The sequence below is a fragment of the Paradesulfitobacterium ferrireducens genome (assembly GCF_017310645.1).
GTDB lineage: Bacteria > Bacillota > Desulfitobacteriia > Desulfitobacteriales > Desulfitobacteriaceae > Paradesulfitobacterium > Paradesulfitobacterium ferrireducens.
Window position 1 is genome coordinate 1 of record NZ_JAFLRH010000012.1, and the last position, 49,852, is coordinate 49,852.

General features: G+C 47.0%; 50 protein-coding genes, 1 other RNA gene, 1 pseudogene and 1 riboswitch. Of the genes and pseudogenes, 45 read left to right on the plus strand and 7 right to left on the minus strand.

The features are described from left to right. Positions 1 to 743 precede the first annotated feature (743 nt). The 5 genes from J0X21_RS04005 (at position 744) to rnpB (ending at position 5,695) form a co-directional block, all read left to right on the plus strand. Positions 744 to 1,178, plus strand: a complete 435-nt coding sequence (locus tag J0X21_RS04005) for a phosphate-starvation-inducible PsiE family protein (RefSeq protein WP_206810904.1) — start codon at positions 744 to 746, stop codon at positions 1,176 to 1,178. Between the two features lie 1,145 nt (positions 1,179 to 2,323). Then, positions 2,324 to 3,145 (plus strand): tRNA (adenine(22)-N(1))-methyltransferase, encoded by an 822-nt coding sequence (locus tag J0X21_RS04010; protein ID WP_206810905.1) that lies wholly within the window; start codon positions 2,324 to 2,326, stop codon positions 3,143 to 3,145. Positions 3,146 to 3,225: 80 nt separating this feature from the next. Further along, positions 3,226 to 4,494, plus strand: a complete 1,269-nt coding sequence (locus tag J0X21_RS04015) for a Nif3-like dinuclear metal center hexameric protein (protein ID WP_206810906.1) — start codon at positions 3,226 to 3,228, stop codon at positions 4,492 to 4,494. Between the two features lie 154 nt (positions 4,495 to 4,648). After that, positions 4,649 to 4,807: a hypothetical protein gene (locus J0X21_RS04020; RefSeq protein ID WP_206810907.1), complete on the plus strand. Its 159-nt coding sequence runs from the start codon at positions 4,649 to 4,651 to the stop codon at positions 4,805 to 4,807. A 448-nt stretch (positions 4,808 to 5,255) separates the two neighbouring features. Next, positions 5,256 to 5,695, plus strand: an RNA gene (gene rnpB, locus J0X21_RS04025) — RNase P RNA component class A. Positions 5,696 to 5,828: 133 nt separating this feature from the next. On the opposite strand, the gene J0X21_RS04030 is transcribed toward rnpB, so the two are convergent. Further along, positions 5,829 to 6,158 carry a helix-turn-helix domain-containing protein gene (locus J0X21_RS04030; protein WP_328812221.1) on the minus strand — a complete coding sequence of 110 codons (330 nt, stop codon included), beginning with the start codon at positions 6,156 to 6,158 and terminating at the stop codon, positions 5,829 to 5,831. Positions 6,159 to 6,394: 236 nt separating this feature from the next. Next, positions 6,395 to 6,479: riboswitch (cyclic di-GMP riboswitch) on the plus strand. A 72-nt stretch (positions 6,480 to 6,551) separates the two neighbouring features. Here J0X21_RS04030 and J0X21_RS04035 point away from each other — a divergent pair. The 8 genes from J0X21_RS04035 to J0X21_RS04070 all read left to right on the plus strand — a co-directional run bounded on the left by J0X21_RS04035 (position 6,552) and on the right by J0X21_RS04070 (position 13,665). Next, positions 6,552 to 7,679 (plus strand): HD-GYP domain-containing protein, encoded by a 1,128-nt coding sequence (locus tag J0X21_RS04035; protein WP_206810909.1) that lies wholly within the window; start codon positions 6,552 to 6,554, stop codon positions 7,677 to 7,679. Positions 7,680 to 7,684: 5 nt separating this feature from the next. After that, positions 7,685 to 8,755 carry an HD-GYP domain-containing protein gene (locus J0X21_RS04040; RefSeq protein ID WP_206810910.1) on the plus strand — a complete coding sequence of 357 codons (1,071 nt, stop codon included), beginning with the start codon at positions 7,685 to 7,687 and terminating at the stop codon, positions 8,753 to 8,755. Position 8,756: 1 nt separating this feature from the next. After that, the gene (locus J0X21_RS04045) at positions 8,757 to 9,971 is read left to right on the plus strand and encodes a PP2C family protein-serine/threonine phosphatase (protein ID WP_206810911.1); all 1,215 of its coding nucleotides are present in this window, start codon (positions 8,757 to 8,759) and stop codon (positions 9,969 to 9,971) included. 24 nt (positions 9,972 to 9,995) lie between these two features. Beyond that, the gene (locus tag J0X21_RS04050) at positions 9,996 to 11,813 is read left to right on the plus strand and encodes a DUF342 domain-containing protein (RefSeq protein ID WP_206810912.1); all 1,818 of its coding nucleotides are present in this window, start codon (positions 9,996 to 9,998) and stop codon (positions 11,811 to 11,813) included. Positions 11,814 to 11,818: 5 nt separating this feature from the next. Beyond that, on the plus strand, positions 11,819 to 12,151 hold the full coding sequence (locus tag J0X21_RS04055) for an STAS domain-containing protein (RefSeq protein ID WP_206810913.1): 333 nt from the start codon (positions 11,819 to 11,821) through the stop codon (positions 12,149 to 12,151). Positions 12,152 to 12,182: 31 nt separating this feature from the next. After that, positions 12,183 to 12,686, plus strand: coding sequence for an ATP-binding protein (locus J0X21_RS04060; protein WP_206810914.1), 504 nt, complete (start codon positions 12,183 to 12,185; stop codon positions 12,684 to 12,686). Positions 12,687 to 12,852: 166 nt separating this feature from the next. Beyond that, the gene (locus tag J0X21_RS04065; protein ID WP_206810915.1) at positions 12,853 to 13,233 is read left to right on the plus strand and encodes an EamA family transporter; all 381 of its coding nucleotides are present in this window, start codon (positions 12,853 to 12,855) and stop codon (positions 13,231 to 13,233) included. Between the two features lie 243 nt (positions 13,234 to 13,476). Further along, the gene (locus tag J0X21_RS04070; protein ID WP_206810916.1) at positions 13,477 to 13,665 is read left to right on the plus strand and encodes a Rossmann-fold NAD(P)-binding domain-containing protein; all 189 of its coding nucleotides are present in this window, start codon (positions 13,477 to 13,479) and stop codon (positions 13,663 to 13,665) included. 139 nt (positions 13,666 to 13,804) lie between these two features. On the opposite strand, the gene J0X21_RS04075 is transcribed toward J0X21_RS04070, so the two are convergent. From J0X21_RS04075 to J0X21_RS04085, 3 genes are all read right to left on the minus strand, one after another. After that, entirely contained in the window at positions 13,805 to 14,074 is a 270-nt protein-coding gene (locus tag J0X21_RS04075; protein ID WP_236006066.1) for a hypothetical protein, read from the minus strand. Positions 14,075 to 14,607: 533 nt separating this feature from the next. Then, entirely contained in the window at positions 14,608 to 15,402 is a 795-nt protein-coding gene (locus tag J0X21_RS04080; protein WP_206810918.1) for a CheR family methyltransferase, read from the minus strand. Between the two features lie 143 nt (positions 15,403 to 15,545). Next, positions 15,546 to 15,986, minus strand: a complete 441-nt coding sequence (locus J0X21_RS04085) for a YaaR family protein (protein WP_206810919.1) — start codon at positions 15,984 to 15,986, stop codon at positions 15,546 to 15,548. Between the two features lie 49 nt (positions 15,987 to 16,035). On the opposite strand from J0X21_RS04085, the gene J0X21_RS04090 reads away from it, so the two are divergent. Beyond that, positions 16,036 to 17,085 carry a M28 family metallopeptidase gene (locus J0X21_RS04090; protein ID WP_206810920.1) on the plus strand — a complete coding sequence of 350 codons (1,050 nt, stop codon included), beginning with the start codon at positions 16,036 to 16,038 and terminating at the stop codon, positions 17,083 to 17,085. A gap of 27 nt (positions 17,086 to 17,112) precedes the next feature. On the opposite strand, the gene J0X21_RS04095 is transcribed toward J0X21_RS04090, so the two are convergent. After that, positions 17,113 to 17,985, minus strand: a complete 873-nt coding sequence (locus tag J0X21_RS04095; RefSeq protein WP_206810921.1) for an OmpA/MotB family protein — start codon at positions 17,983 to 17,985, stop codon at positions 17,113 to 17,115. A 35-nt stretch (positions 17,986 to 18,020) separates the two neighbouring features. Then, a complete protein-coding gene (locus J0X21_RS04100) occupies positions 18,021 to 18,830 on the minus strand; it encodes a flagellar motor protein (RefSeq protein ID WP_206810922.1) in 810 nt (269 codons plus the stop codon). Between the two features lie 249 nt (positions 18,831 to 19,079). Here J0X21_RS04100 and flgM point away from each other — a divergent pair, with 249 nt between their 5' ends. The 31 genes from flgM to J0X21_RS04255 all read left to right on the plus strand — a co-directional run bounded on the left by flgM (position 19,080) and on the right by J0X21_RS04255 (position 49,341). Beyond that, complete coding sequence (gene flgM, locus J0X21_RS04105) at positions 19,080 to 19,352, plus strand: flagellar biosynthesis anti-sigma factor FlgM (RefSeq protein ID WP_206810923.1); 273 nt, start codon at positions 19,080 to 19,082, stop codon at positions 19,350 to 19,352. A 38-nt stretch (positions 19,353 to 19,390) separates the two neighbouring features. Beyond that, on the plus strand, positions 19,391 to 19,873 hold the full coding sequence (locus J0X21_RS04110) for a flagellar protein FlgN (protein ID WP_206810924.1): 483 nt from the start codon (positions 19,391 to 19,393) through the stop codon (positions 19,871 to 19,873). Positions 19,874 to 19,902: 29 nt separating this feature from the next. Continuing rightward, complete coding sequence (gene flgK, locus J0X21_RS04115) at positions 19,903 to 21,375, plus strand: flagellar hook-associated protein FlgK (protein WP_206810925.1); 1,473 nt, start codon at positions 19,903 to 19,905, stop codon at positions 21,373 to 21,375. A gap of 74 nt (positions 21,376 to 21,449) precedes the next feature. Continuing rightward, positions 21,450 to 22,367 carry a flagellar hook-associated protein FlgL gene (flgL, locus tag J0X21_RS04120; protein ID WP_206810926.1) on the plus strand — a complete coding sequence of 306 codons (918 nt, stop codon included), beginning with the start codon at positions 21,450 to 21,452 and terminating at the stop codon, positions 22,365 to 22,367. A gap of 64 nt (positions 22,368 to 22,431) precedes the next feature. Beyond that, complete coding sequence (locus J0X21_RS04125; RefSeq protein WP_206810927.1) at positions 22,432 to 22,989, plus strand: DUF6470 family protein; 558 nt, start codon at positions 22,432 to 22,434, stop codon at positions 22,987 to 22,989. 12 nt (positions 22,990 to 23,001) lie between these two features. Next, positions 23,002 to 23,448: a flagellar assembly protein FliW gene (locus J0X21_RS04130; protein ID WP_206810928.1), complete on the plus strand. Its 447-nt coding sequence runs from the start codon at positions 23,002 to 23,004 to the stop codon at positions 23,446 to 23,448. Further along, a complete protein-coding gene (gene csrA, locus J0X21_RS04135; protein WP_206810929.1) occupies positions 23,448 to 23,702 on the plus strand; it encodes a carbon storage regulator CsrA in 255 nt (84 codons plus the stop codon). The genes J0X21_RS04130 and csrA overlap by 1 nt, the downstream gene beginning before the upstream one ends. A 221-nt stretch (positions 23,703 to 23,923) precedes the next feature. Beyond that, complete coding sequence (locus tag J0X21_RS04140; protein ID WP_206810930.1) at positions 23,924 to 24,733, plus strand: flagellin N-terminal helical domain-containing protein; 810 nt, start codon at positions 23,924 to 23,926, stop codon at positions 24,731 to 24,733. Positions 24,734 to 24,891: 158 nt separating this feature from the next. Then, on the plus strand, positions 24,892 to 25,263 hold the full coding sequence (locus J0X21_RS04145; protein WP_206810931.1) for a flagellar protein FlaG: 372 nt from the start codon (positions 24,892 to 24,894) through the stop codon (positions 25,261 to 25,263). A 16-nt stretch (positions 25,264 to 25,279) separates the two neighbouring features. Continuing rightward, positions 25,280 to 26,860: a flagellar filament capping protein FliD gene (fliD, locus tag J0X21_RS04150; protein ID WP_206810932.1), complete on the plus strand. Its 1,581-nt coding sequence runs from the start codon at positions 25,280 to 25,282 to the stop codon at positions 26,858 to 26,860. 31 nt (positions 26,861 to 26,891) lie between these two features. Then, positions 26,892 to 27,287, plus strand: a complete 396-nt coding sequence (gene fliS / locus J0X21_RS04155; RefSeq protein ID WP_206810933.1) for a flagellar export chaperone FliS — start codon at positions 26,892 to 26,894, stop codon at positions 27,285 to 27,287. 40 nt (positions 27,288 to 27,327) lie between these two features. Continuing rightward, positions 27,328 to 29,157, plus strand: a complete 1,830-nt coding sequence (locus J0X21_RS04160; protein ID WP_206810934.1) for a motility associated factor glycosyltransferase family protein — start codon at positions 27,328 to 27,330, stop codon at positions 29,155 to 29,157. A 48-nt stretch (positions 29,158 to 29,205) separates the two neighbouring features. Next, on the plus strand, positions 29,206 to 30,213 hold the full coding sequence (locus tag J0X21_RS04165; RefSeq protein WP_407947625.1) for an NAD-dependent 4,6-dehydratase LegB: 1,008 nt from the start codon (positions 29,206 to 29,208) through the stop codon (positions 30,211 to 30,213). A gap of 44 nt (positions 30,214 to 30,257) precedes the next feature. After that, a complete protein-coding gene (locus tag J0X21_RS04170) occupies positions 30,258 to 31,376 on the plus strand; it encodes a LegC family aminotransferase (RefSeq protein ID WP_206810936.1) in 1,119 nt (372 codons plus the stop codon). After that, positions 31,373 to 32,542, plus strand: a complete 1,170-nt coding sequence (neuC, locus tag J0X21_RS04175) for a UDP-N-acetylglucosamine 2-epimerase (RefSeq protein WP_206810937.1) — start codon at positions 31,373 to 31,375, stop codon at positions 32,540 to 32,542. The genes J0X21_RS04170 and neuC overlap by 4 nt, the downstream gene beginning before the upstream one ends. A gap of 18 nt (positions 32,543 to 32,560) precedes the next feature. Beyond that, positions 32,561 to 33,652: an N-acetylneuraminate synthase gene (gene neuB, locus J0X21_RS04180; protein ID WP_206810938.1), complete on the plus strand. Its 1,092-nt coding sequence runs from the start codon at positions 32,561 to 32,563 to the stop codon at positions 33,650 to 33,652. Further along, on the plus strand, positions 33,649 to 34,293 hold the full coding sequence (locus J0X21_RS04185; RefSeq protein WP_206810939.1) for an acetyltransferase: 645 nt from the start codon (positions 33,649 to 33,651) through the stop codon (positions 34,291 to 34,293). The genes neuB and J0X21_RS04185 overlap by 4 nt, the downstream gene beginning before the upstream one ends. A gap of 28 nt (positions 34,294 to 34,321) precedes the next feature. Continuing rightward, positions 34,322 to 35,407 carry a nucleotidyltransferase family protein gene (locus J0X21_RS04190; RefSeq protein ID WP_206810940.1) on the plus strand — a complete coding sequence of 362 codons (1,086 nt, stop codon included), beginning with the start codon at positions 34,322 to 34,324 and terminating at the stop codon, positions 35,405 to 35,407. Beyond that, entirely contained in the window at positions 35,376 to 36,089 is a 714-nt protein-coding gene (locus J0X21_RS04195; RefSeq protein WP_206810941.1) for an acylneuraminate cytidylyltransferase family protein, read from the plus strand. Before J0X21_RS04190 ends, J0X21_RS04195 begins: the two co-directional genes overlap by 32 nt. 5 nt (positions 36,090 to 36,094) lie before the next feature. Next, entirely contained in the window at positions 36,095 to 36,592 is a 498-nt protein-coding gene (locus J0X21_RS04200) for a hypothetical protein (RefSeq protein ID WP_206810942.1), read from the plus strand. 27 nt (positions 36,593 to 36,619) lie between these two features. Then, positions 36,620 to 38,569: a glycosyltransferase family protein gene (locus J0X21_RS04205; protein WP_206810943.1), complete on the plus strand. Its 1,950-nt coding sequence runs from the start codon at positions 36,620 to 36,622 to the stop codon at positions 38,567 to 38,569. A 371-nt stretch (positions 38,570 to 38,940) separates the two neighbouring features. Beyond that, entirely contained in the window at positions 38,941 to 41,286 is a 2,346-nt protein-coding gene (locus tag J0X21_RS04210; protein WP_206810944.1) for a chemotaxis protein CheA, read from the plus strand. Between the two features lie 89 nt (positions 41,287 to 41,375). Then, on the plus strand, positions 41,376 to 41,822 hold the full coding sequence (locus tag J0X21_RS04215; RefSeq protein WP_206810945.1) for a chemotaxis protein CheW: 447 nt from the start codon (positions 41,376 to 41,378) through the stop codon (positions 41,820 to 41,822). Beyond that, positions 41,806 to 43,038: a protein-glutamate methylesterase/protein-glutamine glutaminase gene (locus J0X21_RS04220; RefSeq protein ID WP_206810946.1), complete on the plus strand. Its 1,233-nt coding sequence runs from the start codon at positions 41,806 to 41,808 to the stop codon at positions 43,036 to 43,038. Before J0X21_RS04215 ends, J0X21_RS04220 begins: the two co-directional genes overlap by 17 nt. Positions 43,039 to 43,048: 10 nt before the next feature. Beyond that, the gene (gene flgC / locus J0X21_RS04225) at positions 43,049 to 43,564 is read left to right on the plus strand and encodes a flagellar basal body rod protein FlgC (protein WP_206810947.1); all 516 of its coding nucleotides are present in this window, start codon (positions 43,049 to 43,051) and stop codon (positions 43,562 to 43,564) included. 6 nt (positions 43,565 to 43,570) lie between these two features. Next, positions 43,571 to 43,900, plus strand: coding sequence for a flagellar hook-basal body complex protein FliE (gene fliE, locus J0X21_RS04230; protein ID WP_206810948.1), 330 nt, complete (start codon positions 43,571 to 43,573; stop codon positions 43,898 to 43,900). Between the two features lie 196 nt (positions 43,901 to 44,096). Further along, positions 44,097 to 45,689, plus strand: a complete 1,593-nt coding sequence (fliF, locus tag J0X21_RS04235; protein ID WP_206810949.1) for a flagellar basal-body MS-ring/collar protein FliF — start codon at positions 44,097 to 44,099, stop codon at positions 45,687 to 45,689. Beyond that, positions 45,690 to 46,694, plus strand: coding sequence for a flagellar motor switch protein FliG (gene fliG / locus J0X21_RS04240; protein ID WP_206810950.1), 1,005 nt, complete (start codon positions 45,690 to 45,692; stop codon positions 46,692 to 46,694). Continuing rightward, a complete protein-coding gene (locus J0X21_RS04245) occupies positions 46,678 to 47,628 on the plus strand; it encodes a FliH/SctL family protein (protein WP_206810951.1) in 951 nt (316 codons plus the stop codon). Before fliG ends, J0X21_RS04245 begins: the two co-directional genes overlap by 17 nt. Positions 47,629 to 47,641: 13 nt before the next feature. Continuing rightward, positions 47,642 to 48,859, plus strand: coding sequence for a flagellar protein export ATPase FliI (fliI, locus tag J0X21_RS04250; protein ID WP_236006068.1), 1,218 nt, complete (start codon positions 47,642 to 47,644; stop codon positions 48,857 to 48,859). 35 nt (positions 48,860 to 48,894) lie between these two features. Then, entirely contained in the window at positions 48,895 to 49,341 is a 447-nt protein-coding gene (locus J0X21_RS04255; RefSeq protein WP_206810953.1) for a flagellar export protein FliJ, read from the plus strand. Between the two features lie 187 nt (positions 49,342 to 49,528). On the opposite strand, the pseudogene J0X21_RS04260 reads toward J0X21_RS04255, so the two are convergent. Next, positions 49,529 to 49,852: pseudogene (locus J0X21_RS04260) on the minus strand (IS1634 family transposase); the annotation flags it as partial.

Here is a 49,852-nt window from a genome sequence, read left to right on the forward strand (position 1 = left end):
TTCCCAAGTAACATCAATCGCCAAGCTTTAGACATGGTACGGTGGGCAGGCTTTGATCCATCCATTTACCTAAAATCCGCTGGCAGCATCCAGTAGCTGCTGTAAGAGATTACCATGCCTTAAAATAAAATCAGTGAATCTGAACTCGCGGAACAAGGGATCCACAATTCGATTACTACGAATGATCATATTATTTTTGATGTGTTATAATCAATCAGGGCGCTGTGTGCGTGCGGTTTGCGGCTGTGAAGTGTACAGTTACGTGTACAGTTACGCATTCAAAAACTATCAAAAAACATAACAAAATATAAAAGGGCACCGCTCTTGGCAAGTGCCCGAAACCCGCATGAATAAAGGGTTTAACGCTATTTACCCTAACTTAAAAATTCGCCACTGTACTTTCACACGGATGAGGTCACTGGTTCGATCCCAGTATCGCCCACCAGATTAGATAAATGTTTGCGGGTTTTTTGACCCGCTTTTGTTTTGGCTTGAGCACAATCAAGATGGGATCAGGTTAGATCTTCGAGTAGAGCCGATTTTTTTCAACGGCTCTTTTGTTGTCCTCCATGGGGCCATGGACAGCCGATGGGATAAAAGAGCAAGCACTTTTCAAACATAGTATATAAAAATATTCCGTACGACGTCAAAAAAACACAACTCGACCTCAAAAAACTTTACAAAACCTTTAATCCAGGGTTAATATAGAAACTAACTAAATTTCAGCTTGGGGGAGGAAAATGGTGGAAAGAATTATTAAACAGACGAGCCGATTAGTAGTCTGGACGGAGGTTATGCTGCATCTAGTCGTCTTTGTTATGCTGATCGCAGCAGCGGCATTGTTGATTGTCGATGCAGTACATAATTTTGGCAACACCCACGCTGCTATCCTCTTACTTTTAAGCAATGCCCTCCTGCTACTGATAATCAAAGAGATTATCTGGACGGTTTTCCGGTTCTTCAAAAAAGAAAAGTTTAGTTTAAGCCCTTTTTTGTATATCGGGGTTATTTCCGGAGTGCGGGAAATATTGTTTTTAAGTATTGAAAAGTCTATCGAAAAAGGAGATGCCTTAATTTTTTCTCTAGAAATTTTAGCCAATGCAACAGTGGTATTTTTATTGGTAGCAGCTTATTATCTATTCAAAAAAGCGAGGGTCACTGCCGGGGAGGACTCATAGTTTCCATTCCCACAATATGGACTTATGATAACACTCTTCACAGACACCGTCAAAAGAAGCGGAAGCAAAAAAACCGGGTTGCCGCAGGCGAAATCCCCGAAAATATGGGACATTGCCTTTTTGAAGGGGCAAAAACCGTAGATATACGCCAAGCTGTCCATAGGTGCCTCTAGTCCTAATGCCAAAAGGGCTTGAGGCGCTTCTTATGTCTACAGACTGGCGAAGCCAAGCTGAAGCCCAGGTTTGACAGCACCCCAGCAATACCAAGGGTTTGTGGGTACAAGTTTGCACTACACGCTAATTAACCACGCGATTTAGCGAGGTTAGTTGTCGAGAGTAAGCTGGTCAAGATGACTGCTACAGTTTATTTGGCTAAAGGGATAATTTTCGAAGGCAGCGGAATTCCGACATCAGCCAGCATGCGCTGACCTCTCGGCGTTGGTGGTGGTACACTCAGAAACTCTTTACACAGAAATTCTCCCTTTAGCACATGCCAGCGGGCTAACTCCTTGACAATTCGCTCTCCAGTGTACCAACAACGGCTGTCCAGTTCCTCAGTTTTTTTGCTCCGTACGGCCTCGTCAGAGATTAGTTGAATCTGTTCAGACTCTTTTTGCCACTGTCGCCTATACAGTACTTGCAATTCCTGTTTCAAACAAATAGGCCAGTACACAGACAAAAATGTGACCACGCACCCGCTTTTCATTCCAGTGGTAAAGTGGACCGACTTCGAGGAAGTTCTTAATTTCTCGAAAGGCTCTCTCTGCGTTCATCAGAGTCTTGTAAGAAACACAACTTTCGCCGCAGGCAAGTCAGTATTTGTCTTGACGACGAACTTGCCATCCCGCAAGGCTTCTTTGGCTAGCGCCGCTTCTACATGACGAAACGAAAGATTTTGGGCATCGAAGTCTGTCTCGAAGAATGATTCCGCTCCCTTTTTGGTCAGGATTTATGCAACCTTCACCATCGTTCTTTTAGGTTCGGACGTCGGCATAGGATTCCAACAAAGCATCACTTGGTCTTTTCCGCTGAGACCCCGGATAAGAATAAATTGTCAAGAGCGATTGAATAATTTAGATTCTGACGAAACTATATATATGTAGAAGTGCCGAGTTGCGTGCCGGTGCTTGATATGAGGTGAGAATTTGCATACTGCATCCGAGTTGGGACCGCGTTTACAAACGATTGCAAACTTTGTGCCCCCGGGAGCAAGGCTGGGGGATATCGGGACAGACCATGCTTACCTGACGCTGGCTCTGGTCGCAGACGGGAAGATCACCGGTGCTGTTGCCATTGATGTTCACAAAGGACCTTATCAGTCTGCCCTGAACGCTGTGTATAGCACAGGTCTGGCAGACCGGATTGATGTCCGTTTCGGGGACGGGCTTGAACCGCTTGTGCCCGGGGAAGTGGATACCTTGGTCTTGGCCGGGATGGGCGGGGTTACAATCCTGGAGATACTAAATAATAAGCCTGAGGTCTTGCATGAGGTGAGTACGCTCATTCTGCAGCCTCAGGGCGCAGAGGGTAGAGTAAGGGAAAGTTTAGGCAGCAGGGGTTGGCGCTTAAAAGATGAGGTCTTAGTAGAAGAAGCTAACCGTGTTTATACAGTGATTGTGTATACGCGCCAAGAAGGATTTACGGCTGCGGAACTGGGAGAAAAAGTTCGGTGGTGGCAGGATAAAGTAGTACAAAGCTTGGCTTCTGCTTCTAATTTTAATTCCGATGGACATGCTGTTAAAATCTCTGAAGTTACCCGCTCGCTTGTGTGGGAATATGGCCCCCTCATTCTTGCTCATGGCGGAAGGCTGCTCGCACGAATAATAACAGAAAATTGCCGAGAACTAACACGGCAGTTGGAGGAGATACAGAAGGGGAAATCCGGAAAGTTAGGCAGGCTTATACAGGACAAGACCTTGGAGCTGAGAGTAGTTGAGAGTTTTGAAAGCATCCTTGCCGGTGATTAAGGAGTTTCTTTGGCGGTAGCTTCGTTGATACCAGAACTTAACGTTGAGCAGCAAGATGCGCTTTGTTTGGAGGTATGATTATGGCGGCAACAGTCGGCTCGATTGCGCAGACAATTGAAAAAGCTGCGCCCAAACAATGGGCGGAAGAATGGGATAATGTGGGCTTGCTTGTGGGAAATATGGCCGATCGGGTGGAAAGGGTTCTGCTTGCCCTGGACGGTACTTTGGAGGTAGTGGCCGAGGCCAAGGAGCGCAATGCTCAGATGATCGTGGCTCATCATCCGCTCATGTTTCGACCTCTTAAAAATTTGCGGGCAGATAATCCTCAGGCTGAGGTGCCGCTGCAGCTTCTTAAGCACGGTATCGCTTACTATGCAGCCCATACCAATTTAGATCAGTCCCGGTTCTCAGCCAGCCGGCTTTTAGGCCAGAGCTTGGGCTTAAGAGAGATGGATTATCTCGCCGTGACCGGATATGAGTCACTCGTTAAACTCGCTGTCTTTGTGCCTGCAGCAGATGTGGAAAAGGTACGCCAAGCTTTGGTCAAAGCAGGGGTGGGTGAAAGCATAACGGGTGGAGCGCATAGCACCTTTTACGCGGAGAGCTTTTTCCAAAGCAACGGGGAAGGAATGTTCCGCCCGCTTCCCGGGGCTGAGCCGGCTCTTGGGGCTATCGGGGAGCTAACCAGAGTGGCGGAGGTTAAATTAGAAAGCATCCTGCCGGAGAGATTATCAGAGCGGGCAATCAAAGCATTGCTTAAAGCCCACCCCTACGAAGAACCGGCATATGACCTAATTCCGCTGCAGAACCGCGGCCAAGCCAGGGGGTACGGCATCATTGGCTATCTGCCGCAGGCTGAAAGTTTGGGTAATGTCTGGAACCGTCTTCTAGGATTGCTAAGGGATGAGCCTTGGGCTGACTGGGTTGATGAACGTCCCAAGGAAAGCCCAAGGTCTGAACAAAACCCCGTGCTTGTGCGAGAGCCTAAAAGCGTTAATATGGGAAAGAATACAGAAACTTGTTTTTCAGGAATCCGCTTAGCGGGAGACTTGGCTAAAGCAGTGCGCAAAGTAGCCATTCTTAACGGCAGCGGCGGCAGTTTTGTCCAGAAAGCGCTTTTTCAAGGAACTGACCTCTTCATTGCAGGGGACATTGACCATCATGCTGCTCTAGATGCTCTTCAGGGAGGAATGGCGGTGGCAGACATAGGCCATTTTATTAGTGAAAGACCAATGGTTCATAACCTGGCCCATTACTTGCGCTCTGCCAAAGCCCTCCAAGGTGTGGAATTTATCATGAGCAAGGCAGATAAATCACCTTGGCTAGTGCAAACGAGTGAAAAACAATAGAACTATTACTATACTCAATACTTGACAATTTTGCTCGGATAAATTATTATGGGCTTAAAGACAAGAATATTTATAAACAAATAAAAATATAGACAAAATAGTAATTAAGATATGACAGTCAGTGCAACTTAAATTATAAAGGAGGGTAAAAAACATGAGTCGAAAAGAATTACTGCGGCGCGAGAGAGAAAGAGTATTAGCTAAGCTCGCTACTGATTACGAGAATCGGACGAAATGGTTAATTGCTTTGATGGATATTGACGATGAGATGGAAGAACTTACAGACCGCGCCGACAATACAAGCGGAGCATAAAAGGTCTTAACAGGAGTCAGGAGTCAGACTTCCATGCTGCTACGCAGCACCACTGATGAATGTAACAGGCAAGCTACCTTGCGGAGCGAACCGTAGAGCAGAGGAGCGTCGTGAGCGCAGTCGACGAAGCGTGAAGCCGCGCCACGGTTCACTCCAGGTATTACCCAAAGGTTTGGCGCGGTAGCGAGTCGACAAGCGAGCAGCTCCGGCGCGTGGTGAGCGGGCAAGGTAGCTTGCAGGCATGTTACAGGGCAGGAGTCAGTATGACATGGGGAACCGAGTTATCGCCTGGAAGGATTCTGAATGAATTTAATGAATTCTGAATACTGACTACCTGAATAGTAAGCAAGGAAAGATGAATCAAAAAACTGATACAAAGAAAACTTAGGCTGAAATACCAAAAAAATTTGTTTGACCAACTCTATTTTTTGCAGTAAGATTATCTGGCGAAGTTGACGAGATGATCGCGGAGGCAAGGGCCGAAAGGCCGCCTCTGAGGAAAGTCCGAGCTTCATAGGGCAAGGTGCTGGGTAACGCCCAGTGGGGGTGACCCCAAGGAAAGTGCAACAGAGAGATACCGCCAAAACAGAGGCCAGTCTTCAGAGGCCAGAGGTCAGAAATAGTTAGCTCTAAATCCGGCATCTGGCTTCCGACGACTGACCTCCGAATTGGTAAGGGTGGAAAGGCGAGGTAAGAGCTCACCGGCAGCCAGGTGACTGGCTGGCCCTGCAAACCCCACCTGAAGCAAGACTGAATAGGGGAACTATGAAGCGGCCCGCTTCGTTCCCGGGTAAGGTCGCTTGAGGCCGTTGGCAACAGCGGTCCCAGATAGATGATCATCACCTCTTATCGAGAGGAACAGAACTCGGCTTAACGGAGACTTCGCCATGCTCATGGGAAACTGAGGTGCTATAGCATCCGGTTTCCCTTCAGTTTTTTATCCCGGCAGTGCCTGTAAGATTAACGGAGAAAGCCTTCGGCGTGATGCCGAAGGCTTTCTCCTACTCTGGTTTCTTTCGCGTTACAAAGATCGAAAGTAAGCTTGAGCTACTTCCCTAATAAATTTAACTTGTTTTGATTTCTTATCGGACAAAACAGCCAGCAATTGATAAAGTTCCCGTTCTTTTGCGTTGTATGAAGTTAGCAATGCTGCCGGCTCTACGGTGAGGCTTTCAGCAATTTCCGCCAGGAGTTCCAAGGAAGGTACTCTTTTCCCTCTTTCGATATACCCTATGTATGCTCCGCTGGTACCGATCATTTCGGCCAGCTTTTCCTGCGTCAACCCTTTTAACTTGCGAAAATATCTTATGTTATGCCCCACGAGCTTTCGTATATCATGCAACCTCGTCACCCCCACTACTATTGTAGCTGGAGGTGCAATAAGTGGTTACAAACTTTTAGTCTATAAAATAAGAAAAATTATATACTGTTAGAATCTAAAAATCAAATTGATTAAATGGTACAATTTGAAACAAGATTATATATAAATTTACTTATACTTACATTAAAGTTATATATTTAGACAACATGCCGCATCAGTGTAGCACCAAGAGAGAATGAAAATCCGTTCACAATAATTCATAACTGCTGCGAGAAAGGCAAACCCGGCGAAAGCCGGGGGCGCAAAGCCACAGGTCTTCCACTTCAAGGTGATGACGGCTGGGTTACCGAACAGGGAGTAGTTGCGTAGTTGCCATACCTCCTGGGTATGGCGCTTTGTTTTAGGAAAGGGGTGAATGGTGCCTTGAAATTGCAGATTGTTCCGATCCAGGTTGATACGGTTTTACTGGGTAAGCCCTCACCGTTCGATTTATTTGATCAGGGGGGCTATTTACTTTTGGAAAAAGGGGAAGCAGTTACCGCGCAAGTTTACGAACTTGCCCGTCAAAGGGAGATCTATGTCGTCAGCTATGAGTGGACCGAATTAGCGGGGCGTAAACAGTCGGTTGATTTCAAGGACGATCAGTTTCAGAAAGCTCCCCTTAAGCATATACGCTACAATTCTCATTTTATCCGGATTGATTATCTTAAACAGGCGCTGCCGATTTTGGCAAGATCCCTGCGGGATCTGGAGAAATGTCACGGATTTCCCGGCTTCTCCTGGCTGGATAACCATGACCGCTATACCTATATTCATTCTGTGAATGTGGCTTTGCTGGCGACGATCATCGGCATCCATATGGGGTATGAGATTGAGGAACTCTCCTACTTAGCAAGTGGCGCCGTGCTGCACGATTGGGGAAAATTACTGGTTCCCCGCGAGATTTTGCACAAACCGTCCGCTTTGTCGCCGGAGGAATTTCAAGTGATCAAGCGTCATCCTATCCGCGGTGAACAGGTCTTGCGGGATGCGGGCTGGCCGGATGAGGTTTTGCGGGTGGTCCGGGAGCATCATGAGCGCTGGGGAGGGCAAGGCTACCCGGACGGTTTGCGGGCGGATGGAATTCATCCCAATGCCCAAATCGTTGCGGTGGCGGATGTTTTTGACGCACTGACTGAAGACCGTCCGTACAAAGTCGGGTTGTCTCCTTACCATGCTTTGGAGATGATTTTGAACGGATCAGGTTCAAGTTATGCTCCGGAAGTTGTGCGGGCATTGCGAAGTTGTGTTCTCCTCTACCCGGAACATTCCACCGTGACTTTGAGCAGCGGAGAAACGGGCGTCGTGATTGCGCTTGCCGCCGAGCTGCCCACCCGTCCGGTCGTGCGCATCATTGCGGATCGGCAGGGAAGGCCTGTACGGGGAGAAAAGATTATTGACTTAAGAAAAAATCGTACTTTGACCGTAAATAGCATTACCTTTGACCGCGCTGAGTTACCAAACCTCAGCCGACCGGAATTTGACAGGCGGGAATTCCCAATGGGAGGGTGATGAGTATGCGGGCTGTGCCCATTGACAAGGTGCGGGCCGGTATGCAGGTGAGCAGAGCGGTTTACGGGGCCAGTGGCGAGACCCTGTTGGCCGCCGGGGTTACTTTGACTCCCCGCTATATTCAGAGGCTCCAAGAGCTGGGGGTGCTCGCTCTTTATATTCATGACGAAGAGGTGGGCGATCTTGAAATCAACGATGTCGTCTCGGAGAAGACCCGGTTGCAAGCCCTGAAAATAACGAAGGAGGCTATGGATAATATCAGGCTGAATCCGGATCTGGAACTGGCCAAGGTGAATTCAGTGGTTAACGATATTGTCGAAGAATTGCTGAGCAACAAGGATATCATCGTTAATTTGGTGGATATCCGTGCAATGAACGATTACACGTTTGGCCACAGTGTGAATGTGGCTATTCTTTCTCTGATTACCGGGATTGCCATGGGCTATGAGCGGGAGAAACTCTGCAAGCTGGGAACCGGGGCTCTGTTCCATGATATCGGCAATACTTTGCTGCCGGAAAATGTCTTGAATCAGGACAGGCCTTTAACCGGCGAAGAAGAAAACCTGTATCAACGGCATACCGTTCTGGGATTCGAGGTTTTGCGCAAGTTGGAAAACTTCAGTTTGTCTGTTGCCCATGTGGCTTTACAACACCATGAACGTTACGACGGCACCGGCTATCCCAGGCAACTGCAAAAAGGGGCAATTAATGAATTCGCCAGGATTGTTGCGGTAACCGACCTTTACGATAAGTTAACCAGTGGTTGGGGTGGGCAGCCTCGCTGCCTGCCCTTTCAGGCTCTTGAATTAATTATTGCCAACCGGGAAAAGTTCTTTCACCCTGACGTGGTTGAAAATTTCATGAACACGGTTGCTGTTTTTCCCATTGGAACCTTAATCATGCTCAATACGCAAGAAAAAGGTGTAGTCGTGCAGACCTATAAAGAATACCCAACGCGGCCCCGGGTCAGAGTGCTGGCCGATTCCGGAGGGAAAAGAATGGTTCCTCCCTATGAGTTGGATTTGGCTTTGAATCCGAACTGCTGTATTGTCCGGATCTTGGATGAGGGAAACTGAGATGACTAGGACAGAGGAGACGGAAATTCTTTACCAGGTATGTTCTCTTCTCCTGCAAGCGCAAGCAGACGAGCAAGCTTTCACAGAAATCACTTGCCGCCTGTGCTCGGGTCTGGGAGCTTCCTGCTGTAGTCTGTGGCTGGCTCGCTCCGGCGGGGGGCGCAGCCAGGAGCGCTTGGCGATTTATCAAGCCGTTAAAGACTTGCCGTCGGAACTTGTTAATTTGGATTTTACAGTGGCCAAGCAGGCAATCGAGCAGGGGCAATCTCTCGTCTGGCAAAAACTTCGGGTCGGAGAAAACCAGGAGATGCTCCTTATCGCCAGCCCCTTGCTCAGACAGGCTCAGGTCGTAGGAGCTGTCTGCTTGTGGTTTGCTCCGGATACCCACGCCGGGAACGTTACGCTGATGCTGGTACATCAGATTATCCGAAACCTGGCGCAGGGGATTTACAATTATACTTATCATTCCGGTGTCAACGGTAGGAGTTTGAGCAAAGAATTAGAAATGGCAGCGCATATCCAAACAGGTTTGTTGCCGGAAAAAATACCGGATATCAGAGGGATTTCCCTGGCCATGCGCTCGTTAATGGCCCATGAGGTAGGCGGCGATTACCTGGACTTATTTCAAACACCGAATAAGCTGTTGGGGATTGCCGTGGGAGATGTCATGGGGAAAGGCATTCCCGCTGCCCTATGGATGGCTATGACCAGGGTGGCCCTCCGTACTGCGGCCCGCACTTTTTCTCAGCCTGATGCCGTGCTTGAGGAAGTGAACAGGGGTCTTTATCCGGATCTAGCCGGCCAAAGCATTTTTGTGACGCTGCAGTACGCTCTGTATGAGCCTGTCAAAAAGATTCTGTTTTTGGCCAATGCCGGTCATCTCCCGCCACTGATCTATCATGGCCGGACCGGGCAATTTGAATTGCTTAAAGTGAAAGGGATTTATATAGGGGGTCTGGAAAACTACAAATTCAAATTGGCAGGCGTACAGTTGAAAGAAAGCGACATTGTTTTGTTTTACAGTGATGGCGTAACGGAAGCCGTCAACGCGGAAGGGCAACAATTCGGCCTGCGCAAGGTGGTTGACGTTTTAGAGAAAAACGCTCTCTTCAGCGCAGCGGAAATTGCCGACAAATTAATTATTCACCTAGGCCAACACATAGGTGATACCAGGCAACGAGATGACATTAGCTTTTTATTGTTTAAGGTTGAATAACAAGATGGGGAGGTGTGAAAACCGATGGTTGGCATAGGAGTCGGGCAACAAGCGGATCTGCCGGATCAGGACGGCTGGGTTACAATCAAGAACGGTCAAGTTATAGTCTGCAATCCCCGGGGGTGTGGCAAGTTTCCTACGCTTACTCCGGACAAGAATTTGCAGGTTTTTCTTAACGGAGAAAAAATCGTTCGGACTGCTTTCGTCCACGAAGGTGACAGTATCAAATTACAACCCCTTAATACGGAGCCTTTTCTGAATTTAGAGGTTAAATTAAGCTCAGACAAATTGAAAGCTTTTTTGCAGGTGCGGAAAAAACCCGGGAAGCGCTATGTGGTTGAAGATATTCCGCCGACAGGGGAAGCAACAGTTAAAGCCAGTATTGCTCAAGTCATCTGGCCGCAGCTTACTTTCGAACAGGTGCGGGATCTCCTGCACCAAAATCAGGTTGTTTACGGAATTAACGAGGAAGCAATCCGGCAAGCGCTTGAGCTGGAAGACGAGAACATGAGTATCGAAGTAGCAGCCGGTCAACTGCCACTACCACCCCAGGATGCCGGGATTGTTTATACCTTTCAAAACAGCGGGCGCTTTCAGGGAACGGTTGAACCTTACGGCCAGGGCAATCCTTTGTCTGTTGCCGTAGGGACGGTTTTAGCGGTCAAAAGCCTTCCCGTGGATGGGAAGGCGGGTATGGACGTGACAGGAAAAATTATACCACCCCGCCCTCCGCGAGACGAACCGATCCTTATCAAGAGCGGGGTAAGTCTCATCCAAGACGGAGCGGTTGCGGTGGCTGCAGTTTCCGGCAAACCGGTTTTAGAGGGGTCAATCCGTAAGTATTTGTCCGTCCAGCCTGTGCACATCATCAACGGAGACGTGGATAGAAAGACCGGAAATATCAAGTTCAAAGGCAACATCGTTGTGACGGGGAGTGTTCTGGACGGATTTGGTGTGGAAGCCGGAGGGAGCATCGAAGTATGGGGCGATGTCCTTCACGCTTCTCTTTATGCCAATAACGAGATCATTATTCATAACAAGGCTATCACTGCCCGGATCCAGGCCGGCGGCTTATCGTCCCAGTACAGGCGGATATATGGGGTGCTTAAGCATTTGGCAGACCGCCTGAAGCAACTGCTCAGTTCCATGGAAGTTCTGAAACGCCAACCGTCTTTTAACACCGCGGATTTAAAGCTGAATGGCGAAGGACGCTTGGTTCAGCTTTTAATGGATTTCAAGTATAAGGATGTACCAAAGCTTGTCAATGATTTTTTGTCCGTGTTGGCTGAAACGGAAAATTGGCCGCAACAAGAACTGGTTGAGTTAGGGCGGGATTTAAACGAAAAACTGTGTAATTTAGGTCCGCTTCGCATAAAAAACCAGGCCGAATTGGAGCTGCTAAGCCAAGAGGTGCAGCAGACCCTGGAGACTCTGATGTGGCTGATCAGCAATACAGCCGATGTGCAGGTGGGTTATGTGCAAAACAGTGTGGTGCGGGCGAGCGGAAACATCATTGTGAAAGGCCAGGGCAGCATTGTTTCGGAGCTGGACGCCGCAGGTCAAATTCTAATCAGCGGTGGCAAGGTAAGAGGCGGCCGCCTGACTGCCCGGGAAAAAATCCAGGTTCAGGAACTGGGTTCGCCCAATGATGCGCAGGTAATAATCCGGCTGCTTGACAATTGCTGTTTAGACGCCAATATTGTCCATCCGGTTGTAATCATTGAACACGGTGCGGATCATCTGGTTATTGCGGAGAACTGCCGCCGTTTGCGAGCCAGCGTAGGCAAGGACGGGGACTTAAGGCTGGAGCGAGAGTATCCGGGTACCAGAAAGGAGTTGTAAGCAGAATGTTGTTGCAAATACGGACGGAGATCTCTGAGCAGCGGGCTGTGCTTTTTCTGGAAGGGGTATTGGATATTTCTACGGTCGATTTCCTTCTGACAGGCGTAAGCGGGCTGGCAGGGGTGAAGGAAGTTGACCTGGATTTGGCCGGGGTGACCTTCATAGATTCAACCGGCATCGGCGGAATTAGCAAAGCGGTGACAAAACTCCGGGAACGCCAGATTTATGTTAAAATCATAAATATCTCGGCTGATCTGTTTGAGATTTTTGATATTTTGGGGCTGCCGGAGATCTTTGGCACTGAAATGTTCGAGAAAATTCGAGCCGGGAATTCGTGAGACTGGATGCGTGACAGCAGGAGGCAGGGGCATGGGGGAGAGGGAAAAGGTTTTTCAGATGTCCAGAGATGTTTTGCATTCCGTCAGTGCCGGGAAGTTTGATTTACTTGCTGACTGGGAGACCGGTTTGTTAAGATCGGCCGGCACACTCCAGGCCGAGTTGGAGATCAGGCGTCCGGCCGATGTGGACGCTGCCCGGAGACAGATCAGGAATATTTTAGGGGCCGGAGGATGGGACCGCCAACGGACTTTGCATATCATGCTGGCTGTGTCCGAGGGAGTGACCAATGTGCTTAAGCACGCTCACAGCGGAAAGATGGAAATTCGGGAGACAGGAAACGGCATTCGGGTGATCGTAGCAGACCAAGGGCCCGGTCTGAACTTGCTTATGCTTCCCCACATGATTGTTCGTCAGGGATATTCCACCAAGATTTCATTAGGCTATGGTTTCAGTACGATGTACAAAGTAGCGGACAAAATTCACCTTGCGTCATCGGAGCAGGGCACTTTTCTGGCCTTGGACTTTCTTAGATGATCATCCGGTTTTCCTTTAGTTTTTCACGAGGGCTTGTAAGAGGGGAATTTATTGGTTAAAATTAACATAGAAGACTCTTAAGATACGGTTCACAACTATCAGTCTTTGCAAGCTGATCTGACTTTATTTGGGCAAGTTCTGTTAAAACAATTTTAAGGAGTACATAATGGCTGTCGATTTAAGAAGTTTAGGTATTGCGTTTGTTTCCATTCTTCTCGGAGCCACGGGGCAGTTTTTACTGAAACTGGGGATGATGCATTTCAAGAACATCACTGCCGGTGGGATTTGGGGACAGTTAATCAACATTCTTTTAACACCCGCCATCTTTATCGGGTTTGCGTGTTTCGGCGTGAGTTCCGTTTTGTGGCTGGTGGTGCTCTCGCGCTGGGAATTAAGTGTGGCTTATCCCATGGTATCCTTGGGCTATGTTCTAGCCTTTGTATTGGCAGCTGTCTTTTTGCATGAATCATTTTCTTTGCCAAAAATTATTGGCAGTGCTTTTATTTTGCTGGGAATCAGCATTTTGGGGCTGTTTGGCAGGAGCTAAGGATGAATTTCCGCCGACTTTGGGCCTAAAGGGGAGTTGCGGCCCGGCAGAAAGTGCGGTATCATGACTACAAGAGGCTTATGCTTGCATAAGCAGGGATGTCTTCCTTATAAGACGCAAACATTTCCAGAGTAGCGATAGGGTCTGGAAGAGGGCAAAAGGGAAAACTTAATATTGAGAGTAAGCGATCGAGACTAAGCAATCCCTAAGGGTGAATCCTAAGAATCAAAGGGGCGTGTGGCGATGGTGCTTAAAGACTTTGGCAGAGGTGCACGAATCCAGTTAGCTAAAATGGCTAAACAACTTGGGATGAAATTCATTGGCTATAACCCTAAAGATCAGCAGGTATCGCTGGAACATCAGGGCAAAGGGATTACTTATGAATTGGAGGATTTTATAAGCCACTATAATAGAATTAGAGAAACCGTCTAAAGCGATACTCATATAAATCAATCTGGCTCTAAATCGATTAGGATATAGGAATAAAGGGCTCCTCCCTGAACTACAGGGTGTGAGCCCTTAAAATTATGATCTGCTATACATTTTTGATCTATACAGGATTAATTTCGGCTTAGGCCGATTGACGCCTGCGCCGCAAATTCACATTGGCGGGGAAGACCATGATGGAATGCCTTATTTCTAAAGTGACCGGAAGCGGGCGGTAATGTTCTAGGCTTTGCTGGGAGGCCCGTTCATTTTCGTAAGTGCGGTACGCTAGCCAATGCTCTGTAAAATCTTCTTTGCTGACGGTGACTTCATCCCCTCCAGCAAGTTGGAACTTGTAGCGGTTTAACTCCGGCTCTTGGATGTACCCAATAATCAGACGGCTATGAAAGAACAAGTAAACCCCACCTTTCCAAGTTATATTTTTTCTCTCTGTTAGAACCAGAAGAGATAACATGAACTACCTTCAGTGTAGCAAATTCGGAAAGGGTTGCGGTGAATAATTGTCCGACAAAAGCTATTATATTGAAATACTATTAGAGGTTTTTCTTAAATAATGTACAAGAGTATACAAGAAGTAAAAAAATGTGCGATAATACTTTGTAGTCAGTAGTCAGTAGTCAGTAGTCAGTGTGGAAACCAGTAAGCATATTCTACATTATTCTGACTTCTGCCCTGAAAATAGACGAGGGGCAATTACTTAGCGAACCGTAGAGCAGAGGAGCGTCGAGAGCGCAGTTGATTCAGCGTTAAGCAGCGTCACGGTTCACTTCAGGTATTACCCTAAGGTTTGGCGCTGTAGCTGAATCAACAAGCGAACAGCTCCGGCGCGTGGTGAGCGGGTAATGCACCTTGGCTATTTTCATCCATCAGTGGTGCCGCATAGCGGCATGGGAGTCTGACTTCTGAATTCTGAGTACTTGAATAGCGCTATTTCCCGTGTTTTTGATAGAAGAAAGATGACACCGGCTGCAAGCCTAAATGATTCAGGCCAAATAGATGCTCGGTGCTCCCGGTAAAAAGAATTCCACCGGGACGCAGAGATTCCGTGAATTTCTTGTACAGCAGCTCCTTGGCCTCTTCCGTAAAATAAATGACGACATTGCGGCAAGCGATAAAGTCGAATCCGGTGTCAAACCGGTCGGTCAGCAAGTTTTGACTGTGAAAAGTAACCGCGCGTTTGACATTGTCATTAATTTGATACCCTTTTTCAGTCTGAGTAAAATATTTCTTGAGCAGCTCGGGCGGCGTACTGGCGAAATCCTGGTGCTTGTAAATTCCGTCTTTAGCTTGATGCAGGACGTTGGCATCGATGTCGGTAGCTAAGACGGTGAAGCGAATGGCCTGAAAATATTCGAGCATGGTAATCGCAAGGGAATAGGGCTCTTGGCCGCTCGAACAGCCCGCGCTCCAAAGTTTAAGCGAGGTTTTCCCTTGTACAAGTTTGGGTATGATCGTTTCGCGCAGGGTTTTCCATTGGTTAAAATCGCGAAAAAATTGCGAGACATTAATGGTTAAATGCTTGAAGAAAGAGTCATACAACTGGCGGTCTAGGTCAAGGGCTTTGAGAAACTCGGGATAAGTTTTGTATCCGTGCGAATTCATGAAGCTAAGGATCCGCCTCTGCATTTGGTTTTGTTTATAGAAATTTAAATCCAGGCCGCTTTTGGGTAAGAAGGCTTTAACAAATCCTTCATAGCTGTTAGGGTCAAAATTGCGGAGCATTCTGCACCTCATTCTACGGGAATTTCCCTTCCAGGCTCGTTCATGAAATTAAGAAATGCCTGGCTTAAGGTTTACTCTATTCTATTCTGGGCTTGGGGCAAAAAATCCTACTTTGTTCCGAAGTTCGTTTCAATAGAGCCGTTTCAGGCAAAGAGGTCGACAATCAGCCCGCGGATTTCGTCTATTTTCTTCAAAATCTCCAAGGGTTTGTCTTGCTCCGTTAACACTTTGCGGCCGAGTTCCTCAAGGGCATGGTCGATGCGCCGGATGCGGGCCATGACTTTGGGCCTGCCGCCATAATCCCAGAAAGTTTCTTCCTGAAGTTGGCGGCTCTGACCAAAGGTTGAACGCAGAAAGGACTTGACTAATGACTTAAAATCAGCTAAGTCCTTTAAAGATAGGGATTTGCCCAGTTTTTGTCCTTGTTCACTCAGCTTGGCTAAAAACTGTTCCAACTCTTGCTCTTGCATGCTCTGGGTTTTGGCCAAGGTTTGACGAAAGTCTGCCCCGCCTGCAAGTGGAGATTTTGAATTAGCATGCTCATTGGCAGCGGTTTGACCTGTGCGCTCGATACGCATGGACATAGGTGCAGGTCTCCTTTACACAGATATTCTAAGAAAGGAACAGACGATTGTGCAGACGCGCCGTGCTTTTATAAAGCTTCTTTGTGGTTTGGGTGCAGTGGCTCTTCCGTGGACCGGCCTGCCACGGCGCTTACAGGGGTCGTTGGAATCCTGGGCAGTACGCCCGCCGGTCAAATTCGTGCGCTTGCCTGCAGAGGAAGAACTGGATCTTAAGGGTTTGGTCGCAGCGCATTTAGAGCGGACTGCTTGGGATGATGTAAATTTCCTGACTAGCCCCGACTTGGGGGGTAGACGCGCCGGGAGCGTCGGCGAGGGTAAAGCTGCCGGGTATCTGATTCAGGAAATGGCTGGCCTTGGCTTAGTCCCTATGGGAAGCCCTAAGCAAGACGGAAAACCAGGTTTTGCCCATGCTTTTACAATTCCCGAGGCCGCCGCTACTGTGGTTGAGAGACGTTTAGTGCTGCGCCCGCAGGCGGGATTAAAAATCCCTGCTCTCAATCTGCTTGGCGCTGTGCCGGGGGAGAGGGCGCAGGAGATAATTATGATATGCGCCCATTACGACCACCTTGGAATTTACCAAGGCAAGCTCTACCCTGGTGCCAATGACAATGCTTCAGGGGTTGGCTGTGTTCTGGAAGTAATGCGCAGATTAGTACGTGAAGAAATCAAACCCAAACGCACGGTTGTGGCCGCTTTCTGGAGCGCCGAGGAAATGGGTTTCCTAGGGTCGCAGGCTTTTGTGGAGAATCCGAGGTTTCCGCTTGAGCGCTTAGTGGCCGTGTTTAACGTAGATACTGTGGGCAATGGGCCTGCCGGTGATTTCATGCTCTGGGCCGACGGCTTAAACAGTGCGGCCAAAGTTATGGCTGACGCGGCTGCCCAAGCCGGAGCCTCAGCGTCCCTGGGTCCGACTAACGGCCATAACAGTGATCACATAAGTTTTGCGCGTAAAGGAATTCCGGCAGTTACGCTGCTGTCCCGCAGCTGGCTTGTGAAGAACCACACCCCGGAAGATGACGCTAATCTACTGAACCGGGATCAGCTAAAGTTAGCAGCGGAAGTTCTATACCGGGCTGTCAAGACAGCCGCCTTCAGATAGCTCTTGGTGCGGGGTGAATTGCCCAAATTAAGGATTAATCGGGCTAATTTGTTGTCCGACCAGGTTTTTACTGGGTTCCGTCAAATCATATTTAGAACGCAGAATCACCAGATCCACCCGGCGGTTGCGCGCCCGGCCGGCATCCGAGTTGTTGGCAGCGACAGGACGGTATTCTCCATACCCCGTAGCCGAAAGGCGGTCCGGATTAATTCCGCCCTCGGTTGCCATAATCTGCACAACATTGGTCGCGCGCAGGACGGACAACTCCCAATTGCTGGGGAACTGGGGCGTGTGAATGGGCAAATTGTCGGTATGCCCTTCCACTTTTATGTAGTTGGGTGCACTGGCGAGCACCGTGCTAATCTTGTTTAAGACTTCGCGGGCTTTTGGAGTAATCACGGCTGAGCCGCTGTCAAAGAGAAGGGTGTCCTGGATACTAACGACCAGGCCTCTCTCTTCGATTGAGCTTACAAGTTTAGCCTCGAAGCCGTTGTCAGCGGCAAACTTATCGAGCCTCGCTTTGATTCCTTCAATCGTGAGGTTTTCCTGTTCGACATTCCCGCTGCCTAGATTGTCGTTCTGCCCGGCATATTCGGAGTTGGCGGTATTATCAGGTTTATCCGTTTGTCCGGGGACGGTGGCCTTTGTTTGCGCATGTCCGGTCTGAAACAGGGATGGTCCCATGGGACTGTTCGAAAGTTCCACTTTCGACGGAGTCCCGCCACCGAGTGCTTTGTTTAGTGAATCCGCGATTGCTCGGAATTTATCGGCATCGATCTTACTCATGGAGTAGAGAACCACAAAAAAGATCATGAGGAGGGTAATAAGGTCGGCATAAGTAAGGAGCCAGCGTTCAGCATTGTCTTTTTCCGGTTCAACTTCCTGATTCTTTCTCGCCATCAACATCACTCCTCTCTCTGCTCGCCGTCCACAGTTTACTGGACCTCACCCATTGCGGCTCGTCCGGCCCCGGCTTCTTCTCCTTTAGCCTGCGGTTCCGGAATGTTGCCAAGGTGAGTTTTGAGTTTTTCTTTAAGAATTGAGGGGTTTTCCCCGGCTTGGATGGAAAGGATGCCATCCAAGATCATTTCCATAGCAGCCACTTCAAAGTTGTCTTTAATCTTTAATTTAGTAGCGATTGGCAGCCAGACTAAGTTAGCGGAGCTAACCCCATAGAGAGTGGCGATAAAGGCTGCGGCAATTGAACTCGAAAGGGCGCTGGGGTCAGACAGGTTGCCTAAGACGTGTACCAGCCCCATTACGGTTCCGATAATCCCCATGGTGGGGGCATATCCTCCCGCGGCCTCAAACACGTGAATTCCAACCTTATGCCTTTTACGCAAGACTGCTATGTAAGATTCAAGAATCTCCCTCGTGATTTCCGGGTCAGTACCGTCTATAACCAGCTGCATTCCCTGACGGGTAAATTGATCAGTTACAACTTCAAGTTCCTGCTCCAGACTTAAAAGCCCTTCCCGCCGGGCTTTTTCCGCGAAGCGGATCAGGGTTTCATAAGCTTCAGCCGACCCGAAAGACTGATTGCCAAAGGCAATTTTGAACCACTGAGGCGCTTTCTTAAGTTCGGAGAGCGGAAAACTGGCAACAACTGCGCCAATCGTGCCGCCGAACACTATTATGCTGGCAGAAAGTTGCAAAAGTGCGCCGGGACTCCCTTTTTCCAGGATGAATCCTAAGAGTAGAGCCCCGATTCCGCCTATAATCCCTAAAGTCGTCGATAAATCCATTTAATCGCCGTGCATCCGTCATTTCTGGTTAATGGCAGACACGACTTCCCTCCCTTGTGGACAAGATTCTTTGCCTGTCCTCATTATACAGTAAAAAACGACATTAAGGCTAGGAATTTAATTTTAGGGAAAACTATAAAGTTTTAGAGCATGATTGCCGATAATTATGGCAGAAGGCTCTTGTTCGCTGGAAATACAGAACATTAGTGAGTAGTTAATAAAACAGAGATAGATTCGGGAGTGAGTTGTATGAAAATCGACGGAACCTCTCTTTCCCCGGTTGGGAGTGTACAAGCGACAAACAGGGTGGGGCAAGTTAAAGGAAAAGCTTTGTCCCAAGGCGCTGACGAGGTAGCGGTATCGGAGAAGGCACAAGTATATCAGGCGCTCTTGCAGAAAGTGAAAGAGATTTCGGATGTGCGCGAGGAGCGTGTACGCACTTTAGCCGAACAGATTGCTAACGGAGAGTTTCAGGTAAATGCCCAGAAAGTGGCTGAAAAGCTGCTGGCCCAGGATATCTAAATGAATGTATTTTCCTCTTATGGCCAGGGGGTTGGTGTATGTCAGAAGTGCTGCGGAACCTAAATGAGAACTTAAAACGGCAAACGAATGTGTACAGTGAACTCAACCGTCTGGCAGAGCTTAAGCAGCGGGCCTTAATTAAGAACAACCTGCACGAACTCGAAATGGTCACTGCTCAGGAGGAGCAGCTCCTGCTCGAAGGCGGACGTTTAGAAAAAGAGCGCCTCCTATGGGCGGAGCAGATCGGCCGGGAAATGGGCAAAGCTCCGGAAGAACTGACTTTAGCTGAACTGGCCGAGCGTTATCCCGAGTTGGAAAGCGTGCGCAAGGATTTAGATGATGTGCTTTCACGCTTGCAGGAGGCTCATGAAATCAACACTGAGCTTTTAGAACAAGCGGTAAAAATAGTGAATGTCACACTTAACATGCTAACCCAAGAGGACAAGAGAACCTATTCACGCCCTGGAAAAGAGGTTAAAGGTGGGTCTAAACAAGCCCGCATTTTAGATAAAAGCGTTTAAGGGTAAGAACAGCTAGGAGAGAAGGAAGAATGCACTCTACTTTTTTTGGCCTGGAATTGGCCCGCCGGGCGCTCGAATCCCAACAGTACGCCTTGGATGTCACCGGGCACAATATTGCCAATGCCAACACCCAGGGATATACCCGGCAGGTGGCTAACCTTAAATCCACGACCCCGGATACGATAAACAGCTTAGGGCATAGCTTGAGCATCGGTACAGGCGTGACCCTCGAAAACATCACCCGGGCCCGGGACGCATTTGTCGACCGCCAATTCCGCTGGGAAACTTCCAAGCAGGAGTACTGGGGCGGCCGGCAGGATGCCCTGCAGAAAGTGGAGGGCATGTTCAACGAGCCTTCCGAAAACAGTCTTCACGATGATATGAATAAGTTCTGGACCGCCTGGAGCGACCTCTCGAAAAATCCCGAAAATATGGGAGCCCGTTCCGTAGTCCATGAACGGGCTTTAACCTTGGTTGACAGTTTCCATCATCTAGCCCAGCAGATTACAGATATGAGAAACAATATGGACGCTAATGTCAGGGTTCAGATTCATCAGATAAACAGCTATTCAGAGCAAATTGCGGGACTCAACGAACAGATAAAAAGAGCGGAAGTGGCCGGAGACAATCCGAACGACTTGCGGGATAAACGGGATGCATTGGTTGACGAACTCTCGAAAATCGTAAGCGTCAGGGTGGTCGAAACGATTGATCCCAGCTTTACGGACCGCGAAGTGCATAACTATCAGGTGAATATCGGGGCTGAGACCACGCCGCCACAAATCCTGGTCAGCAATACAACCGCCTATAAACTGAGTGAAACCGCGGTCGATGCCAATGGGTTTGCCTTGGTTCAGTGGGATGCAAGCGCTCCCAACCCAGGCGCTGCTCTTGACATGGGAGACAGGCTGGGAAGCCTACAGGCCAACATGGAAATCCGCGATGATTATTTGCCTAATTTCTTGCAGAAGTTTTTGGATGATTTGGCGGCGGGGATTGTCCAGGCTGTCAATACCCTGCATACCTCGGGTGAAGGGCTTACTGCCGGGGTTACGGGCAATTTCTTTGATCCTGCTTCGACAACGGCTGCCACGATCGCATTAGATCCTTATGTCGATGACTTAAGCCATATCGCCACGCGCCCCAGCGGAGCGGAAATCGGGGATGGCAGTGTCGCCCAGCAGATCTCTTCTCTGGCCAACGGCTGGACGGCCGTTGCCAGTCCGCTTCCTAATGCAGCCACTTCTTTCGGGGATTTTTATGGGGCCAACATTGCCCAGTTGGGAATTGACGTGCAGCAGGCGGACCGCATGAAAGCGGGCGAAGATGTGCTGGTCACCCATTTGAGCAATCAGCGCGAATCCCTGTCCGGAGTGTCTCTGGATGAAGAGATGACCAATTTAGTCAGATTCCAAAAGAGTTACTCCGCTGCAGCGAGGGTTGTAACTATGATGGATGATATGCTGGATACGATTGTGAACAGAATGGGAGTAACGAGGTAAGATTAAGTAAGTTTTTCGGATTTCCTCGTTCAATTATCTAAGATGGGAACTTTGTTGCAATGGAGTGAGGCGCAATGAGAATTACGAATAATATGCTATCCCGGAACTTGCTTCGCAACTTGGAAGCAGCCAAGGGGCGTATGGATGAACTGCAGAATCAGATGTCAACCGGCCACCGGATCTCACGTCCTTCGGATGACCCGGTGGGGATTGAAAACGCTTTAAGGCTTAAAACAAATATTGCGATGGTTAATCAGTGGTCAAATAACGCAAGCGAAGCATTGGGAAATATGAACACCACGGACAGCATTATGGGCGAGATGACTTCCATGCTGCAAAGGGTAAGAGAACTTGCGGTTCAGGGTGCAAATGACACTACTCCGCCTGATGCCCGTAAAGGAATCGCACAGGAAGTACGGCAGCTGGCCGAACAATTAAGAGTAGTTGCAAATACGAAAATAGGTACAAAATATATTTTTGCCGGGACCAAAACTGACCAAGAACCGATGCCAACCCCCAGCAGCAGTTGGCAGGGAAATTTTGACCCGGTTAATTTCCAGGTGGGCAACAATGTGACCGTGAACATCACCGTGGATGGGCAGGATTTGTTTACCAATGAGACCGGGGGTACGGTTAATGGTCAGGGTATATTTGCCAACAGTTCTTATTCGGGTGTTTTGGACGACTTGTCCAATGCTTTGGAAACAAACGATACAGTGGCTATCGGAGCTACTCTTGATGACATTGACTCGAACATAGACAAAGTTCAGCAGCTACGTGCCGGTCTGGGTGCGCGGATTAACCGCATGAACGCGATCCGTGATCAGTTGGATGCAACTACGTATAACTTGGAGAAAAACCTCTCAGATATTCAGGATGCTGACATGGCCAAAGCGATTGTGGACTTCAAGAACCAGGAAAATGTTTTCCGCTCGGCCTTGGCAGTAGGGGCTCAGATTATTCAACCTTCACTGGTGGATTTTCTGAAGTAGTGTTTGCTGTTTCCTAAGCAGGTTGTTCAGAAGAGAATCTCTGCAAGCGAGATGTGATGTGTCAATGGTTAATTTACAGATTAAGCAGCAGTTTGGGCGAATTGGATTAAAGACAGATCCTTTTGTATTTAACCTGAGTGTTAAACAGCCTTCCTTGAATTTTAAACAAAGACCCACAGAGATCATCCCCGAGAATAGTCCGTTGCAGATTGAGATTGATTGGAGCCCATACAGGGAATCAGTCGGTTTCAATGGCATTGAGGCCCAGCAACGAAAGTTTAACGAGGATGCCAAGTTAACTGCCGGTCAGGGAATTGAACGGCGTGCACAGGAAGGAAACGCTCTTGGCCATATCGAAAAAAGTATATCCATAGCTCAAGTTGTAAATAATGCGATACAACCCGCAAAAAAGGATCTGGAGCTAGTTAATATAGAACCAGCTCGCTTTTTTGTGCGCGAGGGCTCGCTTAAGTGGTCAGTGGAATTAGGCGGTGTAGTTGGCGACTATACTGCTGGCTCTGTCTCAACTGAATTTCGGTACGGCAAGGTTCAAAGCTATCTGGAACGGAAGCCGTCAATCCAATTTCACGCCGTGGGAGAAATCTTTGACCGTAAAGGATAGGAGAAAAATTATATGAGTGCATCACAGGAATTAAAGCCTCAAAAAGCTCACGAATATTATTTTCCCAAAGGTCTACCGGGTTTCGAAGAGACTCGGTATTTTCAGCTTCTTGAAGAAGAGATGCCTTTCGCCCAGTTGGTTGCGGCCGATGATGATAAGATAGGTTTCATATTAATACAGCCCGAGGTGGTAGGTGTCAAAAATGAATGGGAAATCGATCCTGAAACCGAGCAAGTTCTAAGAGGCGGAAAGAGCTCGGAGTCTCAGCTTCAGCTGGAAGTATGGCTGATACTAACCTTAAATCGCCAGGATGTTCAAAGCAGCACGGTAAATTTGAAGGCACCTCTGATACTTAATCCGGAGGAAAAGCTTGGAGTGCAATTGATTCTGGATGATGAGCGTTATTCCAGCAGGCAGCCCCTGGTTAAGCAGCAAGCAGAGAAAGGGGTTAAAGGGTAATGCTTGTTCTCTCGCGTAAGCTTAATGAAAAAATTAAAATCGGAGAAGACATTGAGATTGTGGTCGTTGCGGTCTCTGGTGACACGGTGCGTCTTGGCATCAAGGCCCCACCCTCAGTTAAGATTTTGCGCAATGAAGTGTACGAAGAAATCCAGAACCAGAACCGGGAAGCAATGATCAGTGTCGCAGATGTCCTTCAATACCTTGACCTTGGAACGCTGCCCACATCGATAAAAACGGAAAAAGAGAAATAAATATTGATAAAGGTAGGTAATATGACGGAGAATCATAAAATCTTGAGATATTCAATGTAAAACGCAGCTTGGCTTAAATATTTGGGAAATTTAACCCTATTTTGTTTTGATGAAGATTTCGATGTATAAAGTGTAAGACGTTTTCCTTCGCCGGCAGGAGACGAAATACAAAAGCGCTGCACATGGAAGTGGGCGCAATAAAGTACATGGAGGGACAAAGCATGATTATTAACACCAACATTGCGAGTTTGAATGCTCAACGTAATCTCTTCACAACCAACAATTCCTTGCAAAAGTCATTGGAAAAATTGTCATCAGGTTACCGTATCAACCGGGCGGCGGATGATGCAGCCGGGTTGGCAATCTCCGAAAAAATGCGGGGTCAAATCAAAGGTTTGAATCAAGCCACCCGTAATGCCCAAGACGGAATTTCTTTGATTCAGACGGCTGAAGGTGCTCTGAATGAAACCCACAGCATTTTGCAACGGATGCGCGAATTGGCAGTTCAAGCTGCTTCAGGTACTTATACTAGCGGAGACCAAGCTAAAATCTCGACTGAGTTCGGCCAGCTGATGAGTGAGGTTACCCGTATTGCCAGACAGACAGAATTTAACGCAATGAAACTTTTAAGTTCGGGCAAAACGATTAATCTTCAAATTGGTGCAAACTCGGGTCAAACGATGGCAGTTAAGTTAAGTGCTATGTCATCATCCGCGCTGAAAATTGATAAACTCGGAGTAGGATCGGTAGGAAGTGCTACAAGCGCTATCTCAGTCGTTAACTCCGCAATCAATGCCGTGTCTACCAAACGTGCCAACTTTGGAAGTTACCAAAACCGTTTGGAGCATACCATTGCTAATCTGCAAACAGCCAGCGAAAACCTGGTGGCTGCCGAATCCCGTATTCGCGATGTCGATATGGCAAAGGAAATGTCGGAATTCACGAAGAACCAAGTACTTAGCCAAGCCGGTGTGGCGATGCTGGCCCAAGCAAACCAGGCACCTCAGGCAATTCTTAAACTTTTGGGCTAATCTTAAAGAATCTTTGCTGCCGGTCGGCTCCCTGCCGGCCGGCTTTTTCCTTAAAGTTTTGACAGTACTCATTTAAGTAATTGTGGGTAATTTATATACATTGCACACGAGTTGCGAATTTATCATTGCCGAGATATTTTGGACGAGGAGGATTTGCAATGGTAAACCCTGTCCAACCAAATACCCCTGGAGCAACAATAATGCCGCTTAATACTTTCCCAGGGCAAAAGATGGAGCGGTCAAAAGAACTGCCGCGTCCGGTGGTTGACCGCAAGCAGGAAGTAGGTTCCGCCCGGGAAGAGATTTCCCGGGAAGAAGTAGAAAAAGCGATTGATAAAATAAACCGGTTAATGGGAATTATAGAAAAACGCCTGGAATTCAGCATTCATGATGGCTCACATCGTGTGATGGTCAAGGTTGTAGACAAAGAAACAGGGAAGGTGCTTGATGAGGTTCCTCCCAAGAAAATCCTGGACATGTTAAGTTCTTTCAATGAAATGGCGGGTCTTTTACTGGACAAACGTCTCTAAGGAAGGAGATGTCTGTATGCCTATCGGTTCAACTTCAATGTCTCTTCCAGGCCTGTCAGGCTATGATTTCTCCGGTATTATCGATAAAATGGTTCAGGCCTATAAGCTTCCGGAAAATCAGTTATTTGACAAGCAAGGCAGGCTGCAAACTAAAAAGACAGCCTGGATGGATGTGAACACTTCTCTATTAGCTCTTGATACTGCGGCTACAGCCTTGCGTTCCGCCTCTACCTGGACAGCGACACAGACTGTTTCCAGCAATACGAGTATTCTTTCTGTGTTTGGCGGGACCAATTCTGTACAAGGGACTTACAGTATCACTGTTTCGTCTCTGGCCCAGGCAGAAGCAATTGCCACCAGTGTTTCTACAGATACTGATATTGCAAGTGTACTTGACAGCGTGAGCACTAAAATGGCCGCAGCTGGGCATTCATATACTGCGGCAGGAGATTGGGATTTTACAATCACGAATAACGGGGTTGCTCACAATATTTCAGTGAAAAGCTCTTCTACCACAGGAGGAGCGCCTACACTTGAGGATATACGGGACTCAATCAATAATGCTAACGCCGGTGTTAGTGCTACTCTGGCGTTAGTTGACTCTGTGAACAAGACATACAGGCTGGTGCTTACAAATAATACGCCCGGGGCTGCCAACACCCTGAAGTTTAGCGATCCCAATGGGCTTCTGCAAACAGGCTTAGGCTTGCAGCTGACAGCTTCGACTGATGGAGTTCCGTCCGTTACCTACAGTCCGACGAATCTTATCTCCAATGATCCCAGTTCCCCCAATTATGCAGGGGGAATTACCCAGCAGGCAACTGATGCCAGCTTAACGGTAAATGGTGTACCTATGACTAGTACGGCCAACACAATTACCAGTGCCATTTCGGGGGCAACTATTACTCTAAGCACTACCGGTACGGCCTCAGTAACGGTGGCTCAAGATATATCTGTAACCAAAAAAGCCATCCAAGATTTTGTGGATAAATATAATTCTCTACAGAAGCTTATTAAGGACAATTTAAGCTACGATGCTGATAATAAGCAAGCCGGACCCTTATTTGGTGACTCTTTGCTTATGGGTATTCAAGCAAAACTTCGGGATGTCGTAGGAGGAAATACCATTGTAAATCCTACCGGCCCTTATAAGATTTTGTATGACGTTGGAATTAAGACTTCTGATCGGGACGGGACCTTAACGTTTGACACCGCTAAATTTGATAAGGCGATGTCAGATCATCCTGAGAGCGTGGTCAACATGTTTGGGGCTCCTTACTCTGGAGGAACAACGCCGACCGATGATCTCACCGATACGATGCTGGTTCCGAATCTGCACCAAGGTCTCGGGAACTATCTTCATGCTTATTTGAACCCTTTGGTTAAGTTTCAGGGGACGATCGACCAACATAAGACCAGCTTAGATACCCAAATCAAAGACCTTAAGAGTCAAATACAAGATTTTGAAGACAGGGCTTCAGACTACGAAGAAAGGCTTAAGATTAAGTTCGCAAGTTTAGAATCCCTTCTGATGAATTTTAACTCCCAGGGGACTTGGTTAAGTAATCAACTGAATGCCATGACGGCAAAGAAATAAGAAAGCTACCGTGTGAGAGGGAGAGTTTTTTATGTTAAACTCAACGGTCAATAACAATATTTATTTAACCTATAAGCAGACTGCTGTTGAAACAGCTACTCCCGATAAGTTACTACTAATGTTATACGATGGCGGAATTAAATTTCTGCGTTTTGGGGAAAAGGCTATTCTAGAAAAAGACTATGCAGCAGCACATAAGTGGCTCACAAAAGTTCAAGATATTCTAACTGAATTAATGATAACGCTGGATATGGAACAAGGCGAGATCCCTCAAAACTTGTTTAACCTTTATGAATTTTATCGTTATGAAGTGCAGATGGCTAACGTAAAAAAGGATACGGAACGCTTGCAGCCTGTCATTGAGTTTTTTGTCAAGTTCCGAGATGTTTGGGCCGAAGCTGCTAAGAAAGCTTTAGTCCAAAAATAACCATTTGACTTAAATTGAATTACATTATTCGGGTGAAAGCATGACACTTTTTGAAAAAAACTTAGATCTCTTAAAAACTCAGGGTTTTTATGAACAATTACAAAACGCAACAATTGACGACGAAACATCAGTTAGCCTTTTTCAAGGAAAAGGTGGATTTTATACTGCAGTCAAGCGAGTTTCAGATTCGGAGATTCTCCTTCACAGTTTATACGACCCTATAAGGGAAGCTCGAAGAATGATAGATGAGGGGGAATATCATAAATATAATTCTGTTTTTGTTATTGGTCTTGGGTTAGGTTATCATCTTCTCGAGTTACTAAAGACAACTCGAGAAGATTGCTATATTCATGTCTTTGAGTGCGATTGGGATATAATCAAAGCCGCAATGCAAGTAATAGATTTTGGTGAGATTCTTGGGACTCACAGAGTTATTTTAGCCTTCGGTTCGAATAAGTCTAACCGGGTGATATTAGATTCTGTTTTTACTATTCCCGAAGTTATTATTAATCTTCATAATATGACTTTCTTGGTTTTCCCTCCCAAAAAGCGCCTGGAAAGCGAATGGGTCGATGAATCCCAACGACTGGTTCTGGATTTGTTCAGATTTCATAAATATGGCATGGGTGACGATCTTGAGTATTGGTCAGTAAATGGGCTGAAGAATTTGGTTTCCAATGCCAAGTATATTGCAGCAAGCCCCCATCCGGAATCTATAGCAAACGGATGGAATAAACCTGTTGTAATTGTTCTGGCAGGACCTTCATTAAGTAAAAACATTCACATTTTAAAGGAATGGCAAGATAGGGTAACGATATTTTGTGTGAATACTGTTTTTAAACGATTACTTGATTATGGAATCATTCCGGATGCGACCTTTAGCTTAGATCGTTCTCCACTAATTTACGAACAACATTATGCAAGGCCGGAGTCCATTCCAGAAGAAATTTTATTTATTGGAAATACAAGTGTTGATCCGAGAATAGCGGATTTATTCAAACGAAAGATATTCTTACTCAGCATGGAGACTTTTCAAAGTGAGCTAGCTCAGGATATAAAAGGAGGGTCTATAGCAGCAGGATATTCGGTAACTCATTTTGCTTTTTCTTTTGCCCGGCATTGTGGTATGAGTCCAATAGTGTTAGTAGGACAGGATTTAGCTTTTGGAGAAAACGGATATACGCATAGTACAGGTACGGTCTATGAAAATTCTAAAGTTGATATATCTAAAGAAGAAAAATATATTGTCTACTTAGATGGTTACTATGAAGAGAAAGTGCCGTCTACTTTAACTTGGAAAGGATTCCGTGATTGGTATGAAATCGAGTTGGAGAAAGATCCGACACTTGTAATTAATGCCACTGAGGGCGGCGTAAGAATCGCGGGCACTGTTCAACTAACATTATCTGAAGCCTTAAATCAGTATGTGGGGAAAGAAACTAAGTCATCCTTTTATGAGTGGATTCAATCCAAAATAGATCATGAAAACTATAATAACAATCTGAATAAAATTCAATTATCATTTGAAAACCGCCTTAATAAACTGAAGTCTTATGCTAAAGTTTATGATAAAATTAACTTGCTGAATAAAAAAATTCAATCCTCCCAGATGTCAGGAGTATTTAGGAAACGTTATCTTAAAGAAATGGAGAGCAGTATTAAAGATATTTTTAAGGATATCTGGATTTACAGTGCTTATCGTCCTGTTTATGTAAGTGTGATGGCTAATTATCGGAGATATTCTGAAGAATTAGATGACCAAGAGATACCGAAAGCCCAAATGCTTGCAGACATGTTCAAAAATTTTAGGGACTTTTTACAAAAATTAATTGAAATATTGGAAGAGGCAAGTGAGACAAAACCTGAATGAACTTTGGATTCAATTTATCTTTCTAAGAGGAGGTTACCGGCATTGAGGTTGAGCAAAGAACAGAAGATTCTTGTTACCGGAGCTGATGGATTCATCGGTAGCCATCTCACAGAGGCGTTAGTTTATCAAGGATATAAAGTACGTGCCTTTGTACAGTACAATTCCTTTAATTCTTGGGGTTGGTTAGATACTTCCGATGAATTGATCAAAAATGAATTGGATATATTCGCTGGTGATATTCGTGATCCGTTTGCGGTTAAAAAAGCTATGGATCAATGCTCAATTGTTTTCCATCTGGCTGCATTGATTGCGATACCTTACTCGTACCGCTCCCCCTCTTCATACATAGACACGAACATTACTGGGACTCTCAATATTCTACAAACTGCCCGGGAACTGGGGCTGGAAAAAGTAGTCCATACTTCTACTAGTGAGGTCTATGGAACAGCACAGTATGTGCCTATCGACGAAAAACACCCGCTTCAGGCGCAGTCACCTTATTCTGCCAGTAAAATTGGTGCCGACCAATTAGCTCTTGCGTTCTACCGCTCGTTTGGAGTACCGGTTGCTATAATTCGTCCGTTTAACACATACGGACCTAGGCAATCTGCCAGAGCAGTAATTCCTACAATTATTACCCAAATTGCCGCTGGAAAAGAGAAAATTAAGTTAGGTTCTCTAAGCCCCACAAGGGATATGAATTATATCAAAGACACTGTATCCGGCTTTATAGCAGTTGCCGAAGTTGATAAATCAGTCGGAGAAGTAATTAATATCGGTAGTAATTATGAGATAAGTATTGGTGATTTAGCCAATCTGATTGCTGAAATAATGGGAAAAGATGTTATGATTGAATCTGAACTAGAACGTTTACGTCCGGATAATAGCGAGGTGGAGCGCCTGTGGGCGGATAATTCAAAAGCTAAAGACGTATTAGGTTGGACACCGGCTTACAGCGGGTTGGACGGGTTGAAAAGGGGGTTAAAAGATACGGTTGCCTGGTTCAGCAATCCGGATAATCTTAAACGGTATAAAACCGATATCTACAACATATGAACTCGGTACAACCAGAAATAGTCTTGGAAGCAATAAGAAGCTGTTTGCCGTCCGACCGAGAAGTCATTGGCCTACATGAACCCCAGTTTTGCGGAAATGAATGGGACTATCTTGAAGAGTGTTTAACCACAGGCTGGGTTTCATCAGTTGGCAAATTTGTTGATCGTTTTGAACAGATGTTAGCAGAATATACTGGTGTAAAACGGGCAATTGCTGTGGTTAATGGTACGGCAGCTTTACACATTGCCTTAAAAGTGATAGGTGTTAAAACTGGTGACGAAGTTTTAGTTCCAACACTTACATTCGTTGCTACTGCAAATGCGGTAGAATACTGTGGAGCCATTCCTCATTTTGCGGATTCTGAAGAGAAATCATTAGGTCTAGACCCACACAAGCTAGAGATATGGCTTAATGAAATTGCCGAACTACGGCATGGCGAATGCTTTAACCGTCAAACGGGGCGTCGGATAAAAGCGGTAATTGCCATGCATACATTTGGACATCCTGTCGATCTTGATCCGTTATTAGAGGTTTGTAGACGTTTCAAATTGGAATTAATTGAAGATGCAGCCGAATCAATAGGTTCTTTCTACAAGGGTAGGCACACAGGAAATTGGGGTAAATTTGCAACATTAAGTTTTAACGGGAATAAAACTATCACTACCGGCGGAGGCGGGGCCATTCTCACTAATGATGAAGAGTTGGGTAAAGAGGTAAAACACCTTACAACTACCGCTAAAATACCTCATCCATGGGCTTACTACCACGATCGAGTTGGATATAACTATCGTCTGCCCAACATTAATGCGGCTTTGGGCTGTGCACAAATGGAACAATTAGATAGTTTCCTCGAAAAGAAAAGGATTTTGGCGGAACGTTACAAGTTTGCTTTTTCGAAGGTACAAGGGATACGGTTTTTTACGGAGCCCGATTTTGCCCAAAGCAATTACTGGCTTAATGTGCTGTTGCTAGATGACGAAAATGCATTTATACGTGATACTTTATTAAAGAAACTAAATACTAGCGGTATAATGGCACGCCCGGCTTGGACACTAATGCACAAGTTGCCGATGTTTCACTCCTGCCCAAGGATGGATGTAAGCACTGCTGAAAATATCGAGTCGAGGCTAATTAATATTCCAAGTGGAGCTTTATTATTATGAGAAAAGCAAGGAAGATTTGTGTTGTTACGGGTTCACGGGCTGAGTATGGATTACTTTTCTGGTTACTTCGAGAAATTCAACAAGATCACGATTTGGAATTGCAGCTTGTGGTTACGGGAATGCATCTTGCCCCGGAATTTGGTTTGACCTATAGAATTATTGAAGAAGATGGATTCTGTATTGAAGAAAAAGTCGATATGTTGTTATCCAGTGATACCCCGGTTGGTATCGCCAAATCCTTAGGGCTAGGCACTATCAGTTTTGCTGATGTATTCGACCGACTGAAACCAGATATTCTAGTGTTGCTAGGAGACCGTTATGAAATTTTAGCGGCCGCTCAAGCTGCCCTTATCGCGAACATTCCCATTGCTCATTTACACGGGGGAGAGGCAACTGAGGGAGCAATAGACGAAGCGATTCGGCACTCGATCACTAAAATGTCCCACTTGCATTTTGTAGCTGCCGAGCCTTACAGAAAAAGGGTTATTCAATTAGGAGAGAATCCCGATAGGGTGATTAATGTCGGTGCGCTGGGTTTGGACAACATTGAAAGGCTTAAATTGCTAGAACGCAATGAGTTTGAAAAATCGATTCAGTTTAAGCTTGGCAGGGTAAATTTTCTTGTCACTTACCATCCGGTTACCTTGGGTAACCACAATCCAAAATATGCCATCGATCAACTGCTTGGAGCTTTAGACGACTTTCCTGATGCGAAAGTCATTTTTACTAGACCGAATTCGGATACAAATGGTAGAATTATTGCCCAGACAATTGATGAGTACGCTATAAAGCATCCTGAGCGGGTAAAAGTATTTACTTCTCTGGGACAAACGAAGTATTTAAGCGCGATAAAGCTTACTGATGTTCTCATAGGGAATTCTTCAAGCGGACTGATTGAAGTGCCTGTATTGGGAAAGCCAACTGTTAATTTAGGAGATCGTCAGCGTGGTCGTCTTAAAACTGAATCTGTAATTGATTGTCAAGAGACAAAGGAGGAAATATCGGCGTCAATTCGTAAGGCGTTATCTCCCGAATTTAAGATACTTGCAAAAAACGTTGTTTCTCCCTATGGAAAAGGCGGGGCTTCCGTCCGAATCAAAGAGTTCTTAAAAGATGTAGAATTAGAAGGAATTATAATCAAACAGTTTTATGATCTTCAAATATAAAAGGAGAATCAATGCGTTATGCAAAAGAAACAATGCATCTCTGTTATTGCTGAGGCCGGGGTAAATCATAATGGTGACTTAGGGATGGCTAGGGAGCTTATTGATGTTGCCGTTGAGGCAGGTGCGGATGCTGTCAAGTTTCAGACATTTAAGGCAGAGAAATTAGTTAACTCAAACGCTCCAAAAGCTGATTATCAAAAAAGTACCAGTAACCGGCAAGAATCCCAACTTGAGATGCTTAAAAGGCTGGAATTAAGCGAAGAAGCCCATCAAGCATTGATTGAATACTGCCGGCAAAGGGGAATCGAATTTCTTTCTACTCCTTTCGACTTGGATAGTTTGCATTTCTTGGTTTCCGAACTCGATATTCCTAGAATAAAAATCTCTTCCGGAGATATTACTAATGCCCCCTTATTGCTGAAAGCGGCCCAAGCGCGTAAGCCCATTATTCTTTCTACAGGAATGAGTACCCTTGGGGAAATAGAAAGGGCGTTAGGTGTTTTAGCCTTTGGCTATATACACTCGGAATCCCATAGGAAGCCATCTCTTGCTGCCTTTGAACAAGCCTTATTTTCGGAAGCGGGATATACAGCTTTATTGAAAAATGTGGTACTGCTTCATTGCACTACTGAGTATCCGGCTCCATTTAACGAGGTTAATTTAAGAGTAATTGAGACTTTGCGGAAAGCTTTCGGACTACCGGTTGGGTTATCTGACCATACCCCGGGTATTGCTATCCCTATTGCAGCTGTCGCGCTAGGAGCAGTTATTATTGAAAAACACTTTACTTTGGATCGAAATCTTCCGGGACCGGATCATAAAGCTTCGTTAGAACCCGGGGAATTAATATCCATGATACGGTCTATTCGTCAGGTAAAAGAGGCTTTAGGAACTGAAATTAAAGGACCAACATCCTCTGAAATTAAGAACAGGGCTGTTGCAAGAAAATGCCTAGTAGCCGCTCGCCGAATTATGAAAGGGGAGCCATTTACTCCGGAAAATCTTACTGTTAAGAGAGCAGGAGAAGGGGTTTCTCCAATAAATTATTGGAATTGCTTAGGTATGATCGCGGAGAGAAATTACGAGGAAGATGAAAAGGTGAAATTATGAAATCTCCTGTGATTGTTCTTGGAGCAGGTGGACATGCTAAAGTCCTGATTGATACCTTGCTTCTTGGGTCTGCGGAGTTAGTAGGGGTAACAGATTCTAATCCCCGGAAGCTGAAAGACAATGTGTTAGGCATACCGGTTTTAGGAACGGATGAAGTAGTATTGGAGTATTCTGCTGACAAGATTTTACTTGTAAATGGCTTAGGTACGACTAGCACGATGGAAAATCGTAAAAACTTATTTGATGTATTTAAAAATCGCGGATATACGTTTGCAACTGTTATTCATCCATCAGCTGTGATATCTGATCATGCTCAAATTAGGGAAGGTGCACAAATCATGGCCGGGGCCATAGTCCAAGTCGGATGTTCAATCGGCGCTAATACAATTGTGAATACAAAAGTGTCTATCGACCATGACTGCAATATCGGAGCTAATGTTCATTTGGCCCCGGGCGTTACCCTTTCTGGAGGCGTGCATGTTGCAGAGGGGGTACACATAGGAACGGGTGCGACAGTCATTCAAGGAGTAACAATTGGTAAGAATGCCCTAATTGGTGCCGGAACCTTGGTGTTAAAAGATATTGCAGAAGGTACTACTGTTGTTGGAGTTCCGGCAAGGGTTATTCACGCTAGGTATTGATGAGATAATGAGGGGGAAAACCTACTTTATGAGAGATGTATCAAAGGTTTGTATTCGACCCGATGCAACTCTGCTTGAGGCTTTACAAGTAATCAATAACGATGTTTTGCAAATTGCACTGGTTGTCAATGATGTTAGATGTTTGCAAGGCACAGTAACTGACGGAGATATTCGCCGCGCGATTCTTAAAGGACTCCCCTTAAATGCTCCGGTTACTCAAGTAATGAATGGGAGCCCGATAACCATTGCTCAGACGGCTAAACCAAAAGAAGCCTTATTTTTGATGCAAGCGAAGGGGATTCATCAGATCCCGGCTGTAAACGAGTCGGGCATGGTTGTAGGAATTCATGTTCTCAGTGACTTAATTGCCTCTAAGGTAAAACCACACACTGTCGTGATCATGGCAGGAGGAATGGGAACGCGCTTAAGGCCTCTTACGCAAGAAATTCCTAAACCAATGTTAAAAGTGGGAGACAAACCTATACTCCAGACTATTATTGAACAACTGCGTGATCATGGGCTTATTAAAATTACGCTAGCCGTAAACTATCTGGCGGAGCAAATTGAAGAATATTTTGGGGATGGGAATTCATTTGGAGTAAAAATAAACTACCTTAAAGAAAAAAATAGGATGGGAACGGCTGGAGCGCTTACTCTAATTGAGGAATTGCCTGAAGCCCCGTTGTTGGTTATGAATGGAGATATTTTAACCAATGTTGACTTTTCCCAATTGTTGCAGTTTCATAACACGGAAAAACATGCTGTTACTATGTGTGTGCGAAATTATGATTTTCGTGTTCCCTACGGAGTAGTTATCCTGGATGAAGACTATAAGGTATCTGCGATTGAGGAAAAACCTTTACATTCTTTTTTAGTTAGTGCAGGAATCTATGTCATAAATCCTGATGCAATCTCCTTGATTCCTCGCGACTCCTATTTTGACATGCCGAGCTTTTTGGAACTTGCGAAAAATTTACCTAATGGAGTTGGCTGTTTTCCTATTCATGACTATTGGATAGATATAGGAGAAAACAAAGAGTACCAACGAGCTAATGCTGATTATGGGAGGGTGTTTAACGAACATGCCCAAGATATTAGGGCTTATTCCCGCTAGAGGTGGTTCTAAAGGGATCCCTAGAAAAAATGTTAGGATACTTGGAGGAAAGCCTCTCTTGGCCTGGACTGTCGAAGCAGCAGTTCGTTCAAGCTGTTTGGATAGAATAATTCTGTCCACTGACGATGAGGAGATTGCATCAGTAGGTAAGCAAATCGGTTGTGAGGTGCCGTTTCTTCGACCCGCAGAATTGGCTAAGGATGAAACGCCGGGTATAGAACCGGTGTTACATGCTATTAAATGGCTGAAAGAAAACGAGGATTATGAGCCTGAATTTATAATGTTATTGCAGCCAACATCTCCATTTCGTACGAGCGAGCAAATTAAAGAAGCTGTTAAGTTAATTCAAACGCGGGAGTTTTTACTTTTTGATTCACTGGTGAGTGTTGTGAAACCGGATCATTCTCCAGAATGGATGTTTGTTGAGAAGAAAGACGGAAGAATTACTCCGCTATTGTATTCTCATCAAGTTAATAGGCGACAAGAACTTTCTTTAACGTATGCGTTAAATGGGGCAATGTACATTGCGCGAACGGAAACTTTAATTATCGAAAAGAGTTTCGTAACTGAACGAACAATGGCTTTTCAGATGGATAAAATTACATCGCTTGATATCGACACGATGTTTGATTGGAAGATTGCGGAATGCTTCGTAAGAAACGGCTTGGCGCTTGAGGAGTGATATTATTGAATGCCAGGGTAGGACTATTAGCGGATCAAATTTTAGGCCTCATGGATATGAACCATGGGCGGTTCAAAATGATCCTTCAACTTACATATCAACTTAGAGACGATGGCCTTTCAGACAACGATATCCAGAAGTTTCAACTCATACTCCAAGAACGGAACAATCTGATTCAAGAAATTAACCAAGATAATTCTAAAGTTAACGATCTTCAGAATGAAATATGCCAACTGTTAGGATTGCCATCTTTTGAATTAGAAGATCTAAAACCCTACATTACTAAAGAAACCGTAATGAAATTTGAGTTTATTAATAAGGCGATCGAAGAGGCGATTGAGAAAATACTTGTATTTGATAATACCTATATTCACCTTATCCGGACAGAAATGGATTCGATACTTGAGGTTCAAAGGCAAGTACGAAGATCCAAAAATATTGAGTCTATATATCGGTCGAATTACTCTCCTCTAGAAGCGAAGTTTATTGATAAGAAAAGGTAAAGAGATTATAGGAATGGAGACCGAAAAATGAAACTAGCAGTGCTTAGAACAGCAGGATTTATTGCTCCATTTGTCATTGACGGGTATGTCGAAGGATTCATTCAAAATGGACACCGGGTGCTGGTGTTAAATATCCAAAACACATTTGACGAAGAATCTTTGGCCCAAATAATGGATTTTCAACCAGACGTTATTTTAGGGTACGGGTTTAACGCAATTCTAAAGTACCGAGATGGTTACTTGTTTAGAATGCTAAACATACCCGTAGTTGCTCTCCATTATGATAATCCATGCATGTCTTTAACAGATGACATGTCAAATGAATTCCAGAGCTATCCTGATTACTATTTCCATTTTATTTGGGATTACAGTTTTATTGACTTATTTAAAGAAAAAGGAATTAAAAACTGCTATAAGACCTTGTTAGCCACTGATCCTGATAAGTTCTACCCGTTGAAAGAAAGAACCTTTGAATCATCTCTTGCTTTTGTGGGCAACATTTCACTTGAATGGCCACAATCAAAAAATATAAAAACAATTGCTGATTTTATTGATACTGTAATACTTAATAAGATACAAACTCTCGACCTCCCGGTTTTGGATATAGTTAGGAAATTAATTGAGGATCAGGAATTTAAGAGTATAAAACAAATTTTTCACAATCAACCTTATAAGTTTTGGAGCCATGTTTACTATTTAGTTCACGTAAAAGGTTCTGCTATAATGCGCAAATATATTTTGGATTGTATTGAAGGACTTGATATTCACGTCTATGGAGCTAGTAACTGGAACAAGAGTAATCTTTTTTTTCATGACAAGGTTCCCTACGGAAGAGAACTGTCCAAAGTTTATCAGAAATATGCCCTGAACCTCAATATTTCTTCCCTTCAATTGGAAACATCCGTTAATAACCGGGTGTTTGATGTTTTTGCCTCAAAGAGTTTTTTATTAAGTGACTATCGGAAAGACATGGAAACGATTTTTCCTGATCATTGGCGATATATAACTTACAGAAGTCCTGAAGAATTAGGTGAGAAAGGCGATTATTATTTAACTCATGAATCGGAACGCAAAGAATTGACGGACGAACTATATCATATTGTTATTAACCATCATACTTATAAACTCCGGGCCGCCGAAATAACAGGGACGATTGAACCATTAATTAGGTCTAACAGGTCTAACAGGTCTGAGACAAGAACCTACTCTTCTGCTCCAAAACCCGAAAATAATAAAGAAAAGGTTAACTATCAGGGGGCTTTTAATGCAAACCTTGTTAAGCTTATTCCTTCCGATGTTAAGAGCGTATTAGAGGTTGGTTGTGCAGATGGGATATTAGGACAATATTTATTAAAGAATACCTCAGTAGAAAGCGTAATTGGTATCGAAATCAATGATAAACTAGCAGCAAATGCTGCAAAAAGATTGACAAAAGTATATTGTGCTGATGCCGAAAACTTGGAATTCCCGATTGAACCCGGTTCAATTGATTGCCTTATTTTCGGTGATTCATTAGAGCACATGAAAGATCCTTATAAACTATTAAAATATCTGTTATCTCTTTTAAAACCAGGAGGATTTATTGTTGGCAGCATTCCAAACGTTCGAAATTTATTCCTAATTGATAATCTGCTTCACGGCTATTGGTCTTATACTGAATGGGGGCTTTTGGACAGGACCCACCTGCGCTATTTCACGTTAAATGAAATAGTAAAGTGGCTTAATGAAACCGGAATTGTCATTGAACATATTGAACGATCATTAAGAGACGCAGAATGGTTTCGTCGTATGCATACACAGAGCCAGATTAGAGAGGAATCACTAGAGAGGTACGACTATCTTTATCAAAAGGTGCTTAAAGGTGAAGACATTTCTGAAGATCTTAGAAACTGGTATAAATTTGACAGACTCAATAAGGAAGAGGTTTTAGATTTTCTTACCGTGCAGTTTCATTTTAGAGGGAGAAAGCCTGTTTAGCATAAAGCAAAGCTTATCATCGGGGTCTTCTTACCAGCTTCGAATAGAAACAGCTAAAGCATTGACGGGGTCGCCCTACCGGCGCCCTGTTTTATTTTTGCCCAAAAGTCCTAGGCCAAATCACACATGTACCTGTTTACAGGATTTGTCCGGAAATGCTACTATGGGAAAAGAATTGTATACATCGGAAACTTTTAGCACTTATTCGGAGGAATTCTAAAAAATATGGCGAAATAGTAAACGACTACGTATATCCACGCCTCAGTCAATTCTTAAGGTACACAAGCATAATATACATAAGAAACGCATGGGACGAGCACGGTCCAGATATTAAATTTAAGTAGGTTTGAAAGATAGGGGTGGGGTAAATCATGAGCCAAGACGATTCCAAGACTCAGGGAGTCGATATCGGAGAATTTCTGGAATTTTACCTGCTCGATTCGCAAGAACAAATAGAGAGGCTGGGAGCAGGGTTGCTCCAACTTGAAAAGGAAGGAACAAATATCAGCCTCATAAATGATCTCTTTCGGTCCGCCCACAGTCTTAAAGGTGCCTCAGGAACGATGGGCTTCACCCCGATTGTAGCTCTGACTCATGCTGCGGAAGATTTGCTTGACCGCCTGCGGCAGGGGAAGATGGAAGTGTCGATGGACATGATCGACATTCTTCTGGCTGTGACCGATCGCGTGCGGGCGATGCTGGGCCAAGTGGAGCAGCGTCAGGATATCGATACGGAGTATGAAGATTTAGTGCAATCCATGAAAGCGCTTATGAGCGGAGAGGGCTTAAATGCCAAAAGCGATGCCGGCACCGCAGCACGCGGGAGCGCACCGGCAAGCAGTGCCGGAGCAGCAGGGAGCGATAATCCTGCAGGAGCCGAGGGTTCTGAGGGAGTCGAGAGTTCTGAGGGAGCCAGCTTTGTTCCGCTTGATTTTGCTTTGTCTCCTGCCGAGTGGGATAAGCTGCAGAATGCCCAAATCATGGGACATGGAACCTATCAGGTGGATGTCACGCTGGCTCCCAACACCCTGATGAAAGCGGTTCGAGCCGTAATGGCGGCGCAGCGGACAGAGAATGTGGGCAATGTTCTTAAAATAATGCCCAGTATGGAAGATTTGGAGACCGGCAATTATGACGGGTTTTCTTTGCTGGTGATAAGTGATGAGCCCCCGGCAGAAATCAGGGAAGAAATTCTCGGGGTTTCAGAGCTGACGGAAGCTGTGGTTCATCCCTATCCGGCCGTGGAGAAGTTAAAAGCCTCTGCCCGGGGGGAAGCAGCTCAGGAAGTGGCTGCAACAGCTGCCGCAGTGTTAAGTGCGCCCTCCTCCGGACGGGAGGCTATTTTAGAAAGCAGTTCCGGTGCAGCTGTCAAAAGCCAGAGTACGAGAACCTTTGAGAAGACTACCGGAAATCAGGGTCAGGGAGGGTTTGGCGTTAGGAGCACAACCCCAGCGTCTGCACCGGCCACAGCCTCTTCCGCCGGCAGCGGCACCAACGGGGCCGCTGCCGGAGAGGGAAATACTCAAGTTCATACGATCCGGGTAGATACCGTACGCATGGATAATTTGATTAATTTAGTCGGGGAAATGGTGATTACCCGGACACGTCTGGTCCAGATCGGACTGGATCTTAAAAATGAGCATCGCACCGATCCTCTGGTCAATAACCTCAATGAGACCAATGTTTACCTCGGCCGTTTGATGAACGACCTCCAGGAAAGCGTTATGCGCTTGCGGATGGTTCCAATCGGTACGGTCTTTAGCCGTTTTCCCCGTTTGGTGCGCGACCTTTCACGCAAGACCGGCAAAGATATTGAGCTGGTGCTCAAAGGTGAAGATACGGAACTCGATAAGACCGTAGTCGAAGTCATCGGGGATCCCTTGATGCACCTCATTCGCAACTCGGTCGACCATGGAATTGAATCCCCCGAGCAGCGCCGGGCGGTGGGCAAACCGGAGACAGGGCATATTACCCTTGATGCCTATCACGAAGGGAACCATATTGCGATTTTGGTTACGGATGACGGCGCGGGGCTTCCTTTGGATAAAATCCGGCAAAAAGCGGTTAGCCGCGGGATGATCGGCGAGCGGGAAGAGCTTTCCGACCGCGATATTGCCAATCTGATTTTCCTGCCCGGTTTTAGCACGGCCGAGAAGGTGACGGATATCTCTGGGCGCGGCGTGGGCATGGATGTGGTGAAGAAAGCATTGAACAATCTGGGCGGAATGATTGATATCGACACCCACCGGGGTCAGGGAACCACCTTTACCATCCGCCTTCCGCTTACCTTGGCCATTATCCAGGCCTTGTTGGTGGAAGTGGGGGATGAGATTTACGCCGTTCCGCTTTCATCCGTGCTGGAAACCCTTCTGGTACAGCGTTCCGATATCAAGACGGTCGGCGGGCTGCCCATGGTGCAGCTGCGTGGCAATACCCTGCCCCTCATCTCCCTTCAGGAAAAATTTGATTTGCCGAAGCAGGAGAATCCGGGCGAAGAAGTTTTCGTCGTGGTTGTCGGCCTCGGGGAAAAGTCCATCGGTTTGGTCGTAGACGGATTGCGAGGGCAGCAGGAAATAGTGATTAAATCTTTGGGAGAGCTTTTGAATAATCTGCCGGGCATTGCCGGGGCTACCATTCTCGGGGATGGCAAAGTGACCTTAATTTTAGACATTGGCTCTTTAATCCAGGATCTCTTGGTTATGCGCAAAAGCCAGTAGTAACTCAATATGAAAAATTTGACAAAACATATCGAAATAAGATCGAACAACGAATATCTAATATCTAAATCGAAAAAGGGGGTTTGTTTATGGCGGAAGAACAACTGGTGACGTTTGGCCTGGGCTCGGAAGAATTTGGGGTGGATATTATGCTCGTTCAGGAAATTATCCGTATTCCACCAATCACTAGGGTTCCTAAGGCACCTCCGTATGTAGAAGGAGTTATCAATTTACGGGGAAATGTAATTCCCGTGGTCAGCCTGCGCAAGCGCTTTGGCATGGATAAGGCTGAGGAAACAGACCTCAGCCGGATTATCGTGCTCCAGGTTCAAAAAAAGGTCTTCGGGATTCGGGTAGACGCCGTAACCGAAGTGCTGCGCCTTGACAGTGGCTCGATTGAACCGCCGCCCCCTGTCGCTTTAGGCATGGACTCCCAGTTTATCCGCGGAGTGGGTAAAATCGGGGAACGTTTGCTGATTCTCTTGGACCTAGACCATATCATGGGTGGAGAGATGAATCATGAGTTTAGCGCCTGATACCCGGATTGGCGTGCTCATTGTGGATGATTCTCCTTTTATGCGTTTAACCATCCAAAAAATACTGAGCCAAGACCCGGACATCAAGGTCTTGGATACGGCGAGAGACGGACGGGAAGGGATTGCCAAATTACAGGCACTGAAACCCCAGGTTGTGACCATGGATGTAGAAATGCCGGTAATCAACGGCTTGCAGGCTCTGGATGAGATCATGCGCTGGCAGCCGACCCCGGTCATTGTCCTAAGTTCCCTTACGACCCAGGGAGCGGAAGCTACGCTGAGAGCCCTTGATTTAGGGGCCTTTGATGCAGTGGCAAAGCCCTCCGGGCGGCCGGGAGCAGATTTGCAAGCTTTAACCCAGGAGTTGATTGATAAAATTAAGGCCGCTGCCGGAGTAAACTTGGCCCGTCTGCGGCCGAGGGCTTCAGCTTCAGGCGGAAGTAGAACCACGGGCGCGGCTGCCGCTGGTATAACAGCTGCCCCTGAAGGTTCCGCCCTGCGACCCTTGGGTAGTACAGCCGGTACAGCCTCTGGAGCCAGCGCTATCAAAAGAACGAGTGCACCCGGAGCAATGGCTGCGGTAACCGGCATGGGTCAAACAATACATCTATCAGAACGAACTCTTTGGCCTAAGCATGCGCCTGAAATTGTGGCCATTGGGACTTCTACAGGCGGGCCTTCCGCGCTTCAGGCCGTGCTTCCCCAGCTTCCGGCAAATTTTCCGGTGCCGGTGATTGTGGCCCAGCATATGCCGCCGGGCTTTACCGCCCCTTTGGCTGAGCGCTTAAACAGCCTATGTGCCCTTGAGGTTAAGGAAGGAATAACCGGCGAAGCGTTAAAGGCCGGTAAAGTGTATATTGCGCCGGCAGGCAGGCAGATGCAGGTGCAGCGCCGCGGAGACCAGCTTTTCCTGCATATTACGGATGAAGCACCCATCACCACGCTCTACCGGCCCTCGGTAGATGTCATGTTCCTCTCCCTGGCCAAGGAAGTAGGGAAGGGAACGCTGGGCGTGGTCATGACCGGCATGGGCAATGACGGGTTGCGGGGGATGCGTGAGATTAAAGCCTTGGAGGGGTTTGCGATTGCTGAGGCTGAAGAAACCTGTGTGGTGTACGGAATGCCCCGGGCTTTGGTAGAAGCTAAACTGGCGGATCGCATCGTGCCCTTGGGAGAAATCGGGAAAACCATTACGGACTGTGTCCTAAGGAGGTAAGTAAGCCTATATGGGAGTTTTTCAAGCCATTGATATCAGTGCATCCGGTCTTACAGCCCAGCGCTTGCGTCTCGATTTAATTGCCAATAACATAGCCAATGTGAATACCACCCGCACCGGACAGACAACGGCTGCGGGCAACCCCATTCCTTACCGGCGGCAAGTGGCCGTGTTTGTCCCGCGCCCGCCGGAAGCCGGCTTTGCCCAGGTGTTTAAGGAAACGGTCAGCCGGTACGGGCAAACCGCCTCTCTTACTGTCCCTTCTCCTGCAGGAAACGGCGTCCAGGTACAGGCAATCGCGGAAGATGAAGCCCCGTTCCGCTTGGAGTATAATCCGGAATCCCCTGATGCAGCTGCTGTGACTGAGCCGGGGATCCCAGCGGGCTATGTCAGACTGCCTAATGTGAATATTGTTACGGAAATGGTAGATATGATCTCGGCTTCGCGTGCCTATGAAGCCAATGTCACTGCGCTCAATGCCAGTAAGTCAATGGCTGCTAAGGCTCTCGAAATCGGAAGGGGGTAAGGTTAGATGAGTGTTAACGGGATTATGCCCCTCCTTCCCCTGCCGCCCATCGGACAAGCGGTGGAAACGGCTGCAGCGGGTAACCCGTCTGGGGCTGCCGGTGCGGCCAAGGCTGGGGTTGATTTCAGCAAGTTCCTTCAGGAAGCCATTGATCAGGTCAATGCGCTTCAACAAAATGCAGAAGCAGCCAGTGCCGGTTTAGCGACCGGACAGATTCAGGATCTGCACACAGCCATCATCGCCTTGGAGAAAGCGAGCCTCTCAATGTCTCTCACTGTGGAAGTGCGTAATAAAGTGCTCGATGCCTACAATGAAATGATGCGTATGCAGATTTAGTTATTAGAGTAAGGAGTCAGAATTCAGGAGTCAGGAGTCAGAATGTAGAATTTAGGGGTTTAAGAGATACGTGTTCCCTATTCTGAGTACTGACTTCTGAGTACTGAGTACCTGTTATTAACTTATACGAATCCAACGCTATATTTCCATAGGGGAAACACAAGGTAAATTATCCCAATAGAAAAGGAGGAGCACCATGGATTTTTCCTGGGGTGGGATTAAAAAATCGGTTGGCGGGTTTTGGCAAAATCTTTCTCGCCCGCAGAGAATGATAACGATCGTTGCTCCTCTGATGGTGGCGGTCGCTCTCTTCGGACTGATAATCTGGGCCAGTCAGCCCAATTATGTCTCCATTTATAAAGGAACAGAGGCTGAAGCCGCAGCGATTCGCAATAAACTCGTCGATCTTAAGTTCAAATACCAGCTGGCTGATGGCGGCACGAATATTTTGGTGCCCCAGGATCAGGCGGCCGAAGCGCGGCTGCAACTGGCGAGTGCGAACTTGCCCCAAGGGAGTAAATTCAGCTATGACTACTTAAATCAAATGCGTATCGGGGAGACGGATGCAGACCGCAAACTGCGCCAACTTTTGGGTCTGCAAAGCGAGTTGGAGACCACCATTAAGACTCTGGCCGGAGTCGAAGACGCCAGAGTGCATATCGTGCAGCCGGAGCAATCCTTGTTTGTGGAGAATGAGAAAAAACCCACAGCCGCCGTGACCTTAAAGCTTGCTCCTGCCACTAAGTTGAGGGATGACCAGATTCGGGGGATTGCCAACCTGATGGCTGCTTCGGTCGAAGGGCTGGACGTCGGGAATGTGACCATTGTGGATACAAACGGGACTGTGCTCTCCGATATCTTGGGCAAAAGCAATGATCCGCATCAGTTGACCGGAACCCAGCTTCAACTGAAGCAGGGGATGGAAGATACGATTCAAAAAAATGTTCAAAGCATGCTGGATCATGTATGGCCGGGTAAAACCGTGGTCCGGGCCAATGTCACACTCAATTTCGACCAGGTTTCAATCAAAGAGCAAAAAGTCGGTCCGGGTGCGGTTGTGAGCCGGGAAACCTCCACCGAAACGAGTACCAGCGCCCCAACGACCGGGGGCGGTACGGGTGTGAATGCCAATGTCCCGACTTATCCTTCTCCGGCGGCCTCCGGCAATACTTCCAGTTCTAATAGCACCAAAACCACGGAAAATTTCCAAGTTGATATGACGCAAACGGACCGGACCATTAACCCGGGTTCGATTTCCCGCCTTTCGGTATCTGTGATGCTTGACGGGGAGACAGTGACCCAGGCCCAAGCCGATCAAATCAAGGAAGTCGTAGCTTCGGCCGCTGGACTTGATGTGAACCGCGGCGATCAGATCCAGATCGCGGCCATACCCTTTGACAAGCAATCTCTGATGGCAGAAAAGGCCGCTATGGCTCAAGCGGAGAAGAAGCAGCAAATTCTTACCTACGCTGAACTTGGGGCCGGATTGTTGTTGGGAATTCTCTTTCTCTTAATTCTCTGGCGCTCACGCTCGAAGTTTAAGCAGGCCTCGGGATCCTTGGCCATGGCCGGAGGATTTGAGCCTATGCCCTTGGCGGCAGCGGAAGAGCTTTTGCTGTCCCAAAAACAAGCTGAAGAAGAAGCCAAGCTAAAGCTGGCACAGAAGCAAGCGAAGAGTGCCGAGGAAATTGAAAAGCAAAAGGTTAAGGAAGCCGTAGAACTCTATACCCGCAACAATCCGGATGAGGTTGCCCGTTTGGTGAAAACCTGGCTGTCGGAGGAGAAATAGATGGCACAAGGCTTAACTGGTATTCAAAAAGCTGCTATTCTCCTCATTACGCTGGGTCCGGAACATTCGGCACGCGTGGTGCAGCATTTAAGTGAAGCTGAGATTGAGCAGCTCACGCTCGAAATGGCAAACATTCGCAAGATTGCTCCGGAAAACCGCAATCAGGTGATTGATGAGTTCCATCAAATGTGTATTGCCAATGATTATATCGCCCAGGGCGGGATTGATTATGCCCGGGAGGTGTTGGAGCGCGCATTGGGGGAACAGAAGGCGTTTGAAATCATTACCCGCTTGTCTTCCTCTTTGAAAATGCGGCCGTTTGACCTGGTGCGCCGAACTGATCCGAAGCAGCTTCTTTCCTTTATCCAGGGGGAGCATCCTCAGACCATTTCCCTGATTATGTCGCATTTACCGCCGGATAAATCCGCGATTTTGCTCTCAAGCCTGACGCCGGAGCGCCAGGCCGATGTGGCCAAACGCATGGCTCTAATGGGAAGAACCAGCCCGGAAGTCTTAAAAGAGATTGAGAAAGTGCTGGAACGCAAGATCTCAAGCCTGGCCCCGCAAGACTATTCCACCTCCGGCGGGATTCAGAGTGTGGTGGATATGCTGAACCGGGCTGATCCGGGAACGCTTAAGAATGTAATGGACACTCTGGAAATCGATGATCCGGATCTGGCGGAACAGATCAAGCGCCAGATGTTTGTGTTCGAAGATATTGTCATGCTCGAGGACCGCGGTGTCCAGCTGGTGTTGCGTGAAGTGGAGACCAAAGATTTGGCTCTGGCCTTAAAAGGGTCGAATCCGGAGGTTTCTCAAAAAGTGCAGTCCAATATGTCGGCTAGGGCTGCGCAAATGCTCAAGGAAGATATGGAGTTTATGGGTCCGGTGCGCCTGCGTGATGTGGAAGAAGCGCAGCAGCGCATTGTCAAGGTCATCCGCAAGCTTGAAGAAAGTGGCGCTATTGTAATTTCCAGGGGTGGTAGTGATGAAATCATTTACTAGTCCGCGTGTGGTTAAAAGTTGTGCTGTAGAAGTTGCCGCTCCCCGGGTGCTGGACTGCCAAGCGAATGCTTTTCAACGGCTGGCATCTCACTTGACCGTGGTTAAGATTGACATGGAAACGAATAGCCCTGGCGCTGAACCGGGTTATTGGGACCAATATGGTGTGCCGGGGGATGAAAGTCAGCCGGAAGATGAATTCCTTAGTCGGTATAGTGAGCAGGAACGCCTAGCCATTGGTGAAGCCAAAGCCCGGGCAGAAGAGATAATCGCCCAAGCCCAGGCGGAGGCGCACGAAATCCGGCGTCAGGCTGAACTGGAGGCGGAGAAGCTGCGGGTACAGGCCCGGGCCGAGGAGGAAAGCTACCGGCGGCAGCTTGAGGCTGCAATACGGGCGGAGGTACTCCCCCAAGCGCGGCAGGAAGGCTATGAGGAGGGGGTACGCACCGGCAGGGAAGAAGCCGCTGCTCTCCGGGCCGAAGCCCATACCCTCTTCAAGCTGGCGCAAACTGCACTGGCACAGGAATATGCTAAAGCGGAAGAAGACCTGCTGCACCTGGCTATTCAGATCGCTGAGTGCCTGGTGCGGGCGGAATTGAAAGTGGAGCCCGTGCAGCTCTTAGCCATTGTCAAGACTTTAAGCCTCCTTCCCCAGGAACGCCAAGGATGGCGGCTTCATCTATCAGCTCAGGATGCTGCCTGGATCGAAACTTTGGGACCGGATGCCCTGCCTTGCCCGTGGATTGAAGATGAGAGTCTGGATCGTGGGGACTGTTGGCTGGAATGCCAGGAAGGGATTTTTGATGCCAGGATTATTCCCCAGCTTGAACGCTTGGAAGAGATATTGCAGGAGGAATTGAAACGTGGGGCAGTGGCAGAGGTTGGCAGAGATCACGCAGAATACGGAAACGATTCTTTCCCTGGGTCAGGTCGCTAAGATCGTAGGCTTGATGATTGAATCGGCCGGGCCGCGGGTCAGTGTGGGGGAATACTGCCTGATCCGGACGCGTACCGGCAAGGAAGTGCCGTCGGAAGTTGTCGGGTTTAGAGATACGACCACCCTGCTCATGCCCTTGGCTGAGTTAGACGGTATTGCGCCAGGGGATAGGGTAATACCTCAGCGGAAAAAACTGGCTGTACCCGTAGGCCCGAATCTGCTGGGCAAGGTCCTGGATGCCCTGGGACAGCCCTTGAACCGGAAACCTCTGCTGTGTGAACAGGTTTATCCGCTGCAAAGTGCTCCTCCGAATGCACTCTTCCGGCCTCGGATTAGCGAAAGCCTTAGTGTAGGAGTAAGAGCCATTGACGGTTTGCTTACTTTGGGACGCGGGCAGAGAATGGGGATATTTGCCGGATCCGGTGTGGGTAAAAGCACCTTGCTTGGGATGATGGCCCGCCACACGGAAGCGGATATTAATGTGATCGCACTTGTGGGCGAGCGCGGCCGGGAACTGCGGGATTTTCTGGAGAAGGATTTAGGGCCGGAGGGCTTAAAACGCTCGGTGATCGTAGTAGCAACCTCAGATCAGCCCGCCTTGCTCAGGCTGAAAGCGGCATTTACGGCGACGGCCATCGCGGAGTATTTCCGTGATCAAGGGCAGAATGTTTTATTAATGATGGACTCCGTAACCCGTTTTGCCATGGCCCAACGAGAGGTAGGCCTGGCCGCCGGGGAACCGCCGGCGACCCGGGGGTATCCGCCCTCTGTGTTTGCCCTTCTGCCCAAACTGCTCGAACGCGCCGGGATGGCCGAAAAAGGGAGCATTACCGGAATCTATACCGTCCTGGTCGATGGGGATGACCACAATGAACCGATCGCGGACAGTGTGCGCGGGATTTTAGACGGTCACATTGTACTCACCCGGGAGTTGGCCCGGCAGAACCACTATCCCGCGATTGATGTACTCCAGTCCGTGAGCAGGCTCATGACAGATATAGCGGCTCCGGGGCACTTGGAACTGGCGGCCCGGGTGCGCGAGCATATGGCTGTCTATCAGGAAGCTAAGGATTTAATCGATATCGGAGCGTACGTGCACGGAACCAACCCGCGTATTGACGCGGCGTTGGCCTACATAGACAAGATCCGCGCCTTTCTAAGGCAAGGCACGGACGAAGAGGTGGAATTTGACCGGATGTTTAGGCAACTGGAGCAAATCTTCATAATCTAAGAAGTTAAAGCTGTCAGCTTGAGGAGGAATTGAGAATGCCGAGATTCCGTTTCCGGCTTGAGGCGAGCCTGCGCCTGGCAGAGATAGCCCTTGATCAGGAACTGCGCCGTTTGGCTCAGGAGGTGCAGAAGCTAAAGCAGCTTGAATACGAACGGAACCGGTGTGAAAACACCTGGCTCCAAGCCGCAGCCGGGCAACGGACGGCAGGGCTCACAAGTCCTCGGGATCTCGGAATTTGGCAGAAATACGCTGAGAATTGCCTTAAACTTTTGCGCTTAAAGGAAAAAGAAGTTCAAGGCCAGGCCCAAACCGTACAGAAATGCCGGGAAGCACTGGCCGCGGCCCACCGGGAGGCCGAAAAATTCCGGCGTCTTAAGGAAAGGCAACTTAAGCTTTTCCGCTTAGCCGAAGAAAACAGAGAACAGAAGATCCTCGATGAGGCCGGACAGGTCTTGTACTGGCAGAAGATGACCGTTCAGTAGTCAGAATCCAGAATTCAGGAGTCAGGAGTCAGGAGTAAGACATGCCGAATTCTGAGTCTAGGGTTACATTCGCGTGATGATTTGTTACTCTCTCATCTTTGACAGTTAAAAACTATAAAAAGCTTGAAAGCCCTGTATTTGCAAGGTGTTCAAGCTTTTTTTGTATTTTAAAAAAGTGAGTAATTTTTTATTTCTTAGTCGTGCTTAGAATTTTTTTCATCTGTGTCTTTTTTATAATCTCTAAATCTGTTCGAAAGTAGAAAGATTCATGCAGAGCATCTGTAAAATCAGTTCTTGTGTAGGTCGGTATATATCCCTCGCCCTTGATCTCATAGAAATTCATTTCTCTCAATCCGTTGACGATTTCACTGCATGTAAACTTATTTCCTAGTTTCTTTTCCAATAATCGATAAATGATGAGGGCCATAAAGCAGGTAGTAAAATGTGCTTTAATTCTATCTTCGCGACTTAAGTACACTGGTCGGGCTTTAAACTCGCTTTTCATGATCCG

Coding starts and splice junctions, on each gene's coding strand:
- J0X21_RS04045 (WP_206810911.1), top strand. CDS start 8,757: ATGACTAGGACAGAGGAGACGGAAATTCTTTACCAGGTATGTTCTCTT.
- neuB (WP_206810938.1), top strand. CDS start 32,561: ATGCAAAAGAAACAATGCATCTCTGTTATTGCTGAGGCCGGGGTAAAT.
- J0X21_RS04215 (WP_206810945.1), top strand. CDS start 41,376: ATGGCGGAAGAACAACTGGTGACGTTTGGCCTGGGCTCGGAAGAATTT.
- fliE (WP_206810948.1), top strand. CDS start 43,571: ATGAGTGTTAACGGGATTATGCCCCTCCTTCCCCTGCCGCCCATCGGA.
- J0X21_RS04125 (WP_206810927.1), top strand. CDS start 22,432: ATGGTTAATTTACAGATTAAGCAGCAGTTTGGGCGAATTGGATTAAAG.
- J0X21_RS04190 (WP_206810940.1), top strand. CDS start 34,322: ATGAGAGATGTATCAAAGGTTTGTATTCGACCCGATGCAACTCTGCTT.
- J0X21_RS04020 (WP_206810907.1), top strand. CDS start 4,649: ATGAGTCGAAAAGAATTACTGCGGCGCGAGAGAGAAAGAGTATTAGCT.
- J0X21_RS04060 (WP_206810914.1), top strand. CDS start 12,183: ATGGGGGAGAGGGAAAAGGTTTTTCAGATGTCCAGAGATGTTTTGCAT.
- flgK (WP_206810925.1), top strand. CDS start 19,903: ATGCACTCTACTTTTTTTGGCCTGGAATTGGCCCGCCGGGCGCTCGAA.
- J0X21_RS04205 (WP_206810943.1), top strand. CDS start 36,620: ATGAAACTAGCAGTGCTTAGAACAGCAGGATTTATTGCTCCATTTGTC.
- fliI (WP_236006068.1), top strand. CDS start 47,642: ATGATTGAATCGGCCGGGCCGCGGGTCAGTGTGGGGGAATACTGCCTG.
- flgL (WP_206810926.1), top strand. CDS start 21,450: ATGAGAATTACGAATAATATGCTATCCCGGAACTTGCTTCGCAACTTG.
- J0X21_RS04130 (WP_206810928.1), top strand. CDS start 23,002: ATGAGTGCATCACAGGAATTAAAGCCTCAAAAAGCTCACGAATATTAT.
- J0X21_RS04210 (WP_206810944.1), top strand. CDS start 38,941: ATGAGCCAAGACGATTCCAAGACTCAGGGAGTCGATATCGGAGAATTT.
- J0X21_RS04110 (WP_206810924.1), top strand. CDS start 19,391: ATGTCAGAAGTGCTGCGGAACCTAAATGAGAACTTAAAACGGCAAACG.
- J0X21_RS04160 (WP_206810934.1), top strand. CDS start 27,328: ATGACACTTTTTGAAAAAAACTTAGATCTCTTAAAAACTCAGGGTTTT.
- J0X21_RS04015 (WP_206810906.1), top strand. CDS start 3,226: ATGGCGGCAACAGTCGGCTCGATTGCGCAGACAATTGAAAAAGCTGCG.
- J0X21_RS04245 (WP_206810951.1), top strand. CDS start 46,678: ATGAAATCATTTACTAGTCCGCGTGTGGTTAAAAGTTGTGCTGTAGAA.
- J0X21_RS04145 (WP_206810931.1), top strand. CDS start 24,892: ATGGTAAACCCTGTCCAACCAAATACCCCTGGAGCAACAATAATGCCG.
- J0X21_RS04220 (WP_206810946.1), top strand. CDS start 41,806: ATGAGTTTAGCGCCTGATACCCGGATTGGCGTGCTCATTGTGGATGAT.
- flgC (WP_206810947.1), top strand. CDS start 43,049: ATGGGAGTTTTTCAAGCCATTGATATCAGTGCATCCGGTCTTACAGCC.
- flgM (WP_206810923.1), top strand. CDS start 19,080: ATGAAAATCGACGGAACCTCTCTTTCCCCGGTTGGGAGTGTACAAGCG.
- J0X21_RS04255 (WP_206810953.1), top strand. CDS start 48,895: ATGCCGAGATTCCGTTTCCGGCTTGAGGCGAGCCTGCGCCTGGCAGAG.
- fliD (WP_206810932.1), top strand. CDS start 25,280: ATGCCTATCGGTTCAACTTCAATGTCTCTTCCAGGCCTGTCAGGCTAT.
- fliG (WP_206810950.1), top strand. CDS start 45,690: ATGGCACAAGGCTTAACTGGTATTCAAAAAGCTGCTATTCTCCTCATT.
- J0X21_RS04140 (WP_206810930.1), top strand. CDS start 23,924: ATGATTATTAACACCAACATTGCGAGTTTGAATGCTCAACGTAATCTC.
- fliS (WP_206810933.1), top strand. CDS start 26,892: ATGTTAAACTCAACGGTCAATAACAATATTTATTTAACCTATAAGCAG.
- csrA (WP_206810929.1), top strand. CDS start 23,448: ATGCTTGTTCTCTCGCGTAAGCTTAATGAAAAAATTAAAATCGGAGAA.
- neuC (WP_206810937.1), top strand. CDS start 31,373: ATGAGAAAAGCAAGGAAGATTTGTGTTGTTACGGGTTCACGGGCTGAG.
- J0X21_RS04185 (WP_206810939.1), top strand. CDS start 33,649: ATGAAATCTCCTGTGATTGTTCTTGGAGCAGGTGGACATGCTAAAGTC.
- fliF (WP_206810949.1), top strand. CDS start 44,097: ATGGATTTTTCCTGGGGTGGGATTAAAAAATCGGTTGGCGGGTTTTGG.
- J0X21_RS04080 (WP_206810918.1), bottom strand. CDS start 15,402: ATGCTCCGCAATTTTGACCCTAACAGCTATGAAGGATTTGTTAAAGCC.
- J0X21_RS04095 (WP_206810921.1), bottom strand. CDS start 17,985: ATGGCGAGAAAGAATCAGGAAGTTGAACCGGAAAAAGACAATGCTGAA.
- J0X21_RS04065 (WP_206810915.1), top strand. CDS start 12,853: ATGGCTGTCGATTTAAGAAGTTTAGGTATTGCGTTTGTTTCCATTCTT.
- J0X21_RS04050 (WP_206810912.1), top strand. CDS start 9,996: ATGGTTGGCATAGGAGTCGGGCAACAAGCGGATCTGCCGGATCAGGAC.
- J0X21_RS04070 (WP_206810916.1), top strand. CDS start 13,477: ATGGTGCTTAAAGACTTTGGCAGAGGTGCACGAATCCAGTTAGCTAAA.
- J0X21_RS04195 (WP_206810941.1), top strand. CDS start 35,376: ATGCCCAAGATATTAGGGCTTATTCCCGCTAGAGGTGGTTCTAAAGGG.
- J0X21_RS04100 (WP_206810922.1), bottom strand. CDS start 18,830: ATGGATTTATCGACGACTTTAGGGATTATAGGCGGAATCGGGGCTCTA.
- J0X21_RS04085 (WP_206810919.1), bottom strand. CDS start 15,986: ATGTCCATGCGTATCGAGCGCACAGGTCAAACCGCTGCCAATGAGCAT.
- J0X21_RS04040 (WP_206810910.1), top strand. CDS start 7,685: ATGCGGGCTGTGCCCATTGACAAGGTGCGGGCCGGTATGCAGGTGAGC.
- J0X21_RS04055 (WP_206810913.1), top strand. CDS start 11,819: ATGTTGTTGCAAATACGGACGGAGATCTCTGAGCAGCGGGCTGTGCTT.